At 63.9% G+C, this 49,171-nt stretch carries 54 protein-coding genes, 1 tRNA gene and 1 pseudogene; 30 read left to right on the top strand and 26 right to left on the bottom strand.

Annotated features, from left to right (window positions below; translation table 11 throughout):
• Window positions 1–600 (top strand): ESX secretion-associated protein EspG (locus tag ACZI8Q_RS19805; protein WP_463375285.1); only part of this gene is annotated, 600 nt, incomplete at its 5' end.
• A gap of 42 nt (window positions 601–642) precedes the next feature.
• Here ACZI8Q_RS19805 and ACZI8Q_RS19800 read toward each other — a convergent pair.
• Together ACZI8Q_RS19800 and ACZI8Q_RS19795 are read right to left on the bottom strand one after the other, a co-directional pair.
• Window positions 643–1,470 carry a TatD family hydrolase gene (locus tag ACZI8Q_RS19800; protein WP_463375284.1) on the bottom strand — a complete coding sequence of 276 codons (828 nt, stop codon included), beginning with the start codon at window positions 1,468–1,470 and terminating at the stop codon, window positions 643–645.
• Window positions 1,467–2,117: a TetR/AcrR family transcriptional regulator gene (locus ACZI8Q_RS19795; RefSeq protein ID WP_463375283.1), complete on the bottom strand. Its 651-nt coding sequence runs from the start codon at window positions 2,115–2,117 to the stop codon at window positions 1,467–1,469. Before ACZI8Q_RS19795 ends, ACZI8Q_RS19800 begins: the two co-directional genes overlap by 4 nt.
• Window positions 2,118–2,206: 89 nt before the next feature.
• Between ACZI8Q_RS19795 and ACZI8Q_RS19790 the strand changes: the two genes are divergently transcribed.
• From ACZI8Q_RS19790 to ACZI8Q_RS19775, 4 genes are all read left to right on the top strand, one after another.
• Window positions 2,207–3,058 carry an SDR family oxidoreductase gene (locus ACZI8Q_RS19790; protein WP_463375282.1) on the top strand — a complete coding sequence of 284 codons (852 nt, stop codon included), beginning with the start codon at window positions 2,207–2,209 and terminating at the stop codon, window positions 3,056–3,058.
• Window positions 3,058–4,176 (top strand): MBL fold metallo-hydrolase, encoded by a 1,119-nt coding sequence (locus tag ACZI8Q_RS19785; protein WP_463375281.1) that lies wholly within the window; start codon window positions 3,058–3,060, stop codon window positions 4,174–4,176. Before ACZI8Q_RS19790 ends, ACZI8Q_RS19785 begins: the two co-directional genes overlap by 1 nt.
• A gap of 62 nt (window positions 4,177–4,238) precedes the next feature.
• Window positions 4,239–5,801, top strand: coding sequence for a methionine--tRNA ligase (gene metG / locus ACZI8Q_RS19780; protein WP_463375280.1), 1,563 nt, complete (start codon window positions 4,239–4,241; stop codon window positions 5,799–5,801).
• A 77-nt stretch (window positions 5,802–5,878) separates the two neighbouring features.
• Window positions 5,879–7,114, top strand: coding sequence for a DUF2786 domain-containing protein (locus ACZI8Q_RS19775; protein WP_463375279.1), 1,236 nt, complete (start codon window positions 5,879–5,881; stop codon window positions 7,112–7,114).
• Window positions 7,115–7,129: 15 nt separating this feature from the next.
• Here ACZI8Q_RS19775 and rsmI read toward each other — a convergent pair whose 3' ends face one another.
• Window positions 7,130–7,960, bottom strand: a complete 831-nt coding sequence (rsmI, locus tag ACZI8Q_RS19770) for a 16S rRNA (cytidine(1402)-2'-O)-methyltransferase (RefSeq protein WP_463375278.1) — start codon at window positions 7,958–7,960, stop codon at window positions 7,130–7,132.
• A 29-nt stretch (window positions 7,961–7,989) separates the two neighbouring features.
• On the opposite strand from rsmI, the gene ACZI8Q_RS19765 reads away from it, so the two are divergent.
• Window positions 7,990–9,546, top strand: coding sequence for a dolichyl-phosphate-mannose--protein mannosyltransferase (locus ACZI8Q_RS19765; protein WP_463375288.1), 1,557 nt, complete (start codon window positions 7,990–7,992; stop codon window positions 9,544–9,546).
• A 15-nt stretch (window positions 9,547–9,561) separates the two neighbouring features.
• On the opposite strand, the gene ACZI8Q_RS19760 is transcribed toward ACZI8Q_RS19765, so the two are convergent.
• The 4 genes from ACZI8Q_RS19760 to ACZI8Q_RS19745 form a co-directional block, all read right to left on the bottom strand.
• Window positions 9,562–10,689 carry an alpha/beta fold hydrolase gene (locus tag ACZI8Q_RS19760; RefSeq protein WP_463375277.1) on the bottom strand — a complete coding sequence of 376 codons (1,128 nt, stop codon included), beginning with the start codon at window positions 10,687–10,689 and terminating at the stop codon, window positions 9,562–9,564.
• Between the two features lie 35 nt (window positions 10,690–10,724).
• Window positions 10,725–12,401, bottom strand: a complete 1,677-nt coding sequence (locus tag ACZI8Q_RS19755) for a BCCT family transporter (RefSeq protein WP_463375276.1) — start codon at window positions 12,399–12,401, stop codon at window positions 10,725–10,727.
• Between the two features lie 96 nt (window positions 12,402–12,497).
• Complete coding sequence (locus ACZI8Q_RS19750) at window positions 12,498–12,929, bottom strand: DoxX family protein (RefSeq protein WP_463375275.1); 432 nt, start codon at window positions 12,927–12,929, stop codon at window positions 12,498–12,500.
• 42 nt (window positions 12,930–12,971) lie between these two features.
• Entirely contained in the window at window positions 12,972–13,334 is a 363-nt protein-coding gene (locus ACZI8Q_RS19745; protein ID WP_463375274.1) for a GntR family transcriptional regulator, read from the bottom strand.
• Window positions 13,335–13,402: 68 nt separating this feature from the next.
• On the opposite strand from ACZI8Q_RS19745, the gene arsC reads away from it, so the two are divergent.
• From arsC to ACZI8Q_RS19710, 7 genes and pseudogenes are all read left to right on the top strand, one after another.
• The gene (gene arsC / locus ACZI8Q_RS19740) at window positions 13,403–13,759 is read left to right on the top strand and encodes an arsenate reductase (glutaredoxin) (protein WP_463375273.1); all 357 of its coding nucleotides are present in this window, start codon (window positions 13,403–13,405) and stop codon (window positions 13,757–13,759) included.
• 126 nt (window positions 13,760–13,885) lie between these two features.
• Window positions 13,886–15,430 (top strand): type I restriction-modification system subunit M, encoded by a 1,545-nt coding sequence (locus ACZI8Q_RS19735; protein WP_463375272.1) that lies wholly within the window; start codon window positions 13,886–13,888, stop codon window positions 15,428–15,430.
• Window positions 15,427–16,587: a restriction endonuclease subunit S gene (locus ACZI8Q_RS19730; protein WP_463375271.1), complete on the top strand. Its 1,161-nt coding sequence runs from the start codon at window positions 15,427–15,429 to the stop codon at window positions 16,585–16,587. The genes ACZI8Q_RS19735 and ACZI8Q_RS19730 overlap by 4 nt, the downstream gene beginning before the upstream one ends.
• Window positions 16,588–16,610: 23 nt before the next feature.
• A pseudogene (locus ACZI8Q_RS19725) lies at window positions 16,611–16,814 on the top strand (winged helix-turn-helix domain-containing protein); the annotation flags it as partial.
• A gap of 307 nt (window positions 16,815–17,121) precedes the next feature.
• Window positions 17,122–17,511, top strand: coding sequence for a restriction endonuclease (locus ACZI8Q_RS19720; protein WP_463375270.1), 390 nt, complete (start codon window positions 17,122–17,124; stop codon window positions 17,509–17,511).
• 82 nt (window positions 17,512–17,593) lie between these two features.
• Window positions 17,594–18,100: a hypothetical protein gene (locus ACZI8Q_RS19715; RefSeq protein WP_463375269.1), complete on the top strand. Its 507-nt coding sequence runs from the start codon at window positions 17,594–17,596 to the stop codon at window positions 18,098–18,100.
• 54 nt (window positions 18,101–18,154) lie between these two features.
• Complete coding sequence (locus ACZI8Q_RS19710; RefSeq protein ID WP_463375268.1) at window positions 18,155–19,663, top strand: HNH endonuclease signature motif containing protein; 1,509 nt, start codon at window positions 18,155–18,157, stop codon at window positions 19,661–19,663.
• Between the two features lie 31 nt (window positions 19,664–19,694).
• Here the strand turns inward: ACZI8Q_RS19710 and ACZI8Q_RS19705 are convergent, their stop codons facing one another.
• The gene (locus ACZI8Q_RS19705; protein ID WP_463375267.1) at window positions 19,695–20,333 is read right to left on the bottom strand and encodes an Ltp family lipoprotein; all 639 of its coding nucleotides are present in this window, start codon (window positions 20,331–20,333) and stop codon (window positions 19,695–19,697) included.
• Between the two features lie 191 nt (window positions 20,334–20,524).
• Here ACZI8Q_RS19705 and ACZI8Q_RS19700 point away from each other — a divergent pair, with 191 nt between their 5' ends.
• Window positions 20,525–23,968: a DEAD/DEAH box helicase family protein gene (locus ACZI8Q_RS19700; RefSeq protein WP_463375266.1), complete on the top strand. Its 3,444-nt coding sequence runs from the start codon at window positions 20,525–20,527 to the stop codon at window positions 23,966–23,968.
• 7 nt (window positions 23,969–23,975) lie between these two features.
• Here the strand turns inward: ACZI8Q_RS19700 and arcA are convergent, their stop codons facing one another.
• A complete protein-coding gene (gene arcA, locus ACZI8Q_RS19695; protein WP_463375265.1) occupies window positions 23,976–25,187 on the bottom strand; it encodes an arginine deiminase in 1,212 nt (403 codons plus the stop codon).
• An 89-nt stretch (window positions 25,188–25,276) separates the two neighbouring features.
• Between arcA and soxR the strand changes: the two genes are divergently transcribed.
• Window positions 25,277–25,753, top strand: a complete 477-nt coding sequence (soxR, locus tag ACZI8Q_RS19690; protein WP_463375264.1) for a redox-sensitive transcriptional activator SoxR — start codon at window positions 25,277–25,279, stop codon at window positions 25,751–25,753.
• On the opposite strand, the gene ACZI8Q_RS19685 is transcribed toward soxR, so the two are convergent.
• The 3 genes from ACZI8Q_RS19685 to ACZI8Q_RS19675 all read right to left on the bottom strand — a co-directional run bounded on the left by ACZI8Q_RS19685 (window position 25,743) and on the right by ACZI8Q_RS19675 (window position 27,357).
• Window positions 25,743–26,234 carry a DUF2505 domain-containing protein gene (locus tag ACZI8Q_RS19685; protein ID WP_463375263.1) on the bottom strand — a complete coding sequence of 164 codons (492 nt, stop codon included), beginning with the start codon at window positions 26,232–26,234 and terminating at the stop codon, window positions 25,743–25,745. The two genes, soxR and ACZI8Q_RS19685, sit on opposite strands and share 11 nt — an antisense overlap.
• A gap of 25 nt (window positions 26,235–26,259) precedes the next feature.
• Entirely contained in the window at window positions 26,260–27,099 is an 840-nt protein-coding gene (locus ACZI8Q_RS19680) for an SDR family oxidoreductase (protein WP_463375287.1), read from the bottom strand.
• A 114-nt stretch (window positions 27,100–27,213) separates the two neighbouring features.
• Complete coding sequence (locus tag ACZI8Q_RS19675) at window positions 27,214–27,357, bottom strand: hypothetical protein (RefSeq protein WP_463375262.1); 144 nt, start codon at window positions 27,355–27,357, stop codon at window positions 27,214–27,216.
• An 18-nt stretch (window positions 27,358–27,375) separates the two neighbouring features.
• On the opposite strand from ACZI8Q_RS19675, the gene ACZI8Q_RS19670 reads away from it, so the two are divergent.
• Complete coding sequence (locus ACZI8Q_RS19670) at window positions 27,376–27,549, top strand: hypothetical protein (RefSeq protein WP_463375261.1); 174 nt, start codon at window positions 27,376–27,378, stop codon at window positions 27,547–27,549.
• Between the two features lie 426 nt (window positions 27,550–27,975).
• The gene (locus ACZI8Q_RS19665; protein ID WP_463375260.1) at window positions 27,976–28,392 is read left to right on the top strand and encodes a helix-turn-helix domain-containing protein; all 417 of its coding nucleotides are present in this window, start codon (window positions 27,976–27,978) and stop codon (window positions 28,390–28,392) included.
• A 17-nt stretch (window positions 28,393–28,409) separates the two neighbouring features.
• On the opposite strand, the gene ACZI8Q_RS19660 is transcribed toward ACZI8Q_RS19665, so the two are convergent.
• From ACZI8Q_RS19660 to ACZI8Q_RS19640, 5 genes are all read right to left on the bottom strand, one after another.
• Window positions 28,410–29,399, bottom strand: a complete 990-nt coding sequence (locus tag ACZI8Q_RS19660) for a hypothetical protein (protein ID WP_463375259.1) — start codon at window positions 29,397–29,399, stop codon at window positions 28,410–28,412.
• Window positions 29,396–29,896, bottom strand: coding sequence for an ImmA/IrrE family metallo-endopeptidase (locus tag ACZI8Q_RS19655; protein ID WP_463375258.1), 501 nt, complete (start codon window positions 29,894–29,896; stop codon window positions 29,396–29,398). Before ACZI8Q_RS19655 ends, ACZI8Q_RS19660 begins: the two co-directional genes overlap by 4 nt.
• Before the next feature lie 3 nt (window positions 29,897–29,899).
• Complete coding sequence (locus ACZI8Q_RS19650) at window positions 29,900–30,274, bottom strand: hypothetical protein (RefSeq protein WP_463375257.1); 375 nt, start codon at window positions 30,272–30,274, stop codon at window positions 29,900–29,902.
• Between the two features lie 2,267 nt (window positions 30,275–32,541).
• Window positions 32,542–33,855, bottom strand: coding sequence for a tyrosine-type recombinase/integrase (locus ACZI8Q_RS19645; RefSeq protein ID WP_463375256.1), 1,314 nt, complete (start codon window positions 33,853–33,855; stop codon window positions 32,542–32,544).
• Window positions 33,856–34,158 carry a hypothetical protein gene (locus tag ACZI8Q_RS19640; RefSeq protein WP_463375255.1) on the bottom strand — a complete coding sequence of 101 codons (303 nt, stop codon included), beginning with the start codon at window positions 34,156–34,158 and terminating at the stop codon, window positions 33,856–33,858.
• Window positions 34,159–34,836: 678 nt separating this feature from the next.
• On the opposite strand from ACZI8Q_RS19640, the gene ACZI8Q_RS19635 reads away from it, so the two are divergent.
• The 9 genes from ACZI8Q_RS19635 (at window position 34,837) to ACZI8Q_RS19595 (ending at window position 40,615) form a co-directional block, all read left to right on the top strand.
• Window positions 34,837–35,040, top strand: a complete 204-nt coding sequence (locus ACZI8Q_RS19635) for a helix-turn-helix transcriptional regulator (RefSeq protein ID WP_463375254.1) — start codon at window positions 34,837–34,839, stop codon at window positions 35,038–35,040.
• Between the two features lie 86 nt (window positions 35,041–35,126).
• Window positions 35,127–35,435: a hypothetical protein gene (locus ACZI8Q_RS19630; protein ID WP_463375253.1), complete on the top strand. Its 309-nt coding sequence runs from the start codon at window positions 35,127–35,129 to the stop codon at window positions 35,433–35,435.
• Window positions 35,435–36,310 (top strand): tyrosine-type recombinase/integrase, encoded by an 876-nt coding sequence (locus ACZI8Q_RS19625; protein ID WP_463375252.1) that lies wholly within the window; start codon window positions 35,435–35,437, stop codon window positions 36,308–36,310. The genes ACZI8Q_RS19630 and ACZI8Q_RS19625 overlap by 1 nt, the downstream gene beginning before the upstream one ends.
• Before the next feature lie 157 nt (window positions 36,311–36,467).
• The gene (locus ACZI8Q_RS19620) at window positions 36,468–37,814 is read left to right on the top strand and encodes an AAA family ATPase (protein ID WP_463375251.1); all 1,347 of its coding nucleotides are present in this window, start codon (window positions 36,468–36,470) and stop codon (window positions 37,812–37,814) included.
• A 378-nt stretch (window positions 37,815–38,192) separates the two neighbouring features.
• Window positions 38,193–38,591, top strand: a complete 399-nt coding sequence (locus ACZI8Q_RS19615) for a hypothetical protein (RefSeq protein WP_463375250.1) — start codon at window positions 38,193–38,195, stop codon at window positions 38,589–38,591.
• 1 nt (window position 38,592) lies between these two features.
• Window positions 38,593–39,549 carry a major capsid protein gene (locus ACZI8Q_RS19610; protein ID WP_463375249.1) on the top strand — a complete coding sequence of 319 codons (957 nt, stop codon included), beginning with the start codon at window positions 38,593–38,595 and terminating at the stop codon, window positions 39,547–39,549.
• 12 nt (window positions 39,550–39,561) lie between these two features.
• Window positions 39,562–39,894 (top strand): hypothetical protein, encoded by a 333-nt coding sequence (locus ACZI8Q_RS19605; RefSeq protein ID WP_463375248.1) that lies wholly within the window; start codon window positions 39,562–39,564, stop codon window positions 39,892–39,894.
• A 2-nt stretch (window positions 39,895–39,896) separates the two neighbouring features.
• Window positions 39,897–40,418: a hypothetical protein gene (locus ACZI8Q_RS19600; protein ID WP_463375247.1), complete on the top strand. Its 522-nt coding sequence runs from the start codon at window positions 39,897–39,899 to the stop codon at window positions 40,416–40,418.
• Window positions 40,418–40,615 (top strand): hypothetical protein, encoded by a 198-nt coding sequence (locus ACZI8Q_RS19595; protein WP_463375246.1) that lies wholly within the window; start codon window positions 40,418–40,420, stop codon window positions 40,613–40,615. The genes ACZI8Q_RS19600 and ACZI8Q_RS19595 overlap by 1 nt, the downstream gene beginning before the upstream one ends.
• A gap of 140 nt (window positions 40,616–40,755) precedes the next feature.
• Here ACZI8Q_RS19595 and ACZI8Q_RS19590 read toward each other — a convergent pair whose 3' ends face one another.
• From ACZI8Q_RS19590 to ACZI8Q_RS19560, 7 genes are all read right to left on the bottom strand, one after another.
• Complete coding sequence (locus tag ACZI8Q_RS19590; protein WP_463375245.1) at window positions 40,756–41,217, bottom strand: hypothetical protein; 462 nt, start codon at window positions 41,215–41,217, stop codon at window positions 40,756–40,758.
• Window positions 41,218–41,231: 14 nt separating this feature from the next.
• Window positions 41,232–41,399, bottom strand: coding sequence for a hypothetical protein (locus ACZI8Q_RS19585; RefSeq protein WP_463375244.1), 168 nt, complete (start codon window positions 41,397–41,399; stop codon window positions 41,232–41,234).
• A 335-nt stretch (window positions 41,400–41,734) separates the two neighbouring features.
• A tRNA-Ala gene (locus tag ACZI8Q_RS19580) sits at window positions 41,735–41,810 on the bottom strand.
• A gap of 99 nt (window positions 41,811–41,909) precedes the next feature.
• Window positions 41,910–42,707, bottom strand: coding sequence for a divisome protein SepX/GlpR (sepX, locus tag ACZI8Q_RS19575; RefSeq protein WP_463375243.1), 798 nt, complete (start codon window positions 42,705–42,707; stop codon window positions 41,910–41,912).
• A gap of 245 nt (window positions 42,708–42,952) precedes the next feature.
• The gene (locus tag ACZI8Q_RS19570) at window positions 42,953–43,588 is read right to left on the bottom strand and encodes a GNAT family N-acetyltransferase (protein WP_463375242.1); all 636 of its coding nucleotides are present in this window, start codon (window positions 43,586–43,588) and stop codon (window positions 42,953–42,955) included.
• Window positions 43,589–43,593: 5 nt separating this feature from the next.
• Window positions 43,594–44,853, bottom strand: coding sequence for a molybdotransferase-like divisome protein Glp (glp, locus tag ACZI8Q_RS19565; RefSeq protein WP_463375241.1), 1,260 nt, complete (start codon window positions 44,851–44,853; stop codon window positions 43,594–43,596).
• 21 nt (window positions 44,854–44,874) lie between these two features.
• Window positions 44,875–45,795, bottom strand: coding sequence for a UTP--glucose-1-phosphate uridylyltransferase (locus ACZI8Q_RS19560; protein WP_463375240.1), 921 nt, complete (start codon window positions 45,793–45,795; stop codon window positions 44,875–44,877).
• Window positions 45,796–45,853: 58 nt separating this feature from the next.
• On the opposite strand from ACZI8Q_RS19560, the gene ACZI8Q_RS19555 reads away from it, so the two are divergent.
• The 4 genes from ACZI8Q_RS19555 to mscL all read left to right on the top strand — a co-directional run bounded on the left by ACZI8Q_RS19555 (window position 45,854) and on the right by mscL (window position 48,211).
• Window positions 45,854–46,432, top strand: coding sequence for a 5-formyltetrahydrofolate cyclo-ligase (locus tag ACZI8Q_RS19555; protein WP_463375239.1), 579 nt, complete (start codon window positions 45,854–45,856; stop codon window positions 46,430–46,432).
• A 101-nt stretch (window positions 46,433–46,533) separates the two neighbouring features.
• Entirely contained in the window at window positions 46,534–46,878 is a 345-nt protein-coding gene (locus ACZI8Q_RS19550) for an FmdB family zinc ribbon protein (protein ID WP_463375238.1), read from the top strand.
• 89 nt (window positions 46,879–46,967) lie between these two features.
• Window positions 46,968–47,693 (top strand): SAF domain-containing protein, encoded by a 726-nt coding sequence (locus ACZI8Q_RS19545; protein WP_463375237.1) that lies wholly within the window; start codon window positions 46,968–46,970, stop codon window positions 47,691–47,693.
• Between the two features lie 89 nt (window positions 47,694–47,782).
• A complete protein-coding gene (gene mscL, locus ACZI8Q_RS19540; protein WP_463375236.1) occupies window positions 47,783–48,211 on the top strand; it encodes a large conductance mechanosensitive channel protein MscL in 429 nt (142 codons plus the stop codon).
• 73 nt (window positions 48,212–48,284) lie between these two features.
• Here the strand turns inward: mscL and ACZI8Q_RS19535 are convergent, their stop codons facing one another.
• On the bottom strand, window positions 48,285–48,977 hold the full coding sequence (locus tag ACZI8Q_RS19535) for an MspA family porin (protein ID WP_463375235.1): 693 nt from the start codon (window positions 48,975–48,977) through the stop codon (window positions 48,285–48,287).
• 69 nt (window positions 48,978–49,046) lie between these two features.
• Window positions 49,047–49,171: MspA family porin (locus ACZI8Q_RS19530; RefSeq protein ID WP_463375286.1), on the bottom strand; the 125-nt coding region annotated here is incomplete at its 5' end.

Below are 49,171 nucleotides of genomic sequence, written 5' to 3'. Positions count from 1 at the left end.
ACCATGCTCAACCCCGAGGCACGGGTGTATGCGTGCGGGTTCACCGGACCCGGCGAAGCCGAAAAAGTACGGGCGTATGTTGCCGTGCGCGGCCCGCACGCCGTCCTGATGCGGCAAGACCCCGGCCCGGATCACGGATGCGGCGGCGCCGTGCATCTTTCACGCCTACCGCACGGGCGTTGCGGCGACGCCATCGCCCATGCGCTGCCGGACGTCGACCCGGGACGACGCGCACGCATCGACGTCGACCGACGCGACCTCGAAAACGAACCGGGTGGCGAGTTCGACACTCCCACATCGTGGTTGCGTGAACCCAGCCGTCAGGCCACACCGAAACAGGAACTCGAACAACTACTGGACTGCCCTCGTGTCGGGGTCGGGCGCGTCGAAGTGTATTCCGGGGCGACGATCGGTGCACGCGACACCGGCCACGTGCGCGAGGTGCGGTGGGTCGACGTCGCAGACGACGGCCGCTACCTCGTTGCCTCGAGCCCGCGCACCGTCTCGGTCATCCCGGGCCGCGACGATGCCCTGTCGACCCTGGTCCAGAAACTGGTCGCTGCCGCCACCGAGGAAAGCCGCAGCGAACTGACCGCCTGATCCCCTGCGAGTGGTTGACGAGTCTCTACCCTCGTCAACCACTCACAGGCCGTAGGCCTTGGTGGCGTTCTCTGTGGAGGCTTTCGCAAGCTCGTCGGGATCTTCGCCGCGTAGTTCGGCGAACGCGCGCACTGTGTACGGCAGGCAATACGACTCGTTGGGCGCCCCCCGGAACGGGTGCGGAGTCAGGAACGGGGCATCGGTCTCGAACAGAATCTGCTCCTGCGGTACGAGCAACGCAGCTTCCTGAAGAGCTTTCGCATTCTTGAAGCTGACCGTGCCGGAAAAACTCAGCAGGTAACCCGCGTCGACGCAGGCTCGGGCCATGGCCGCATCCGACGAGAAGCAGTGAAAGATCACCGTTTCCGGTGCACCTTCCTCCCCGAGGACTCGGAGCAGATCAGCATCGGCCTCGCGGTTGTGGATCATCAGAGGCTTCGCCAGCCGCTTCGCCAGATCGATGTGCCAGCGAAAACCCTCGACCTGTTCGTCCAAACTTGCACATCCGTCGAGCTTTCCCGGCCAGTAGAGATCGAGCCCCGTCTCCCCTACCGCTACGACGCGCGGGTCGGCGGCGAGTTTCTCGATCTCGGCACGGGTGGAACCGTCGAGAACATTGGCCCGCGTCGGATGAATGGCTACGGCGGCGTACACACGGTCGTCCCAGTATGCGGCATCGACAGCGAACGTGGCGGCCGCGAGGTCGTCGGCGACGGTGACGACGCGCCCCACTCCGACGGCCGCCGCGCGATCCACAACGGCCCGCACACCCGCCGCGTCCTTTGCACCACACGCGTCCAGGTGGGTGTGTGCATCGACCAGAGGCGACAAGGGTGACGGAGCTTCGGGCGCGGGGCGGTCTTTGCTCATGGCGCCATTATGGCGATACGTTCGAGTCGATCTCGGGCCGCCTCGAACAAGGCCACACAGACTGCCGTCAGTTCGCTCGGATTCTGCTGTCGACCGCCGAGCAACCAATCGACGAGCAGGTGATTGACGGCGCCGGCCAGGGCCACACCCATCGATCCCGCGAAGGGGCTATTCCCGGCCGTCAGATTCTGGAAACCAACCGTTGCCACAAGTTCCGCGAAGTCACTGAGCACACCGTGACGGTGCTTCTCGAGTTCCGGTGACACCCCCACCACCTCGATCATGACGATCTGGGCGCGTTCGGGGTCTGCGGTGAAATGGTCCACGAACGCGGACACCCCCAGCGATACCATCGCGTCGGGTTCGGGCGCGGCCTTCAGCGCGGCGAGCGTCACGTCCTGCACCTCGTCGATGATTCCGCCGTATACCGCGATCAGGCAGGCGTGCCGATCCTTGAACGATTCGTAGAAGTACCGCTGCGTGAGGTCTGCTTCCTGGCAGATCTGCTTCACGGTCGTAGACGTGTACCCCTGGGTGCCGAACAGGTGAATGGCCGCGGCGGTCAGGGCACGGCGCCGGGCGGCCTTGCGCTCCTCGGGTTCGAGACCCGAATAGCGTCGTCCGCTACGGGCGATTGAAGGAGTCATTTCGTGGATTCTCGCAGTCGGATGTGAAATAGTGGACCATGCATCTGACACACCATCGTGTCACATTGAACTCGGGGAGAAGTAGCTAAGTGAACAACATTCAACTCAACGGCAAGGTCATCGCGGTCACCGGCGCTGCACAAGGCATCGGCCTGGAGATCGCGCGTCAACTTGCCGCAGCAGGCGCCACCGTAGCCATCGGCGACCTCGACGCTGCCGGTGCGCAGGCTGCCGCAACGAAGATCGGCGGAAGCAACGGCCGAGCGATCGGCCTCGATCTCGACGTCACCGACACCGAATCGTTCGCCGCATTCCTCGCCGGCGTCGAAGAGAAATTGGGCCCACTGGACGTCCTCGTCAACAACGCCGGGGTGATGTGGGTCGGCCCCTTCGACGAAGAACCCGAATCGGCCACCCGGCGCCAGCTCGAGGTCAACCTGCACGGGCCCATCCGCGGAATCAAGCTGGCCGCGCCCGCGATGCGCGCCCGCGGCCGCGGCCACATCGTCACCGTGGCCTCCGCAGCCTCCAAGCTCGCACCCCCCGGCGAATCGACCTACGCCGCGACGAAGCACGGTATCTTCGGCTACCTCACCGGCGTACGCGCCGAGCTCTTCAAGAGCGGTGTCGAACTCTCCGTCGTGATGCCCGGCGTCGTGGACACCGAACTCGCCGCGGGAACGACCTCGGGAGCGGCCAAGATGCTCAAGCCCGCGGACGTCGCCGCCGCGGTGGTCGATGTCATCGGCAAGCCCAAGTTCGAGGTTCCCGTACCCGCCTTCATCGGCCCCGCCGTCCGGTGGGTGAACCTCCTTCCCCAGCCCCTGCGCGACCTCGCGTTCCGCAAGATGGTCCCGAACCAGGTGACCTCCTCGGACCGGTCTGCCCGCGCAGCCTACGAAGCCCGCGTCGTCACCAACAAGAACGAAGGAAAGAAGTAATGACTACCTCGCCCGAGCTGGACGAAACGACGACCCCCGCCGGTCTGCGTCACATCCCCGAGTTCGACGGTGTCCACGACGTGTGGCCCCGCGGCGACCGTCTCGGCGCGGTCCGGGAAGGCGCTCGCAAGTACCGGGAGCGTTTCCTGAAGCAGGGGCAGGTCAAGGCGATCAAGAGCTTCGACATCGTGGCCGCCCCGTACCCCGCGCGGTTCGCCTTCCAGGGCTACAACCTGAGCATCAACCCGTTCATCACCATCATCAACCGCATGTTCGTGATCCAGTTCGAGGGATTCGACGGCAAGTTGAAGACGATGGTGTGGGAGCCGACTGTGCCCGCCGGATCTGCGGAGTCGCCGTTCTACCACAAGCTCGACGAGTTCTCGAAGAAGCTCAAGGTCGACAAGTACTTCGTCAAGTACTACAACGATCCGGACAACATCCTCCCCCGCCTGGGTCTGCGCAACGAGGACGTCGACTACATCAGCTTCGATCACCTGCACGTGCAGGACATGCGCATGGTGATGGGCAGCAAGGAGCCGATCGAGGGCGAGACCACGCCCCGCGAGCCCATGTTCCCCAACGCCAAGCTGTTGGTGCACCGCAAGGAGCTGGGCACCTTCGAGTCCATGCACCCGATGCAGTGGGCCTGGTACGTCGAGAACGGCATGGCCGGCGTCCCGGACGATCGTCTCGAGATCTTCGAAGGAGACGTGGAGTTGGGTGTGGGCGTGAGCCTGCTCTGGACGCCCGGTCACACCGACGGTAACCATTCCCTGTGCGTCAACACGCCGGACGGCGTGTGGATCTCCTCCGAGAACGGTATGGCTCCGGACAGCTGGCAGCCCGAACAGTCCAAGATCCCGGGCGTCAAGGCGCAGTCCTCGTTCTACAATCGTGAAGTCGCCCTCAACGGCAACACCCTCGAGGATTCCCTCGACCAGTACGACTCCATGGTGAAGGAAAAGACCATGGCGTCGCGTTCACCTCGGGATTCACGCTGGCTGCAGATCATTCCGTCCTCCGAGTGCGCGAGCTGGAAGCGTCAGTGGCCCGTCATCCCGACGTTCAGTCACGGTGGCCTCGATTACGGCACCATCACCATTCCTGAGCGCTGATCATCACACACCTGCTATCTGCGCGCCGCGAACCCGCGGCGCGCAGATAGAGTGGTCGCACCATGAATGCTGCTGACTCCACCGCCTCGAGGCCACCCTTCTACCTGACGACGGCCATCGCGTATCCCAACGGCGTCCCGCATATCGGTCACGCTTACGAGTACATCTCGTCCGACGCGTTGGCGCGGTTCAAAAGGCTGGACGGGTTCGACGTCTTCTTTCTCACCGGAACGGATGAGCACGGCCTCAAGATGCAGCAGACGGCTGCAAAGGAAGGTATCGGCGTCCGCGACCTGGCGACCCGGAACTCGGATGTATTCGAGGCGATGGACAAGAAGTTGAACATTTCGTTCGACCGATTCATCCGCACGACCGACGCCGACCACGAGGAAGCCAGCAAGGCGATCTGGCAGCAGATGGTCGACAACGGCGACATCTACCTCGACACCTACGCCGGCTGGTACTCGGTCCGCGACGAGGCCTTCTACACCGAGGCCGAGACCACGCTGCACGAAGACGGCTCGCGGCACTCCACCGAGACCGGCACCCCGGTCGAGTGGACCGAGGAGTCCACCTACTTCTTCAAGCTGTCCGAGTACCAGGACAAGCTGCTGAGCCTGTACGAGGACCAGCCGGACTTCATCGCACCCGCAACCCGGCGCAACGAGATCGTCAGTTTCGTCAAGGGCGGCCTCAAAGACCTGTCGATCTCTCGCACCACCTTCGACTGGGGCGTCGAAGTCCCGAACCACCCCGAACACGTGATGTACGTGTGGGTCGACGCTCTCACCAACTACCTCACCGGCGTCGGCTACCCGAACACCGATTCAGAGACATTCGGCAAGTTCTGGCCGGCGAATCTGCACATCATCGGCAAGGACATCACCCGGTTCCACACGGTGTTCTGGCCGGCGTTCCTGATGTCCGCGGGCATCGAACTGCCCAAGCGCGTGTTCGTCCACGGCTTCCTTTACAACAAGGGCGAAAAGATGTCGAAGTCGGTCGGCAACGTCGTCGACCCACTGACCATGGTGGAGCAGTACGGTCTCGACGCCGTGCGCTTCTTCCTCCTGCGCGAGATCTCCTACGGTCAGGACGGCAACTACAGCCACGACGCGATCGTCACCCGCATCAACGCCGATCTGGCCAACGAACTCGGCAACCTCGCTCAACGGTCACTGTCGATGGTGGCGAAGAACCTCGACGGCAAGGTTCCGAGCCCTGGGGAACTGACGGACGACGACCGTGAGCTACTCGGTCTCGCCGACGGGCTGCTCGAGCGTTGTCGCACGCAGTACGACGTTCAGGCACTGCATTTGGCGCTCGACGCAATCTGGTCGGTGCTCGGTGAGACCAACCGGTACTTCTCTGCGCAGCAGCCATGGGTTTTGCGCAAGACCGACCCGGAGCGCATGGCGACGGTTCTGTACGTAACCCTCGAAGTGGTTCGTATCGTGGGCATCCTGGTGCAGCCGGTGATGCCCGACTCGGCTGCCAAGATCCTCGATCTGCTCGGCCAGAATGCAGAGCAGCGGCAGTTCATCGATCTGAAGAACCGCATCGTGGCGGATACGCCACTGCCCGCACCCTCGGGGGTGTTCCCCCGGTACGTCGACGAGGAGTAACGCCCGGGGCGCCATCACGCCTCCGGTTCGAAAACTGTGCCGAAAATCTGTCGGACCCCTGGTGCACACTTGCCGTCATGACAGCGAATAGAACATACTTTCGAACGAATACCGGACGGCAGAGGGGTGCGGGTGTGTTCGACGACGAAGTGAGCGCCGCGGCGGTGGAGACCGTGAAGCGCATGTTGTCCGAGCTGGCAGACGCATACGAACGCGGTTGGCGGCCCGCAGACCTCGTCCATCTCGGTCGCCGTTCCAGGGAACCACACGAGGCGAGCCTGGCGGCGACTGCGATCCTCCACGATGCACGGAGCAACCAATCCTGGGATCGTGCGCCCGAATCGTGGCTTCAGGAATTACGGGCCATCGCCGAGCAGTACCCCGCCAGCGCAGTCGTCGCCGAGCGTGCGGGCGGATCGGCGGACGAGTTCCGTGCTCTGACCGCCGGTCTCCTGTTCTCCGATCCGTACCATTCCATGTACCAGATCACCGATCTCACCACGTCGTGGATCACGCTCGCGACGTGGTCGATGCTCGCTCCCCCGCCGTCCATGTGGTCCGGATCCCGTACGGAAGGCGCCTACACGGAGCCTTCATTGGACAGCAAGATCGGGAACAAGATCCGGGGACTGCTGGCGAAGGCCGAGGCCACCGAATTCGCGGAGGAAGCCGAGACGTTCACAGCGAAGGCGCAGGAGTTGATGACACGGTATGCCATCGACACCGCGTTGTTGTCGGCGCGAGGCGGACAGGAATCGGCGAATGCCTCCACCACCGTCCACAGCCGCCGCGTCCACCTCGAGAATCCCTACGTCAAGGAAAAGGTCCACCTCCTGACCGCGATCGGTGAGCCGAACCGGGTTCGCACCGTGTGGTTCGACAAGATCGCGATCGCCACCGTGGTCGGCACGCCGGTCGATCTGCAACAGGTCGATCTCCTGTTCACGTCGTTACTCGTGCAGGCCACACGCGCGATGCAGTTCGCCGACGCCGCCGGACGAACAGGCTCCCGCACCACGTCCTTCCGGAAGGGATTCCTGGCAGGATTCGCGGGCCGTATCGGGCAGCGACTCCGCGATGCGGACACCCGCGCCACTGTCGACGCCGCGGACGCAGAACAGATCGACGTGGACGATCTTCTGCCGATTCTCGCGACCAAGTCCGAGGCGGTGGACGCCGAGTTCGACCGATTGTTTCCGAGAACCAGGAAGGCCCGAGGGCGATCGGTCGACGCGGACGGCTGGCATGCGGGTCAAGCTGCTGCGGACAGTGCCACGCTCACGCCGAACGATCGCGCGACACTCGGGCGATGACACGGTCGGGATCGCTCAGCCGCGCCGCGCCGCCAACACCGCTTCGTACAGTTCTCGCTTCGATACACCGCTGTCGGCGACGAGGGCACATGCGTCTTTGAGCCGCCTGCCATCGGCGACCAGGCGTTCCACCTCGTCGACGAGATCTTCGGGATTCGACGCGGTAGGGGTTGCGCCCTCGAGAACCACGGTGATCTCGCCACGGACGCCGTCGGTCGCCCAGTCGGCCAGCTCGGCGAGCGTGCCGCGACGCACCTCCTCGTAGGTTTTGGTCAGTTCGCGGCACACTGCTGCTCTGCGCGCGCCACCGAGCACGGAGGCGGCATCGGCAAGGGTGTCGGCGAGTCGGTGCGGGGCCTCGAAGAACACGCACGCACGCTGTTCGGTGGCCAGTGTCTGCAACCACGTCTTCCGCTGACCTTGTTTGCGCGGTGGGAAGCCGTCGAAGCAGAAGCGCTCGACAGGAAGCCCCGACAACGCGAGCGCGGTGGTCACCGCGGACGGGCCGGGCAGGCAGGTGACAGGGAGTTCCGCGGCCACGCATGCCGAGACCAGTCGGTACCCTGGGTCACTGACGGACGGCATGCCCGCGTCCGTCACCAGCAACACGGTCTTTCCCGACTCGATGTCGCAGACGAGAGCAGGCAACCGGGATACCTCGACTTGGTCGTAGAAGCTGACGACGCGACCGCTGATGGTGACCTCGAGTGCGGATGCCAACGCCTTGGTGCGCCGGGTGTCCTCGGCAGCCACCACATCCGCGGTCCCGAGGGCAGAACGCAGCCGCGGCGAGGCGTCACCGACGTCCCCCATAGGCGTTGCAGCGAGCACCAAGCGACCAGTCATGTGCCACAGCCTACGATTGTCGGGTGAGCATGCTGACCGACGAGCGCCCTGTGCCCTCTTCACCCTCGTCTACGAAGGTCAGCCCGGCACCGCTGGTCCCGGCATCCGATTTCGGTCCGACCGACCGGTTGCGCGGCTGGGTGGTGACCCTGTTCCTCACCACGGTCGCTGCCGTCACCCGGTTCACGATGCTGGGCTACCCCACCGACGCGGGCACCCCGGTGTTCGACGAAAAGCATTATGCGCCACAGGGTTGGCAGGTTCTGACGGGCGGGGTCTGGCTTGCGGACAATCCGGGTTACGGCTTGGTGGTGCATCCACCGATCGGTAAGCAACTCATCGCCATCGGTGAAGCGATCTTCGGTTACAACGGCTGGGGTTGGCGCTTCGCCTCTGCTGTCGCCGGCACGATCATCGTGTTGCTGGTCATCCGCATCGTCCGGCGCCTCAGCCGCTCGACCCTCATCGGTGGGTTGGCGGGCATTCTGATCATCGCGGACGGAGTGACCTTCGTATCCTCCCGCCTCGGGATGCTCGACATCTTCCTGGCGTTGTTCGTCGTCGCGGCTTTCGGTTGCCTCGTCGTGGACCGCGATCAGGTCCGCGAACGGATGGCGCGTGTGCACGCCGAAGGCAGGATCCACGTCACCGAATGGGGGCCGCGCCTCGGTGTCCGATGGTGGCGCTTCGGCGGCGGAGTCCTGCTCGGGCTCGCCTGCGGCACCAAGTGGTCCGGCGTTTACTTCATCGCGTTTTTCGGCCTGCTGTGTGTCGCCTTCGATGTGTCGGCGAGGCGCGCGTACGGGGTGCGCAGGCCGTGGTTCGGCACCGCGGTACGAGACATCGGTCCGGCGCTGTACGCACTCGTCGTTGTTCCCCTGATCGTGTACTTGGGCTCCTATTGGGCCTGGTTTGCAAGCGAGACGGGCGTCGACCGGCACGCTGTGGGCGACGAGATCGGCACCGGCGGATTCTGGTCGTTCCTGCCGGACGCCTTGCGATCCCTTTGGTACTACAGCGGAAACGTCCTCGAGTTCCACTCGGGCTTGACCAACTCGGCCGGCAATCACCACCCGTGGGAGTCGAAGCCGTGGACGTGGCCGATGGGCCTACGACCGATGTTGTACTACTTCGCCGACGGCGAGAGCGTGTCCGGCTGTGGCGCGGAGTCCTGCGTCAAGGCGGTCATGCTCGTCGGCACACCGGCGATGTGGTGGCTCGCGGTGCCCGTTCTGGCGTGGGCGTTGTGGAGGACCCTGGTACGCCGCGACTGGCGATTTGCGGCCGTCCTGGTCGCGTACGGCGCCGCGTTCCTGCCGTGGTTCGTCACGCTCGACCGCCAGATGTACTTCTTCTACGCGGTGGCCCTGGCGCCGTTCTTCGTGATGGCAATCGCACTGACTCTCGGCAGCATCCTCGGAAGCGCGGATGCATCAGCCGAGCGCCGTGGGACCGGACTGTTGGTGGTGTGTTTGTACGTGGGTCTCGTGGTGGCCAACTTCGTGTGGCTCTGGCCGATCCTCACGGCCGTTCCGATCACTCCGGAGACCTGGCAGGACCAACTGTGGCTGCCGAGCTGGCGCTGACCGGCTACGACGCCCTCACGGTTCGAGTAGCCCGTCGATCCAGGTGTTCAGTGCGGTCGTGAACTCGGACGACAGTGGCAACGGGAGCACCGCGTCGAACTGGCTCGGCGGCACCGGCCCGAGTTCGCCGAGGCCGTGATTCGTCGTCGTCATGTGTACGAAATCGAGGTCGGTGTGCTCGAGCGCCTGCCGCAGGCCTTCGACCTGCTCGCAGCTGACGTTGAGGTCCTTGTCGGAGCAGCTGAGCAGGTTGTGACTCGATTCCGGTAGCTCGGCGGCGAGTTCACGCGGATCATATTTGTCGGCTTCGGCCAAGAAACGGGCGTTGATCGGTGAAAGTCCCAGCTCGACCAGCATCGGGTGCTGCTGTTCGGGAACGGTACCTGCGCTCCGCAGCGAGTCGATGCTCTGTTCGAGACTGACGCGAACACGTTCCGCTTCCGCCTGCTCCATCTGCCCCGACCCCACGGAACGATCGACGATCGCGTGGATCTGAGCCCGGAAGAGGTCGAGGTATCGCATCGGAAGTGGTTGCAGCAGCCCGAGTCCGCCCACTGCCTCCGGGTGCCGCTCGCGCAGAACGAGTGCGGTCAAAGCTCCCTCACTGTGGCCCACGATGGTGGTGTGCGCGCCGTCGGTTCCCGCCAGCGTCGTCAACTCGGCGAAGGCCGCACTCGCATCGTCGATCTGCCGTTCGAAGCCGTACTCGGCCTTCTCCTGCTCTGATTCCCCGGCCGTGCCGGTCTGTCCGGTCCCGTACTTGTCGAAACGCAAGGTGGCCACTCCGCGCGCCGCGAGTGCATCGGCAAGATGCGCGATGGTGGCCGCCCGGAATACACCGGCAGTCACTCCGTTGCGGTCGACGGGCCCACTTCCGGGCAACAGCAGGGCGGCTGCCTCCGGGCTCACGGACGGGTCCGCCGGACCCCGGTAGGTGCCGTAGTAGGTGTGCCCGCCGGACTCGAAGGTGATCTCCTTGTCGACCATCGCGGGCGCTGCGCTTATCCCAGGAATCGCTGGAACCGGCAGTGCCGGAACCGGCACCGGAGCTGCGGAGGCCCCAGCGGCACCAATGGTCGCACCAACAGCACCGACGAGGATGACTGACGACAGAACGGCGAGGACACGCTTCACAGTGGACATCGCCAGCCACCCTACGACGGATCGAACTCGTCTGGTTACTCGACGGCACTCTTCGACTTCTTGGGCGCCTTCGCACTCTTGCGTGTTTGCTCCTTACGCTCTTTCGCGGCCATTCGCCGCAATTCTCGTCGCATCGCTCGTGCGTCGAGGATGAGCGGGTCACGCGAGAGATCCTTGTAGAGCGACACGCACAAACCGATCATGACGATGACGAACGGTGCCGCCGCGATGATCGTCATGGTTTGCAGACCGTCGAGGGCGTTCTCACCACCGGTCCACAGGATCAGCGCCGCAACCCCACCGGTGAGCGAACCCCAGAAGACGACCACCCAGCGTTTCGGCTCGAATGTGCCCCGCTGAGACAGGGAACCCATCACCATCGATGCGGCGTCGGCGCCGGACACGAAGAAGATCGAGACCAGCACCATCACCAGAATCGTGGTGAAACCTGCGAGCGGGAGATTGTCGAGCATTCCGAACAGTTGCGCTTCCTCGCTGTCTCGTGATGCGAGGTCGATCCCTTCGCGCTGCTCATCGATGCCGGCGCCCCCGAAAATCGAGAACCAGACGAGGCTCACCGCACTCGGTACTGCAATGACGCCGATGATGAACTGACGAATGGTCCGGCCCCGACTGATGCGCGCGAGGAACATGCCGACGAAGGGGGTCCATGAGATCCACCATGCCCAGTAGAAGATCGTCCAGGACGACAGCCACGTGGTGGTCTCCGCGTCACCCGAAGCCCCGGCACGCGCGGACATCTGTGCGATGTCTGCGGCATAGGCGCCGATAGTTGTGGGCAGCAGGTTCAGGATCAGCACGGTCGGGCCGAGGACGAACACGAACAGTGCGAGGATGAGCGCCAGCACCATGTTGGTGTTCGACAGCCATTGAATGCCCTTGGCGACACCCGACACCGCGGAGGCGACGAACGCCAATGTGAGCAGTGCGACGATGGCCACCAGGAGGAGCGTGCTCATCTGGTCCATCCAGCCGACGACCTCCACGCCGGAACCGATCTGCAGGGCGCCCAGGCCGAGGGATGCAGCCGTACCGAACAGCGTCGCGAAGATGGCGAGGATGTCGATGAACTTGCCGATCGGCCCTTCGGCGCGGCGACCGAGAAGGGGTATGAAGGCCGAGCTGAACAGCTGCTTACGCCCCTTGCGGTAGGAGCCGTAGGCAATGGCCAGGCCCACCACCGCGTACATCGCCCACGGGTGCAAGCTCCAATGGAACATCGTGGTGGCCATCGCGGTTCCGATGCCGCCGTCCGTGTCCGGGGGCGGGGTGACGAAGTGCGCGAGCGGTTCGGCCACACCGAAGAACATGAGGCCGATGCCCATGCCTGCGCTGAACATCATCGCGATCCAGCTGACGGTGCGGAACTCGGGTTTCTCGCCGTCCTTGCCCAGCGGGATCGCACCGAACTTGCTGATCGCGAGCCAGATCGAGAACAACACGAAACCGGTGGCCGCCAGAATGAACAGCCAGCCCATGTTGGTGACCAAGCCGCTCAGGATGTCACCGGTGACCGAGTGAAGATTGTCGGGCGCCACCAGGCCCCAGACAACGATCGCCAGAACAGCCGCCGCAGCGACTGCGAAGACGACGTAGTCCGTACGTACCCCGACCTGCGCCGATTCGGTGTTCGAACCAGGCGCTCCGTCATCCGCTGTATCGCGGTCCGAAGTGTCAGTGTTCATCGCCATGATGTTTCACAGTCGTGGAGTTCCTTCGCAAATGCAAATGAACGCGCGCGTCGTCACCCAATCGCGATGCACTGATCACCGTCGATCGTCCGATTCTCATTCTGCGACCGCACCCCATCCAGAGCTCCTTCCGATCAATCCGTCGATGCCGAGTCGACCGGCCCCCGACACGGCCAACAACAACGCTCCGGCTCCGAGCCCCACCACGAGTTCGTAGCCGCCCTCGGCGACGAACACACCCTTGTCCACATGGACGATCAGAAATGCGCCCAGCATGACGAGGAACAGCAGGAAACCTGCGAGCGACGTGAGGAGACCTGCGATCAGCGCCACTCCCCCGCCGAGTTCGACGGTGGCTACGGCGATGGCCGTGATGTCCGGAAGCGGAACACCCATGTCACGGAACGAGGCCTGCGTCGCGTCCACGCCGTAGTCGAAGAACTTCTGCCACCCGTGGGCTACGAAAACGACGCCGATGCCCACCCTGGCGACGAGAATGCCGATATCGCGAAACAATGCGGATGCCATCGGTGTCCCTTCTGTGGAGGCGTGTTCGCCGGTTCGAGAGCCTCAGTCGGCACCCTCGAGCGCCGACCGGACGAATCCGAGTACAGCTTCGTCCGTCATCCCCAGGTTGCGCAGTTCTCGAACATATTGCGTGGCGGCGCGTTCCGCATGGGTTCGCGTGGGGTCGCCGCCGGCGGCGATGAAGGTGCCCTGCTTTCCACGAGTTTCGATGACGCCCTCGCGGCCTAGTTCTCGGTACGCCTTCGCCACGGTGTTGGGCGCCAGATTCAGCGTCGACGCCAAAGCGCGAACCGTCGGAATCTTCGTTCCCGCGATCAGTTCACCTGCACGAACCTGCTCCATGATCTGCAGTCGCACTTGATCGAACGGGGCCACCGTCGATTCCGGGTGGATGCTCAGGTGCACCGCACCCTCCCTTCTGTCGCACTGTTCGTGTCATACGCTAGGCGAAATGAGTGCGTTCGGCATGCACAATGACTGCTATGGCCAAGAATGCAACGATCTACCACAACCAGCGCTGCAACACCTCCCGCACCGTACTGAAGATGATCGAGGAGTCGGGTGTCGAGCCGACGGTGATCAAATATCTCGACACGCCGCCCTCACGTGACGGCCTACGCAAACTGCTCGACGATGCGGGGCTGAAGCCGAGTCAGGCGATCCGCAAGCGCGAGTCCGTATACAAAGAGCTGGGTCTCGCCGACGCCACAGAAGACGAACTCCTCGACGCGATGGTCGAGCACCCGATCCTCATCGAGCGCCCCATCGTAGTCACTGACAAGGGCACCGTCCTCGCGCGCCCCGCAGACAAGGTCGCCGAGATTCTGTAGCCGCACGGTGCGGGTGCGTGGGAAGCCACGGTCACCGGCTGTCGACGTGAACGCACCGCTGTCGGTGGGTGGGTATATACAGTTCTGTTGGTCTTCGTCGAGCAGAACAGGCAGGTAGCGGTACCCGTGATCACTGGTGACATCAAGAGCAAGGTCGACGCCGTCTGGGATGCATTCTGGACGGGTGGCATCTCGAATCCGCTCGAGGTGATGGAACAGATCACCTACCTGCTGTTCATCCGCCGCCTCGACGACGAGCAGACCCTCGCGCTGGAGAAAGCGAACCTGCTCGGCACGCCACTCGAGGGCAACCCGTTCCCCGAGGGCGACGACGAACAGGGCCGGCCCTACGACGACCTGCGGTGGTCGGTGTTCAAAGACCGGCACGCCGACGAGATGTTCGACATCGTCGGGCAGCGGGTGTTCCCGTTCATCAAGGAGATGCGCGGCGAAGACTCCACGTATGCGCACTTCATGAAGGATGCACGGCTCACGATCCCCAATGCGGGCATGTTGCAGCGGGTGGTGGATCGGCTGGACACGGTGCCGATGGGAAACCGCGACACCAAGGGCGACATCTACGAGTACCTGCTGGCGAAGATCGCATCTGCCGGGCAGAACGGCCAGTTCCGGACGCCACGGCACATCATCGAGTTGATGGTGTACATGACGGCCCCGAAGCCGGGCGACACGATCGTGGACCCGGCGTCCGGTACGTGCGGCTTCCTCGTGGGTGCGTCGGAGTACATGCGCAGCGTCCACGCGGATGCGATCAACTCCGGCAGGGGACGCACGCAGTATCACCACGAGATGTTCCACGGCTTCGACTTCGACAACACGATGCTGCGAATCGGGTCGATGAACATGCTGCTGCACGGCATCGAGCAACCCGACATCCGGTATCGCGACTCGCTGGCGGAGGCGAACACCGGTGATGCAGAGGCGTATTCGCTGATCCTCGCGAACCCGCCGTTCGCGGGCAGCCTCGACTACGAGAACACCGCGAAAGATCTGCAGCAGATCGCGAAGACGAAGAAGACGGAACTGCTGTTCCTGGCGCTGTTCCTGCGTCTGCTCAAGCCCGGTGGGCGGGCGGCGGTGATCGTGCCGGACGGGGTGCTGTTCGGATCATCGAAGGCGCACAAGGAATTGCGGCGGATTCTGGTGGAGGATCAGAAGCTCGACGCGGTGGTGAAGCTGCCGTCGGGGGTGTTCAAGCCGTATGCGGGGGTGTCGACGGCGATCCTGTTCTTCACCAAGACCAACTCCGGCGGCACCGACACCGTGTGGTTCTACGACGTGCAGGCCGACGGGTTCTCGTTGGACGACAAGCGCAACCCGCTGCTGGACGAGGGCAAACTCGGCGTGCTCGCGGAGGTGTCCGAGAACGAGCACGTGAAGAACAACCTGCCGGACGTGCTGCGGCGCTGGAGTCTCCGGGGTTCCGACGAGTTGGAGCGGGCGCGGACGGAGCAGAGCTTCTGCGTTCCGCGCGAGGACATTGCCGCGCAAGGGTACGACCTGTCACTCAACAGGTACAAGGAGATCGTGCACGAGGAGGTCGAGCACCGGAAGCCGGCCGAGATCCTCGACGAGCTGGACCTGATCGAGAAGGACATCGTCGACGGCATGGCGCAGCTGCGGGAGATGTTGGCCGGAGGTGCGGCGTGAGTGGGTGGCCGATGGTGGCGCTCGGTGAAGCCATGGTCAAACGTGCCGGTTCGGTAGACCCGTCGAAGTACCCGGACGAGGTTTTCGAGCTGTACAGCATCCCCGCATTCGATCGCGGTGAGCCCGAGGTGGTGGCTGGTTCCGAAATCGGATCGACCAAGCAAGTTGTAAGCCATGGTGACGTACTGCTTTCGCGCATCGTTCCGCACATTCGCAGGGCATGGGTCGTGGGCAGGTGCGCGGAGCACCGCATCATTGCTTCAGGCGAATGGATGGTGTTCAGGTCTGACGAGATCGACCCAGGCTGGCTACGCCATGTTCTCGTAGGAGACAGGTTCCATGCACAGCTGATGCAGACTGTTGCGGGAGTTGGTGGATCGTTGATGCGAGCGCGGCCATCCCATGTGTCCACCATCGAGATTCCACTCCCACCGATCGAGGAGCAGCAGCGGATTGCGGCGATCCTCGACCACGCCGACGCCCTCCGCGCCAAGCGCCGCGAAGCCCTCGCCCGCCTCGACGAGCTGACCCAGTCGATCTTCATCGACATGTTCGGTGCACGAGAGGCTTGTCAACTTGGCGAACTCCTCGACTTCGTCACGAGTGGGGGGCGAGGCTGGTCGAAGTATTACGCCGACGAGGGCGAGGTGTTCGTACGATCGCTTGACGTACGCATGAACCGTATCGAATCCGAAGACGCCGCCTACGTGAATGCGCCGGACAACGCCGAGGCTAGACGTACTCGGACGAGAGATGGTGACGTACTGCTCACCATCACGGGGTCACGCATCGGCAGGGCCGCTCCAGTGGGAGAGACGCTTGCGGGCGCGTACGTGAGTCAACACGTTGCGATTCTCCGGCCTCGCCCGACGGTGCTTGAGTCACAGTTCTTGTCTGCATTCCTGTGCCATCCGGAACTCGGTCAACGGCAAGTCTCGAAGGCTCAGTATGGACAAACCAAGCCTGGACTGAACTTCGAGCAGATACGCGCATTCCAGATTCCCAACGTCTCGCAGGCGCTTCAGAGGGCCTACGTGGATCGCGCGACCGCCCTGGACTCACTGAAATCGCGGCATAGGGCCGCCCTCGCCGAACTCGACGCCCTGTTCGCGTCCCTCCAGTCGCAGGCGTTTCGGGCGTTTCGGGGGGAGCTCTGACCGTTGCTGGTCCGGTGTCGGAGATGCCGGTGTGGTCGGGGTTTCTCACTCCGGTGCTCGAAGTGCTCGCGGGCGGTGGGGTGTGGGGGAAGCGGGACCTGCACGCGGCGGTGGAGGTTCATGTCGGGCTCACTGCCGAGCAGCGCGCGGAGGCCCTGCCATCGGGGCAGAGCCGCGCCGACAACCGGATCGGGTGGGCACTCAGCGGCCTGTACCGCGCGCAACTCGTCGACAAGCCCGCGCGGGCCGCCTTCACCATCACCGATGCGGGCCGCGCACTGCTCACCGCACACCCCGATGGGATCACCGACAAGGTCTTGAAAACCCTTCCGGCGTATCAGGATTATGTCCCCACAAAGCAGACGCACTCCGTCACGCCCGCTGCCGAGACGGATCCCGACTCTGTGGGCGACCCTGTTGAGCAGATCGAGGCCGGTGTCGCACGACTGCACGCCGAGGTCGCGGCAGACCTGCTCAAGCGGCTGCGGGAACAACACCCGGACTTCCTCGAACAGTCGGTGCTCGACGTACTCGTTGCGATGGGATACGGCGGCACCGAAGGCCGGGGCTGCCCGGATCGGCGGCTCGGGCGACGGCGGTGTCGATGGCGTCATCGACCAGGACCCGCTCGGACTCGAACGCATCTACGTGCAGGCCAAACGTTATGCCGCGGACAACACCGTTGGTCGCCCCGAGATTCAGGCGTTCGTCGGTGCCCTGCACGGCGTCGGTGCCGCCCGCGGTGTCTTCATCACCACCAGCGCATTCACCTCGGGTGCCCGCGAGTACGCGCAGAACATCGGCACCCGCATCATCCTCATCGACGGGCAGCGCCTCACAGAGTTGATGATCCGGTACGGCGTCGCAGTGCAGACTCGCCAGATCTTCACTGTCGTCGAGGTCGACGAGGACTACTTCGAATGAGCCGGCGAGCGGGGACTCCCGTCCAACTTCATCAGTGAGGTCCTCACTGTATATAGAGACACCCTCACTGAGGTGATGTCGATTGCCTACGCCTCGATTCCGAACGACTCCAGCGTCCTTCGTTGCCGTCCTCGACCGGTTCGGACTCCTGAACCCGGATACTCGGGACTGGCTCGACCGCATCGGCGGCGGCCCTCGCAGGCGCGAAGGCGATGCAGCCCTCGCGCTGATCCACCACCTCGGCTCGGTGACGGTCGGTGAACTGCGTCGCCAACTGGGTGTCGACACGACCGTGGCGCAGGTGGCCCTCGATTCTCTAGTGCGGGAGGGTGTGATTCGAGACGAGGGCGGAACATACCGGCTGGCCGTCACGCTCCCCGCGGAGCGTCCACGGACGGGGCACGAGGCCCGGATCGTCGAGACGCTGTCGTCGGGGAGCACGATGACAGCACGGGAACTCGCGGACGCCGCAGAAACCACGGTCAACACGATCCGACCGTTGCTGCGGTCGCTGGTGGCCGAGGGCACGGTCGAGGCCACCGCGCCGGTCACCAGCCGCAACCGGGCGTACCGCCTGAGCGCGCACTGAGTGAGATCAGTCGAACTCACAGTTCTTGTCGGAGGGCCCCGCTACGATTAGAACATGCTTTCGAACGCGGGGAATCGAGGGAACGACCGGGTGGAACACCACCTGGCCGCACTCGATGCCGCCGTCGAAGGCCTCCTCGCCGAGCCGCTGACGGGCCTGTCCGAGGCCGATGTCGTCGCAACGCTGCAACGAATGGAGGCTTCCCTGAGGAAGGCATCCGCCGTCGGGCACCGGCTCGTCGTCGAATCCGTCGAACGGTCCATCCCCGCAAACCTGGCCTGCCGCTCCATCAACGATTTCCTCGCCTCGACCCTTCGCATCTCGGGAGCCGACGCCGCGAAACGCGTGAAGGGTGCCACCAAGACAGGCACTTGGCACACCCTCAGCGGGGAGGCGATGGACGCTCCACTGCCTGCCACCGCGACGGCCGTCCGCGAAGGCACTATCGGGCCGGATCACGTCGCCGCGATCGCCAGAACCATGCGGAAACTCCCGAGTTGCACGTCCGCCGACGAAATCGACGTCGCAGAGCAGATCCTCGCCGACACCGCCCGGTCCACCACCCCTGAAGACGTAACCAAGGTCGGTATCCACCTGCTCGCACACCTCAATCCGGACGGCGACCTCCCCGACGAACGGGAACGCAAACGTCGCCGCGGACTGCGGATCGGGAAGCAAGGCACCGACCTCATGACCCCGATATCCGGACTGCTCGACCCGGAGGCACGAGCCCTGCTCGAACCGGTGCTCGCGAAACTCGCCCGCCCCGGCATGAACAATCCCGATGACCCCGAATCACCCGCTGGGGATGTCGATTCCCCGAATCTGGACTGCACTGCAATGGCGCAGGCAGCCGCCCGCGACACTCGCACAGCTGTGCAACGCAACCACGACGCACTGAAAGTGGCCCTGCAACAGTTACTCTCGTCAAATACACTGGGTAGCCACCGCGGCCTACCTGTGACCGCGATCATCACCATGTCATTGCACCAACTCGAAGCCGCAACCGGTGTGGCGACCACCGCGACCGGCGGCGTTGTCCCGATCCGGGACGCCCTGCGAATGGCTGAGTCGTCGCACCCTGTACTGGCACTCTTCGACCACAACGGGCGGCCCCTGAACCTCGGCCGCAGCCGCCGCCTCGCGTCCGCCGATCAGCGACTCGCGCTCATCGCCGCGTCCCGCGGATGCACGCGGCCCGGCTGCGACGCCCCGGCCACCCTCACCGCCGTTCATCACATCACCGAATGGAAGAACGGCGGCTGCACCGACATCACCAACGAGGACCTCGCCTGCGATCACTGCCACGCCCTCGTCCACGACGGCCCCGGCGGCTGGCAGACCCGAACGGCGGCAGCCGAATCCGCCCATCCCGGCCGCACCGAGTGGATTCCGCCCCCACACATCGACCCCGAGCGGCGCCCCCAGGTCAACCATCGCCACCACCTCGACCAACTCGTTTCAGGTGCACTCGACCACCACCGCTCCCGCCTGGACGCAGCACTGCGCCACCGGCAGAGGTACGCCGGCGGCGCAGCAGAATGCGATGACGAAGTCCCCTGACCGGCTAGTCGGCAGGGTGCTGGACGCGTGCTCAGTAGACCGCGTCGGCTCCGTACTGCGCCTGCGCGTTCGTGAAGCCCTCGTACACCAACTGCTCGATCAGCCCCGACTTGGAGAACGATGTCATCTCCAGATACTGCTGGGCACTCCGAGCGGCCTGCTCGTTCCAGTCCACCGTCAGGCTGTCCACCGCGGATGTCGCATCAGCAGTGGAAAATCCCTCGTACTCCAATTGGTCGATCAGCCCACTCCGGGAGAAGGCGGCCATGTCGATGTATTGCTGGGCAGAGCGGGTGGCGTTCCGCTGACCGGAGCTGACCTGCGGCTCGGCCGGCGCAGGTACGGGCACTGTGGTGGTCACCATAGGGAGGCTGGGCTCCGGCGCGGTGGACTGCGGAGGCACAGCGGGTGCAGCCGACGCGACGGGGGCGGTGACGCTCGGAACGGAGGTCCGGGTGCTGAGTTTCGGCGCAGCTGACGCGGTCGACATCGCCTCACTGCTGGGTGCCGCGGCATCGTGCTCGGTCAGCGGGTCCGACCTTCCGGCCGCACCGATCCCGATACCGATCAGCAGCGCCGCAACCACGGCGATCACCCACGGCCAGCGCTTCGGTCGAGTCGGGGCCGGTGCGGGTGCGCCGAACCCCGTGGCAGAAAAGTGCTCGCTCATGTCGTGCTCCTGTGAAGAAGGTGCGTCGTCACCGACGCGTCTCGCATCTGCGAGAGCCGCACAGCATGACAGGACCCACCGACAAGCAGCTGCCGTGTCGGCCCGTTCGACTACCGTCGGTCGGCTTCGCACCCGGCGAAGGCGGCATATGCCAAGATCAGGCGGAACAGACACGAGGAGGACCGCAGTCCATGGTGGGGAACTTCGAATTCTTGCAGGCCGAATGGCCGCATCTGCACGCCGAGGCACGCAAGGCCGAACGGGACGCCCTGTTCGACCCGCGCACCACCTGTTTCTACGCGCGCCGCACCGTCGAACACACCGTCAAGTGGATCTACCGCGCCCAGAACCTCCCCGAACCGTACAAGTCCGATCTCGCCGCCCGGCTGCACGACGGGAAGTTCGTCGCCGTCGTAGGCCACCAGCTGGTCACAAAAATGGATCTGATCCGCCGTCTCGGCAACGCCGCCGTCCACGAGGCACGGCCTGTGCCCAAGGACGCCGGACAGAAGTCGTTGGCCGAACTGTTCCACATCCTGTCTTGGATGGCCCGCACCTACGCGACACAGCAATCGAGCAAGCCATCGCCGCAGCAGCAGTTCGACCCGAACCGACTGCCCAAACCCGGCGGCGGCGCAGTGGTCGCGAAAACCGTCGCTCAACTCGGCAAGCTCGAAGCCGCGATGGCCGCCAAGGACGCGCAACTCGAGCAATCCGAAGCCGAAAAGCAGGACCTCATTGCGCAGGTCAAGGCCCGCGACGAGGCCGCGGAACTCGCCGAGCTGGAGAAGGCCAGCCGCGACCAACTCATCACCGAGCTCCGCGCCCAGATCGCGGCGGCGCAGCAGTCCGGTGCGGCGACACCCGATACCCACGACTACGACGAGGCGCAGACCCGCCGCGACCTCATCGACCTGCTGCTCCACGAAGCCGGGTGGCCGCTGGACCAGGAGCGCGACCGTGAATACCGGGTCACCGGAATGCCTGACGGCAGAGACGGATTCGCCGACTACGTGCTGTGGGGCGCAGACGGGTTGCCGCTCGCGGTGGTGGAGGCGAAGAAGACGACCGTTGACCCGATCGTCGGGCAGCAGCAGGCGAGACTGTACGCAGACAGTCTGGAGTCGATGACGGGTCGGCGCCCAGTTCTCTACTACACCAACGGATTCGAGCATCACTTCTGGGACGATCAGCGGTACCCGCCGCGGCAGGTGGCGGGTTTCCACACCCGCGACGAACTGGACCTGCTGATCGCCCGTCGCACGTCGCGCAGATCCCTCGCCGAGCTGCCCGTCCCGCAGAACATCGCGGGCCGTCCCTATCAGGAGAAGGCGATCCGCGCCGTCGCCGAACGCTTCGAGCACGAGAACCAGCGTGCCGCGCTGCTCGTCATGGCCACCGGCTCCGGCAAAACCCGCACCGTCGTCGCGCTCACCGACATGCTGATGCGCGCCAACTGGATCAAACGGGTGCTGTTCCTCGCCGACCGCAAGGCCCTCGTCAAGCAGGCCGTCGGCGCGTTCAAGACACACCTACCCGACTCGTCGCCGGTGAACCTGTTGACGGACAAGAACACCGAGGGACGAGTCTACGTCTGCACCTATCCGACGATGATGGGCCTGATCGACGACGTGGACGGCGGCACGAGACGCTTCGGCCCCGGGTACTTCGACCTCATCGTCATCGACGAGGCGCACCGGTCCGTGTACCAGAAGTACCGGCACATCTTCGGCTACTTCGACTCGCTGCTGCTCGGGCTCACCGCCACCCCGAAAGACGAGGTGGACTACAACACCTACCAGCTGTTCCACCTCGAAACCGGTGTCCCTACCGACAACTACTCGCTCGACCAGGCCATCGACGACGGCTACCTCGTCCCGCCGCGTGCGGTGACGGTGCCGCTCACTTTCCCGCTCCAGGGGATCCGGTACGCGGCCCTCAGCGACGACGAGAAGAAGCGATACGAGTCCATCGACTGGGGCGACGACGTCCCGGATGACGAGATCCCCGACCACGTGCAGGCCGAGGCCGTCAACAAGTGGCTGTTCAACATCGACACCGTCGACAAGGTGCTCGAAACCCTGATGACGCACGGGCACCGGGTGGCAGGCGGCGACCGACTCGGCAAGACCATCGTCTTCGCCAAGAACGAACGGCACGCGCAGTTCATCGCCGAACGCTTCGACGCCAACTATTCCGAGTTCAAGGGTTCCTTTGCACGCGTCATTACCCATTCGGTGAACTACGGCCAGGACCTCATCGACAAATTCTCACTGCCCGAACAAGAACCGCACATCGCGATCTCCGTCGACATGCTCGACACCGGCATCGACGTCCCCGAGGTGGTGAACCTCGTCTTCTTCAAGCCGGTGCGTTCGAAGTCCAAGTTCTGGCAGATGGTGGGGCGCGGGACACGATTGCGTCCCGACCTCTACGGTCCGGGGCAGGACAAGACCGACTTCTTCATCTTCGACGCCTGCGGCAACCTCGACTACTTCGACCAGCACCCGGACGCATCCGAGGGTGCGCTGGCACCGTCTTTGTCCGAACGGCTCTTCACAGCCCGGACCGAACTCGTCGCTGGACTCGACCGGACCGGTGGCGCCGAGCGCCTGCGCCACGCCACAGCGGATACGTTGCACGCGCATGTCGCCGGAATGCGACCGAACAACTTCATCGTCCGAACGCGCCTGCGCGCGGTGGAAAAGTACACCGACCGCAACGCTTGGGAGTCGGTGACCGAACAGAAAGCAGCGGAGATCCTCGAGAACCTCGCCGGCCTTCCGAGCACCGTCCGGGACACCGACGAAATGGCCAAGCGGTTCGACCTCGTCGTGCTGCGCAGCCAGCTTGCCGTGATCGTGGATATCGATGCCCTCCCTCGACACGAGAACACCATCCGCGACGTCGCCGATGGGCTACTCGACGAAGGACTTGCGATCCCCAAGGTGAAAGCCAAGGAGGAGCTGCTGCGGGAGGTCGCCGGCGACGAGTGGTGGCAGGACATCACCGTCGAGATGCTCGAACACGCGCGTCGCGAACTGCGTTCCATCGTCGGACTACTCGAAAAGAAGAGGCGTGCGATCGTGTACACCGACTTCACCGACACATGCGGTGAGATCGTCGAACGCACCATGCCTGAGATGCGGTCCGGAACCGACGTGGAACGTTTTACCGCGAAAGTCCGCGACTACCTGCGCCACCAGCCCGACAATCTGGCCTTGCAGAAACTGCGCTCGGGCAAGCCCATGACACCCGCCGACCTGGAGTCCCTCGAAGAACTGCTGACTCGCAGCGGAGTCGGCGAACCCGAGGACATGGACCGCGCCGCCGCGAGTTCCCACGGGCTCGGGCGCTTCATTCGGTCCCTCACCGGCCTCGATCGGCAGGCTGTACAGGACGCGTTCGCCGAGTTCCTCGGTGAACGCACCGCCACCGCCAGTCAGATCGACTTCATCAATCTCGTCATCGGGCATCTCACCCGACACGGTGAGATGGACCCGGCACTGCTGTTCGAGGCCCCGTTCACCGACACCGCGCCACAGGGCCCTACACAGCTGTTCGCACCCGATCAGACGAAACGGCTCTTCGGGGTCATCCGGTCGATCAGTGACTCCGCCGAGGCCACCGCATGACCCGCTGTTAGAGGCGATCGCGGGCCACCGGGCAGGACATACACCGGGGTCCGCCTCTGCCGGAGCCCAGTTCGGAGCCTGCGATCGGCAGCACCTCGATGCCGGATGCTTCGAGTCGGGCGTTCGTTTCGACGTTCCGCTCGTAGGCGACGACCACTCCAGGGGCGAGGGCGAGCGTGTTGTTGCCGTCGTCCCATTGCTCACGTTCGGCGGTCACGTTGTCGAGGCCCGTGTCGATCACGCGTAGCTTGCCGATGCCCATTGCGTCGGCCGCCGCCTCGAGGAACGGGTCCGCGCCACGAATGCTCACCTCCCTGTCTTCACGATGAATCGTGAACGCCGACAGGGTGTGCTGAACCGCCGGGTACATCACCACCGCGTCCACATCGACCATCGTGCACACGGTGTCGAGGTGCATCGACGCACGTTGCTGCGCAATGGGAACCACCAGCACGGTGTGCGCCAAATCGTCCTCGAACACGCTACGAGCCAACGCCTCCGCCCCGGCCGGGGTCGTACGTTCGCCTACTCCGACGGCAACGACGCCCGGCGCAAGCAGCACCACATCCCCGCCCTCGACGGGCGCCGTGTGCGATTCGTAAGCGCGGCGCGCGCCGAGAAACCTCGGATGATGGGCGTAGATGAGGTCCGTCAACGACGTCTCGCGGACCCGGGCCGGCAGCGCCAGCGACGTGATCGCCACCCGCGGCCCGATCCAGAACGAGGAATCTCTGGTGAACAACAGATTCGGCAGGGGGTCGATCACGAAGTCGCCGCCGTGATGCATTCGCCGCACGAGCGAGGACGAGCTCGCATCGACCGGCAGTTCGTCGAAAGTCATCCCGGCAGTGAGGAGGGTCGACAGTTCGGATGCCTGCACCCGACGTAGGTGATCGGAGAGTTCGTGAGCCAGAGTATGGCCCAGCTTCTGCGGGTTCACGGCCGCTCCGATGCCCTGCATCCGGGCCGCCCCACTGACGGTCAGGGCCTCCGTCAGAAGGTCGGACAGCAGCATGACGTCCACACCCCGGCTACGGAGCAGGTCGGCGAAGGCGTCGTGTTCCTCTTGTGCACGATCCACCCACGGAAGTCCGTCGAACAACAGTTGGTCGTTGTTGCGCGGCGTGAGTCGCTTCAGTTCGTCTCCGGGCCGGTGCAGGAGCACTGCGCGCAGGGTGCCGACTTCCGAATTCGCGCCCAAGACTGCCTTCGCGTTCATGATTCGACGGTAGTTCGCCGAAGCCCGCCAGGACGACGAATCGACTCGACCTCGAGTATGGTTCGGGTACCCGAAGTGAGGTTGCCGCGATGGAAATGCCCGAATGGTCCGCAAAGGAACTGACGCCCGGTCAACTGTCCGAACGCAGCGGCGTCGCAGTGTCGGCACTTCACTTCTACGAGCGTGAGGGCCTCATCAGGAGCCGTAGAACGAGCGGAAACCAGCGCAGATACCAACGGGACACCTTGCGCCGCGTGGCGTTCGTCAGAATCTCTCAGCGTGTCGGAATCCCTCTCGCCCAGATCAGGGAGGCGCTCGCCACCCTCCCCGAGGAACGCACGCCGACCCGTAAGGACTGGGCTCGGTTGTCAGCGCAGTGGCATTCCGAACTCGACCACCGAATCGAACAGCTGGTGCGCCTGCGCGACAACCTGACGGGATGCATCGGCTGCGGATGCTTGTCCCTGAGCAGCTGCAAAATCGTGAACAGCCACGACAAACTGGGCGCGGCCGGACCAGGTGCTCGCAACCTCGACGTCGACCTACAGGATGAGCCTATCGGGTGAGCCAGTCGTGAATCTCGCCGCCGTCACGTCCGATCAACTGCATCACCATTTGTTTGGCGAGCGACTCGATCTGACCACCTACCAGCGGAATCTTCACCTTCACCAACCCATCGACGTCGATCACACATCCCGAGTCGGTCCTGCGGAGCACGAACTTTCCTTCGATCTTTGCCGGGAGTGCGGTGGTACTACCGCCGAAGTGCCCCTGCGCACGTGAGTCGACGAGTGGGCCCCACGAGTCCGTCCGTTCGATCTTCATCGGTCCGCGAATTACGGCACGGACCACCGCCGGGAACTTCTCGGGATCGGTCGTTTCGACGACTTTCACCGACAGCGCACCATGGCCTGGCGATTCGATGGTCATTTCGGCGCTGTCGCTCTCGCGCAACCGATACTGCCAATAGGCCTCGTCCGTGAGTGCCGCATGAACGGCCTCGACGTCGTGCTCCAACTCGATGGTGGTTGCGAAACTCTTGGGCATTGGTGCGACGCTACAGGAGGCCGAATCAGAGGAACTTACTGAACTGATCGTTCGCCTTCTGCATGACGAATTCGTACGGCGGCGAGAACTTACGCGCCCACCAATAGCCGAACCGAATGTCGTTCGATGTGTACACGAGAAAGCGGTTCTTCTCGATGCCCGCCAGAATGCAGTCGGCGACCTTCCGAGGAGAAACTGCCCGCTTCTCGAATCGATGGACGAACTTGTTCACCCGCGGGTCTTCACGGTCGATTCCTGCGATCTCCACGGTGCCCACGAGAGGGGTCTTGACCGCGCCTGGCACAACGAGGCTGACTCCGATGCCGTGCCGCTTCAGGTCGAACCTCAGCACCTCGGACACACCTCGGAGACCGAACTTGCTCGCACTGTATGCCCCATGCCAGGGAAGGGCGAGCAGTCCCGCCGCCGACGACACATTCACGAGGTGCCCACCTCTGCCGGCACGCACCATCGGTGGCACGAAGTTCTCGATGACGTGAATCGGGCCCATGAGATTGACGTCGACCATCGACTTCCAATGGCGATGCTCGAGGTTTTCGACGGTGCCCCACGCGGAGATCCCCGCCACGTTCATCACGACGTCCATGCTCCCGAATTGCTCGTGAACGTCGTTCGCGAACCGGGTGACGGCGTCGAAGTCCGACACGTCGAACGCCCGAGAGAAACTGACGGTGCCGCCTCGAGCGCTCACCTGCTCGACCGTCTGCGCAAGCCCGACCTCGTTCACATCGGTCAGGAACAGCTGGGCACCTGCGTCCGCCGCACCGAGAGCGGTCGCGTGGCCGATCCCACTACCGGCACCTGTGATCAGGCACTTCTTACCGTCCAACGTCTTGATCGCCATCGTCTCCGACTCCCCGTCCGCCTCGGTCACCGTGCGCACGAGAGTCTACGCACGCGGCAACCCGACGGGTGGGAACGACAAGTCCCCGGGACCCGTTCGGAGATCGGTCCCCGGTCAGAGCCGATGCGACATCTCGTCCTGGTAGCCCTTGATCGAGTCTTCGATCGTTGCCACGGTGCTCGTGTCACCGTGTTTCTTCGCGTAGTCGGCACGGTCGCGCAGGGTGCGAATGGCCTTGCGCAACTCGGCGTCACTCATCCTGTGTTCCATATCACAATGATGGCCGAGAACGATCCGGAGGGCCAGCGCCGACCGGTACGCAATCCGGGCGAGATTCACCCTGACGCCCCAGTGCTGCGCGCTCGATCGGCAACCACCGGAATCCCCATCCGAACCGACCGAAACAGCACCCACTCCGTCCGCCATCGCACCGCCGCCGGCTACCCGTGAGTAGAATCGACAGGGACGAGGGTCACGTCGAGCGACTTTCGGTAAGTTGCGCCACCTCGCAGACACGACCGGCCTGAACAGGACAAATGTCCAAAACTTCGGATTTCCGCTTGTGAATCACGCCTGGAAGCAATCAATCAGCAAACTTCATTGTGATGTCGGATACATCCAACCCGGAGATATGACGAAGATCTCTCGACGGCCACCGAATCGGCCCCGAACGTCCAGTTGCCGCGTTGCAGACCAACCATTCGACGGAGCCGGACGTGACACCCCGACCCCGGTTCGTGACGCCCGCCGAACCGACAGCAAGATCGACCGAGATCCGGCATCCCACATGAATCACGAGTTATCCACCGGTTATTCAGATGGTAGTCTGCTCGGGCTCCCCTGACGGCGCTCATTGAGAGGACAATGGCAGCTCACATGGCAGATTTTGCTGAGCGGTTGAACACGCTCTTCGACACGGTTCATCCTCCAGGACGCAAGCCGCACACCAACGCCGAAGTTGCATCGGCATTGATCAGTGACGGCCACCAGATCTCGAAGCCGTACATTTCGCAACTGCGCTCCGGCCAGCGAACGAATCCTTCCGACGAAACCGTCGCAGCGTTCGCACGCTTCTTCAAGGTCAAGCCGGAGTACTTCTTCAACGACATCTACGCAGCCAAGATCGACCACGATCTCGAGTTGCTGTCCCAGCTTCAGGGGTACGGACTCCGCAAGCTCTCGAGCCGCGCGTTCGATCTGTCGGAGGAATCCCAGGTTCTCCTCACCACGATGGCGGAGAAGCTCAGGTCGAGCGAGGGCCTACCCGAGGTTCCTCCGGACGCATCCCGATAACACCTCGTTGGCCCCTGTCACCCGACCGGGACAGCGATCTCGTGGGCGCCGCGGTCGAACTCGCGTGCGACCGCGAGAACCCAACGACGAGGTGACATCCCGTCGGGTGGCGCTATCCACCGCGTATCGATCACCTCACTGTTCACGGGATCGCGCACCCAACCGGCCACGATCCGCGCGTGCTCGCCCACATCCTTCGGCGGGCCGTCCTTCGTCTCGAACATACCGGCACCCGACTGGATGTACATGGCGTCCATGATCTGGGCGATCGAATCGGAAGCGCGCAACACACTCGACCGTGCATTGCCGACACTCTCGACGACCTCGGGGAATCGTTCGACGAGGGTGCGATGGATACCTCGGGTGTACCGGATGACCCGTCGCGCGCGAACCCATCTCTCTGCGAGCAACCACACTGCACCGGTCGAAACGAACAGCGCTGCTGTGGCATATACCCCTGCCGCCTGGATTCGCTGCTCCGCCGCTCCCGACAACTCGCCGAAGAATGCGACGGCCACAGCCACAAACAAGATCGAGGTTCCGACGACGATCAGCGCAATGCTACGTCCGAGAGGAGTCCAGGCGATGTGCTTCACGCCGGTGAAGATCGTCAGGGCAAGTGCGACAGCCATACTGAAGAGCACCGTCGCCAGTAGATCCAGCCACGCCGCGACGCCGAGTACGAATGCAGCACCCAGCACGGCCACGCCGATATGCCGCATCCACCGGCGTGGCACGACGGACCATACCGAGATCGCGCCCATTGCACTTCCTGCTGCGAAGACGAGCCACGCCAAAAGGGTGATCATTCGCGGCAGGCCGTTTCCCGGTGACAGTTCGTCGACCATCGCCCATACATCCGGGATCACGATCGTAGAGGCCACTGCCGCGCCCACGACAGCGATGACCATCGCAGTGCGCAGAGCTGTCGGTTGGCGCGCGAGCACACGTCCGATGCGCGCACCTGCCGCGATCCAGACGACCAACGCCACAATCCAGTAGATCATCCGATCGCCTCGTCATAGCGGAGCACCGAAACGGGTTCTCCGCGGCTCCTCATGGTCTGCAATCGCAGAAGGATCATCGACGCGAACGTTTCGGCTTCCCATTCCGCGATCTCGTCGGATGTCGACTCGTCGTTCTTGCGTAACGACCGTTGACTGAGCATGTAGGCAATCAGGTCGTCACTCACTTCCAATGTCGCGGAGGCAGCCTCGGCGCCCTCATGTCTGAACACGATGTGTCCGAGTTCGTGCGCCAAGGTGCGATCACTGTCGGGCAGGTCCGGCGCGAGCACGATGACGTCTCGATCCTCGTACGCCCGGCGCTGTCCGCACACCCCGGTCGCCAAGGCGGTGTTGCGGTCGAGTTCGATGGGTCGCTGACGGTGCCGAGCAACGGACTGCACGATGTCCACCAAATCAACGGCTTCCGCCTCGACCGCTGCATTCAGAACCGCATCCACTGCGGACGCTACGCGACGATGAGATCTCCGGGAAGGCATCACTCACGCACCTCCACTGTTCGGGGTCGGGGCCAAGAATTCTGCACGCGCCGCCATGACACGCGCCTGCTGTGCCCTGGCTCCTCGGAAGCTCACAACGCCGGCGCCCCCCGCACACACGAACAGCACGCCGATGCCACCGACCGTCGCCGCAATGGGCAGCGCTTCTGAATAGGCAGTGGGCATCGCTGTCGGGTCACCTGACCCCGGATCACCGGTGCCCTCGAGTGCCGGGACGTTCGGTGGTGCAACGTCCACTGGTACCCGTTCCAGGTCCGGCGGTGTCGGAGCATCGACAATCGACTCGGGGTCTGTGACGCCCGGTTCTTGCGGAGCGCTGGGAGGTGCCAAGGCGGGCGCGGATCGCTCATCGGTCATCGGCGTTTCGTTCTGCGCACCCGGACTCGGACTCGGATCATCGATACCGGGTGACAACGGCGTGCCAGGCAGCGACGGGTTCGGCGGCGAAGGAGTGTCTGGGGATTCGGGGAGCTGAGGCGTCGGCGATGATTCGTTCGACCCGCTGGGAAGCTCCAACAAACCCAACAAGCCAAGCAAGCCCAACAGACCGGCACCAGCCAGCGAACCAGAACCTGACGACCCCGAAGACCCCGACGACGAACCCGACGACCCGGAACCCGACGACGAACCCGAAGACCCCGACGACGAACCCGACGACCCAGACGACGAACCCGAAGACCCCGAAGACCCCGACGACGAACCCGACGACCCCGACGACCCGGAACCCGACGACGAACCCGAAGACCCCGACGACGAACCGGACGGTTGTGCGCTGGCCACCGCCGGTTGCAGGCTGAGTGACGTGGAGGTGATTCCTGCACAGAAAAGGACAGCGAGACCGCCGGCCGCGAATCTGCGGGTGGCCCGACGAGTTGTCATTCCGTTCCCCTCTCGAAGTGCCGACGCTCGAAATCGCGACTCGTGAATTCCCTGGCTGTCGAAGCCCCGTGCTCTCGAATTCCCTGGTGCCTCATGGCCGATCCGTGCAATGGTAACGATTCCGCATCAGGGAGGAACTGGTGGTGCCGGAGTCGGGGGGTCCGGCACCACCAGCGAGACCCGGGCCAGGTGGGCCCGGGGGTCCTGAGCAATCGGTGCATCGAAGAGCGGGTGGGCATCACCAGATAGTGACGCGCCGTTGCTGAAATAGACAACTCGGCAACAGGTGCCGACTCACAAGCTGTCTGTCAGCAACATGGTTACAGCGATGATGGCAATTACGGCCACAGGCGCGAAAGCGCTTGACATTCGGTCGATCAATTGCATTCTCACTGCCCCGCTCATCGGTATCCGTTGCGAACATCTGCCATGTAACACCATCCAGTTACCTAACAGCAAATTGAACGCGCAACATTGTTGTGATTGCCGCCCGAGAGTCGCGACAATGCAGTTCACGAAGTGAAGGATCGCGGCGACGCAGTGGTCCGCCATGCGCCACCAAACCGATTGCACCCGCGGAGCGGCCGGGAATCGATCTCGAGCAGATGGGAGACGGAGCCCGCACCACTACGTGCCCGTGGTTCGACACTTGTCCCGGATTCCGGCTTGCCAACACACCGGGAGGAATCGCACTCATCGACAGTGCAAGTTGATGTAATGCGCGGAAGACTCCTCGAACGAGGACCGCGCTGATGTGAAGAAATGGTGGAGCTGAGGGGAATCGAACCCCTGACCTCTTCGATGCGAACGTCAACCGCCCCGATTCGGTGACCACCAGCGACCCCGGTTTAGGGTATCTGACCATTGCATATACGTTCCCGTTCGATCACGTCCGAAACCGCCTTCGAACACTCATCTTGTCCAGAACTTGTCCACCCACACTCTTCGACGCTCAACCAGCAGCCCACGACCCGGTCACATTGAGTCTGGCTCAAGTTGAGGTCATGAACACCGCAACTGGGCCGATGAACAACACAGTGAGGCGACCAAGGTGCCCGGAGTTCGACTCCGACCGTTGCCCGAGAACAATGCAGCCACTGCACACCCAGAGCTGATGTAAGCCAGACTTAGGGCAGGGAGACACAGAGTCCATGCGCCGCGAAAGTGCGGACCTTCTGACCTACTGTCGATCAGATCGAGGGCAGGCGAAGGTACTCGCTGAGCGAGTACCGTCCGCGCGCGCTGTGAACTTGAGTCAGGCTCAATGTCACCGGGTCGAGGCCATCTGCCAGATGGACACCCGTCAGCCCGCAGACCCCGACCAGCGTTCTCAACATCCGCTGGGCGGATGCCGGCCTCTCAGCTGAACCCGCAAGGCTCCCCACCAATCGGGGACCGTTGCCACGGTTCGCACCCCGCGACGGGGTACGCAAAAGTGCCTACCCTCCCGTCGCACCCGACGCACCGTGCGTCGCCCCGAGGAGACCTCCGCCTGACGGACAACAGATGGGGTGAGTCTGACTCAGGGCATCAGATGGGGTACGCCAACGTACCCCGGAAGGTGCTGAGCGCCCTCGTTGCACTCCGAAGGTGCCGAAGGTGCCACTTCTCGTGCACGGGCACCTTCGGCACCTTCGGGATGATTCCGAATCAACCCACACGTCCGAAGGTGTCACGAAGGTGTCGAAGGTGTCACTCTCCGTGCACGGCGATACCTTCGACACCTTCGTGACACCTTCGCTGAGTCAGGGACGCACGGTGTGACCGTCGCGGAGTGCTGCCTCACGCAGTTTCTCCGCCGATGTGGTCAACCGGTACCGCGTCGTGGACAGCGCCGATTCGAGCGGTTGCGTCGCAGCTGCGTCGCGGTGACGCACCACCAACGCATCGAGTTGCGCCACCGACGCGTCGATGGATTGCAGGACCGACGAGAGGTCCTCACCGAGACTGATCGTGTGCGGTGACGCCGCACGGTTGAGCCGGTCTGCCACGTCGTCCAGATCGGACGGGAACAGTGACGCGTAGATGTTGAGAGTCATCGCAGCGTTCTTGTGACCGAGCATCGCCTGCACCGCCTTGACCGTCGCGCCCTCCGAGATGGCCAGTGACGCGGCCGTGTTGCGCAGCTTGCGCAGCGTCACCCGGGGGAAATGCTCGTCAGCCGCGATCACAGCAGACAGGGCCTTGTCGAAGACCCGCTTACGGAAGTTCGAGACCCGCAGCACACCACCTGACGAATCGGTGAACACCACCGAATCAGGGCCCTTGCCGAGGATCAGGCGTTCGATATCGGGTGCGAGGAACTCCGGGAAGGGCACAGAGCGGCGCGTGTGCGTCTTCGTAGTGGACCACACGAGCTGCCCTTTGACCTCGGTGACACCCTCGATGACCTCGAATCGGCGCGCCGGCATGTTGAAGCACTGGACCTTCAGTGCGGCGAGCTCGTTCCACCGCAACCCGGTGTAGGACAGGAACAGGACCACGATTCCGTAACCGGTCGCGCGGGCTTCGACAGCCTTCGCGAGCTGGGCAACACGTTCGTGCGATAGGCACATCAGGTGTTTGTGCTCCCGTTTCGGGAGTTTGACCCCGGTGCACGGATTGGTTGCGATCCGCCGATCTTCCACCGCCGTGGCCATGACCTGACGGAGCGTGCTGTACGCGTTCTCGATGGACTCGACACCGAGGCCGGCCTGCACCATTTCCGCGATCCAGGAGCGGACGTGCCCGACACGGACCGAGCCGACTTCCTTCGAACCCCAGCGTTCGTCGACGCGCTTCCAGCTGGTCTCCGTGTTCGCGATCGTCGACGCCTTCAGATGCGCGCGCGCCGCCTGCCACTGCAAACCCACCTCACGAACCGTCACCCTGCCCGCAGTGGGAGCCACGTACTCGCCGCGCTGTTTCGCCGCTTCCATCGACGTCCGCCACGCTTCCGCCTCACGCTGCGTCTCGAACCCACGCTTACGCGTCGTCCGATTCAACTCCGAGAGATACCGCACCTCCCAACGCTTCCCACGAGGGGCGCTCTTCGCCGGGTACGAACGTACGACCGACATTCAGTCACCCCGCGTTGCGTCTGGCTCCGAACCGGCTTCCCGCTCGTGGTGCATCGCGCTGAGAATGCGGTTGTGGGGATTGGTCACAGTGTCATCGGGAAGCCTCTCGTGCTTCTCCACGATGATGTTCTTTCGCTTCGCGGCCGCGATCCAACGAGACGCCTTCTGCTTCGGGATGTCGTAGTCGTTGACGAGCACGCCTACTGGCTTCTGGCCGGTCGCCATACAGAAGGCGTAGATGCGAGCAACACCTTCGAGCGTCTCCTCGGTGGGACCATTCTTTGCGAAATCAGCTGGTGGCAAGTCGATTCCAGACTCCCACGGTCGTCCGAATTCAGGGTGCTGTGGCAACCTTCCAACCTGGTGGAATGCGGTCGCGGCTACCAACGCGACGTACTTACCCACCGCAATCCGTTGCAAATGCTCGGTTGCGACTGCTGGCCCATCAGGGGCCGGCTCGACCGTCAACTTCGTGCAGACCACACGTCCGTCCCTGACGTCCAGTGTCATTTCCACGACGTACGGAAGCGGGTCCGGGTCATCGACTGTTGGCGTAATAACGGCCTCGACTGGAACCGGGGCAACAATCCGCCCATCGTATAGCGACCAGCCACCGCGCACCTGGCTTGTGATCTGAACGTTTGGCATTGGGGAAGTGTGGCACAAGGCGGGCGCGCGCCCGCTCCCCTGTAGTCCTCCGACATGCACCCTTGCGCTCCCATCCGTATCGTGTATCTTCCTAATGGACCTTATATTAAAGAGTCCATTAGGAAGTCAATCGAGACGAGGAGCAGATATGGAAGACCGATGGCTTACGCGAACGCAGGTGGCAGACAGGTGGTGTCTGCCGAGGAAGACCCTGGATAACTGGGCAAGCCAGGGCATCGGCCCCAGGTACGCCTTGATTGGGCGGTCTGCGCGGTACCGGCTGAGTGACTGCATCGCGTGGGAGAACGCGCAGTTCAAGGGTGGTGCCGCCTCGTGAGCGCCACCGAACGCGGGTCGATGGCGACTCGGCAAGAGGTGGCCGACTATCTCGGTGTGACCTCGGCGTATCTGGCGAATCTGCGATACCGGAAGGAAGGGCCTCCACTGCTGCAACTGGGACCCCGGACCGTTCGCTACCGCTGGGAGGACGTGCACGCCTGGGAGGAGTCGAGGCGGATCACGGCGGAGACCGCCTGATGGACCCGAGCAAAGGAAATGCCCTCAGCGGCGGGAGCAACCGCGCTGAGGGCCAGGAATCCAATCTACCAATGAACAGGAGTTCCGTGTCTACCGTACCTATCGCCACCGACGGCGACCAGTCCGCACCGACCCCGACGGCCGATGTTGCGCCGTTCGGAGTGGAGACAGTGCAGCTGAGCTGCGACATCACCCGTTGCGACCGTGTTGCGCGGTTCACGGCCACCGTGCACAACGGACGTGACCACAGCATGGGTTCGCTGATTCTGTGCGCTCGCTGCGTGCGCTTCTACCTGACGACTCCGCTGCCGACGCACTGCCTCGACTGCGGGCAGCGCTTCCACGGCCGCGACGATCTGGTTCGTAATCTCGTGCCGTTGGGTGGTGAGTGCTGATGGCCGGCCTTGGACGACCGGGACCGGCACCGAACAACACCCCGGTGAAGTGGCGAAAGTACCTCGACCTGTTCGCCGACGAGATGAAAGCGGCCCGATTCAGTGCAGGCACGCTACGGGTGAGACTGAATCACCTGCGGCAGCTCGCCACCGAGAACAAGGGATCCGATCCGCTCACGGTCACCCGCGACGACCTCATTGCGTACACGGGTCGGCATACCGAGTGGAAGCCCAACACGGCCCGCAGTGTGCGGGGGACGTTCCGGGAGTTCTTCCGGTTGCTCGAGGAAGAAGGGTATCGGGACGACAACCCCGCGCTGACATTGCCCGTCGTGCGGGTGCCACGTTCTCGGCCGCGTCCGTGCCCGGATGACGTGGTGATGGCCGCGTACATGGGTGCAACGGAACCGACAACGCGGTTGGCGATTCAGCTTGCCGTCGAGACCGGACTACGCAGGGGCGAGATCGCAGCACTGCGGACCGATCAGGTCGAACAAGTGCACGGCGGTTTCGCGCTGCGAGTGCGGGGCAAGGGCGGACACGAACGGATCATTCCGATCACCGACGAGTTGGCTCACACGCTGCGCAGTATCCGGACACGGCATGTGTTCCCCGCTCCGGCGAAAGGGCAGGCGATCACTGCCGATCACATGGGGCAACTCATCACCCGTGCCCTGCCCGGGAGCTGGACAACGCACACACTCCGGCACAGGTTCGCCACCCGCGCTTACCAGGCGTCGGGGGACCTGCGTGCAGTCCAGGAGCTGATGGGCCACTCGTCGCCCGCCACGACCGCGATCTACACGCAGGTAGCCGACGAGTCGATTCGCTCGGCCGCGAGCGCTGCCCGGATCGACTTCGGAGGCACCCAATGAGCCTGACGGAGTTCGCGCTGGCAGTGACCCTCTTCACCGAGAACGTGGTCATCCTCGCGGCGGGCGTCGCGAAATACACCGACCACTGACTACCGCAAGGGGCACGGGAGAGTACGAAACCTCCTGTGCCCCTTGCGGTCTATGAAAGGCAACACGAATGGCAGCTACGAAGAAGAAGCCCGATCACGAATGTGACAATGGGTGGCTCGAGGACAACGAGGAGGGCCTCGCAGTCCCGTGCCCGATCTGCAAACCAGCGGACGGGAGCTACTACCGCGTCGCCAAAGATGCCGGCAGTGTCGAGCCTGCCCGTCCTGCGCGGGAGCTCGTTCCGCTGTTCGCCAGCAACGTGAAAGTGCGGCGGGTGCGTTGGCTGATGGACTCCTGGATCGTCCTCGGAGGGCTCAATCTGCTTGCTGGCAGGGAAGGGCTCGGCAAGTCGACACTCGCCGTGGACATCGCCGCGAAGGTCACGCGCGGAAAGCAGGCGGGCGAGCTGTACGGGACACCTCGGAACGTCATCTACCTATGCACGGAGGACGACCCTGGCTACACGGTCGTACCGCGACTGAAAGCGGCGGGAGCGAAGCTCGAGCGGGTCATCTTTCCGCAGATCCACACCGAGCATTCGACGGAGGGCAACGTCGTGCTTCCGCTCGACCTCGAGGAGCTCGAGCGTGTCATCGAGGAGCACGACGTTGCCCTTGTCGTTCTCGATGCCGCCACCTCGGTGATGGCAGCCCAGCTCGACGGGCACGACGACCGCAAGGTTCGCCAGTTCCTCGAGCCGCTCGCACAGTCAGCGGCAAAGCTGGAGTACTCCGCACTCGCGGTCTGCCACTTCGGCAAGCGCGACGGGGCCGACACGGGAAAGCTCGTCCTCGGGTCCATCGCATGGTCTCAGGTCGCACGGTCCGTTCTGGCGGTAGCACAGGACCCCGACAGCGAAGACCTGGTGATCACCAACACCAAGAGCAACCTTTCCGCTAACACCAAATCGATGTCCGCTCGTCTCGTGTCCGCAGAGGTAGCCACCGACGACGGACCGACCAGCGTCGGACGCATCGAATGGACCGGTAACACCGACCGCGACGCCCGACAACTCCTCGGTGCCGACCCGGACAACCCCGACGAGCCGGGAGGTAACCCGGCGCGCGCCTTCATCCTCAACTACCTGCATCGAGACGACGTCGGGGGAGAGGCTGCGGCGGGCGACATCCTCAAGGCCGGCCGCGCCGCAGGCTTCAACGACAACGAACTGAAGAACGCTCGTGTTCGGTCGAGGAAACCTCGGATCAAGTCCCGGAAGGCGAGCATGGGCGGCAGCTGGGTATGGGCCATCGACACCGAAGGTGTCACCGAAGGTGTCGAAGGTATCCCGTGCACGAGAAGTGACACCTTCGACACCTTCGTGACACCTTCGGAGCCCACCGAGCACGGTTCGGACGCCCGCGTGTTGCCGTTCCCCGAGTCGCACAGCACCGAGTCGGAGGCGCAGCAGTGACCGGCAGGCGTAGGCGTGGCCTACCGCTCGACGTGACCGCGTTCGCCAACTCGTACTGCTGCCCGGACTGCCAGTCGCGCGGGCAAGTTCTGAACCCGTCGCCCGGTGTGTACGGACTTCGGGTCATCCATCAGCCGCACTGTCCGCAAACTGTCAGCAAGGGGAAGGTGTCATGAGATACGACCGCACCGGCGAACCGATCGACACCGACGAGACACAGACGGGCGAGCTACCCTCGTGCCGCTGCACTCGAGGGTGGCTACCGGGCGACGGAGAGCACCCGTTGCCGTGCCCGCACTGCAAGCCGCACCTGACGAGGACCACTGACCTCGACGGGATGGAGCGGTGGATTGCGCGCCGACCGAACGCAGGTAAGCGATGACACCGCCGAACGCTGTTCAGTGCCTCGGTGCCGCCGTTCTGCTGCAGGGACCGGCACTTCTCGCCGCGCAGTACGCGTGCGAGGTTGCGCAACGAGGCCGACTACGCCACGGCCACGCACCGATCAGCGTTCTGGACGATCTCTCACGTGCCCTGAGCGCAGCGCGGGCCGCTACCAGCCAGGCGGACGACCGAGCACGCCTCGCCGCCGCAGAGTCGGAGCCGGAACTCGTTCACCCGATCACAGTCGTAGAGGCTGCGGAAATCCTCGGCCTCTCACAGCGGCAGACACGCCGCCTCGCACCGTCACTGGACGGGCGGCGCAGCGGCGGCAGGTGGCAGCTGGACCGGGCGACAGTCACGCAGTACGCCAACTCCCAGCAAGAAAGGCAGTGAAGTGGCTATTACTCTCGTCGAGGCAGCGAAGCTCTCGCAGAACCAACTTACGCGCGGCGTCATCGAAACGTTCGTGCAGGAATCGTCGATCCTGGACCGGATTCCGTTCCTGCCGATCGAAGGCAACGCCTACGCGTACAACGCCGAATCCACCCTTCCCGGTGTGGAATTCCGTGCCGTGAACGGCAAGTACACCGAATCGACCGGCACCGTGGTCCAGGAGACCGAGACCCTGTCGATCCTCGGCGGCGACGCCGACGTAGACCGGTTCATCGCCAAGACGCGCAGCAGCGTCAACGATCAGCGCGCTGTGCAGACCGCGATGAAGGTCAAGGCCGCGTCGTACAAGTTCCAGGACACCTTCTTCAACGGCGACGTCGAGGTCGACACCAAGGCATTCGACGGACTCAAGAAGCGCCTCATCGGAGGCCAGGTCCTCGACGCAGGTACGAACGGTGCACCGATCCTCGGTGCCGACGGCGCTGCGACGTACGACTTCTTCGACACGCTCGACGCCCTGCTCTCCCAGGTTCCCGGCATCGACGGCACGAACGGTGCGATCTACGCCAACGCGAATGTGTGCGCGAAGCTGCGGTCCGCTGGTCGTCGTATCGGTGGCACCGAGACCGTCCGTGAGGACATGACCGGTAAGCGGGTGCTGCAGTACAACGGCATTGCCGTGCTCGACGCTGGAGCGGACGCGGCCGGTAACCCGATCCTGCCGCAGACCGAGACGCTGGGAACCTCGAGTCTGACGTCCTCGATCTACGCGGTGAAGTTCGGCCAAGACGAGGGCGACAAGGCCGTGACCGGTCTGACCAACGGCGGCGTCGAGGTGTACGACCTCGGCGAGCTCCAGGAGAAGCCGGCCTACCGGACCCGCATCGAGTTCTACACCGGCTTGGCCACCTTCGGTGGACGTGCAGCAGCTCGCCTGCGCGGCGTCCTCAACGCATAGGGAGACAAGACCATGAACCGACAGAACGTCGAGGACTACCTGTCCTCCCTCACCGAGGCAGAGCTGACGCAGCTGCTGACCGACGCCCGAACGACCGGCACCGAGCCGGACAAGACCGAACCCGACGCCACGACCCCGAGAGACCGCCTCTCGGCGGGCTACGCCCAGGCATCGCCCGACCAGCGCAGACGGGACAACGTTGCTGCCACGTACAACCCGGCACGTGATCAGCACTTCGACCACATCGCCGCAACGGAAGGCACGTCCTCGACCACGAGGATGTCTCTTGGATACCACCTCGGAGCCAAAGACGCTGCGTCGCAGCAGGAGAAGGGAAACCACTGATCATGGCTGCCAAGAACACGCTGACCGACGACCAGCTCGCCGCACAGGTAGCGAAGAACTACGCCGACGCAGCACGCGCCAATGAGGAACTCGAACGCCGACGAGCCGCCGACCAGGACCGACTTCTCGAGGCGCAGCGCGAGCATGACCTCCTCGTCATCAGCAAGGTCAAGGAGCACGACGGCAAGCTCGAACAGCGCCAGAAGGCCGCGGAGGAGGCAACGCGTGAGGCCATCCGAGCCGCCGACATTCAGGCCGCTTTCGAGCACTTCGCCGACTACCGTGCTGCCCGTTCCTGCCGGTACACCCTGCGTAACGATGCCGAGAACGCCGAGATGCGTCAGAACACCGGCACACCCATTCCGCCGGCCACCGACCGAATGCTCTCCGGTGGATTCGGATTCTTCGATCTGGTCAACTCCGGTCTGAACGGAGCCGCCGCCTCCCGAGTCGAGGACATGCTCCGCAACATCGTCGGTAGCGAACGCCCCACCACGATCGAGGACCTCGAGGAGCGGTCCTGATGGCTGTCGACGCATTCGACCCAGGCCCGAACGGGGACTACCCGTACATGCCACGCAAGGCCGACGGAACACCCGATATGGAAACGGGGGTCAAGTACCAACGCACCCCGGACGGGCGGCTCGTGAAGATCGATCTGAACCAGAGCATCGGAAACGGTCTCCGGATCAGCGACATACCGCCGAAACAGCCCGAATAGCACCTGATTTCCCCATGAACCCGGGGGATGAGTGAGACGAGTTCCATCGCGCTCGAATCCTCAGCCCCTGATGAGAAAGACCCCCGACGAGTGACGAGGCGTCGGGGGTCTTTCGCTGTTCTGTGGTCCGTGAGATGTGATCATTCCCTGCTGCGAACCAGGTGACCGTAACCATTCCTGTCGAGGCTGCGCATCAGGCAGGCGGACGGCTCGTTCGAGGCGAGCCACGTCGAGATTGCACGCTCTTGCTCGGCTCTCGACCCCTGCTCAACCTTCAGTCTCACGGTCAGAGAGCGGGTGAAGTGAGGGGCCGGCCATTCGGCACCGGGCCGGAGGATGGTCGAATCGTCGACGAAACGCTCCGCATACGACATCAGATCACCCTCCGCGTTGGCCTGGTCGAAGTCCTCGACGTCGTAGACCTGGCTCATCAGCAGATCCTGCCTTTGTGCGAACTGCGCTGACTTCAGCTCCGCGAGTCCTACTGCGGAGTATCTGCCCTGCACAAACTCGGAAATCTCGCTGCGGTGCACAGCCTCCTGTACGTCCAGTTCGCGCTCCTGGGCCTCGATCAGCTCGTGGCGGCTCTGGGTGTAGGTCATCGATAGTCCGTTCGTCAGTCGGTGGGTGGAGTGAGGCCGGCCTTCTCATATGCCTCGATCTCGACTCTGGGAACAGGAATCGGCCGGCCGATGAGCTTCTCGGTGTCGCGGCGAATCCTCGTCCGCTCCTCCGCAGGCACGTCCACGCGGCGAAGGTACAGAGGTTCGTTCAGTGCTCCCATGGATCGAGGATATCCCGGGGAGTGCGGTCACCGCACACCCTTCCCGAGGTCATTCTTTCCTGGTCAAGGCCGAATCTTGAACCCGCCGCACCAAACAGAGCCCTCCCCCGCGGCAGAGGAGACGGTCTCGTTCGAAGGGGTCCCCCCACCCCGCGATTTCTGGGGTCACACACGCTGAATCGGTCGGTTCCGGTGGCCGGCTACCTGATCGTGGACGCCATCGGTTTAGACGAGGAGCAGGTTTCGGTCTTGTCCATTCCTTGTCCACCGACGAGCCGGAACGCAGCGAGGGCACCTTCTCCGAGTGGAAAAAGTGCCCTCTACCTGGTCTAACGTGGTGGAGCTGAGGGGAATCGAACCCCTGACCTCTTCGATGCGAACGAAGCGCGCTACCAACTGCGCCACAGCCCCTGATGCCGCCCCGTAAGGCTGCTCGGCAACCTTAGCAGGCAACGAATGACGCGGTGAATTCGCCCCGCCGTTCACGACCTGTAGAAAATGAGCAGGGTGCTACTCGCCGGCCGCGCGACGGATGTCGGCCCGAGCGTAGACAGGTTCACGCTCGAAATGTCCGAGCTGATCGAATTCAGGATCCTCGTCATCGATTTCGAGCACAACGGAACCGGGCCGCCGCAACCTCGACGGGACCAGTCGTAGTTCGTCGTCGCTGCGCGATTCGACACCGAGCCGAGATCTGGTCAAGCGAGCGGTACGACGGCGGCGAATCTCCTGCTCGATCTGAACCTGACGGCGAAGATATGCCAGATACCCGACGGTGCCGACAACTGCCGCCGCGAAAACCCACCACATCAGTGGTGTCAAGATCAGTGACAGTGCGCCGGACATGAGCGCCACGAACACGAGCGCCAGCAACGCGCGCTGACGGAATCCGTAACGCGCTTCCCGAGCCAGCGCATCCGCTTCCGGATCGAACCCGCCGCGACCACGGCGTGACGAAACGTACTCGCTGACGGGTGCGCGCTCGACCCGGTGCGGGTCTCGGTCCGCGTACGGGTCTCGGTCAGAGTACGGGTCTTGGTCGGCGTCGAGGTCATGGTCCGCACGAGTGTCCACCTGGTCCTCCGAGGGGTATCCGTCGTGGTCCGGTTCCGGTTGCCAGTTCGGATCAGTGCGGTGCCCCGCTGCGGGTCCTCGCTGGACGGGACGTTCGTCTCCGCGGTGCAGCACACGTGTAGCAAGCGCTGCATCAGTGGTCTGCCGAATCCGGGGGCGGTTGTTGACGAGCATCGGAACCAAGACGAACAGCCACACGACGACAAGGCCGATCCAGAGAAATGAATTCGGCATCCTGCAGCCCCTCCTCCCAATCGTCTGCCAGCACTTACACCGCCGTTGACCTGTTCAGGTTAGCGGCTCCCCTGTACGCATCTTTGCAGACGCGCCGACCCCACCATACCCAACTGTCACATCTGTAACTGAAAAAGCGGCGTTGGATACGGTCGCGAGCCGCCACGGAACGGAGATCACCCGGACCGTATCTCGCACTGGACTAGCGTTCAGTTAATTTTCGGTAGCTGAAGTGTAGCCGCGGTTCAGGCCCAGTGCGCCCTGCCGGTGCGAATCAGCGTGTCCGAGACCGTCCCAGGCACGTCCTCGATCGTCATTCCGACCAGATTGTGGTCCCGCCACTGTCCGTGGACATCCAGGTACCGCTTCAACAGGCCCTCGTCCCGAAACCCCACATTGCGCAGAACTGCCCGACTGGCTTCGTTCTCCGGGCGCACGGTCGCTTCCACCCGGTGCAATCCGACCGGGCCGAAAGCGTGATCCAAACCCAAGGCCAGCGCCGCCGTCGCCACGCCCTGCCCATTGACGTCGCTTGCCACCCAGTAGCCGATCCACGCCGATCGCAACGCACCACGCACGATGTTGCCCAGCGTGATCTGGCCGCAGTACCGGCCGTCGAGGTCGATGACCATCGGCAGCATGCGCCCTTTGCGAGCCTCCGCACGGAGACTGCCGCATACACCGGGCCAGTTGGTGACATGATGCCGCGCATCCCACGACGACTCCCCTGTCGGCTCCCACGGCTCGAGATGCTGACGATCGCGGATTCGCAACCGGCTCCATGCCGATGCGTCACGCAGACGAATCGGACGAACGGTCACCACTCCCCCGGCAACCCGGAGCGGTCCGAGGTGTGCCGGCCAGCCTGGATGTGAGGACACGCGGTCTACCCGCGCTGAGCGAGGAACGCGACATCTACTTCGTCGCCCGTGCGAATGTCGATCACCTCCGGGTCGATGAGCACGAGGCAATTCGCCTCGGCGAGCGTGGCAAGGAGATGGGACGACGAACCCGGGGCGCCACCGAGCGCCTGAACAAGGTACTCGCCGGTGGCCTCGTCACGCATCAACTGGCCACGCAGAAAGCCCTTGCGGTTCTCGATCGAGGTGATCGGTGCAACGGTGCGCGCCCGCACCACCCGACGCATTGGCTGCCTGCGGCCCAACGCAATTCGGATGAGTGGCCGCACGATTACCTCGAATACCACGAGTGCACTCACCGGATTGGACGGCAGGAGAAACGTAGGCACTTCGTCACGACCGAGCTGACCGAAACCCTGCACCGATCCGGGATGCATGGCGACTCGGCCGACCTCGACGTCGCCGAGTTCGGCGAGAGCGTCACGCACTTCTTCGGACGCTTCGCCACCGACGGCGCCGGCGATCACCACGATCTCCGACCGAATCAACTGCCCTTCCACCACTTCCCGCAGTCGGCGACTGTCCGTGGCAGCGATCCCCACCCGGTTCACGTCGGCACCGGCATCGCGAGCCGCAGCGGCAAGAGCATACGAATTCACGTCGTAAACCTGCCCGGGCCCCGGGGTGCGGGCGATATCCACCAATTCACCGCCGACGGAGATCACCGACAGGCGCGGCCTCGGATGAACGAGAACTTTGTCGCGCCCGACTGCGGCGAGGAGACCGACCTGGGCGGCTCCGATGATCGTGCCCGCACGAACTGCGACATCTCCGGGCTGCACGTCGTCGCCGGTTCGCCGCACGTAATCACCGGACCGCACGGACTCGAGAATCTTGACGCGCACCCGACCCGAATCGGTCCGATCGAGCGGCAGGACTGCGTCCGCGAGCGTGGGCAGGGGTGCGCCGGTGTCGACGCGGACCGCCTGTCGAGGCTGCAACCGGATCGGTTGCCGCGAACCTGCACTCACCTCACCCACGACGGGCAGACTCAATTCGACTGGCGCACCGTCGTCGTCACGGACGTCGGTTCCGGCGGCCCGGACGTCGACACTTCGCACGGCGTATCCGTCGATGGCGGCCTGGTCGAAACCCGGCAATGGACGTTCCGTGACGACTTCTTCTGCGCACAGCAGGCCTTGAGCTTCGGAGATCGCGACGCGGACCGGCCGCGGTGCCACCGCCGCCGCAGTCACGATGGTCTGTTGCTCCTCGACCGACCGCATGTAGTTCTGTCCTCCCGAAGTTTAGGAACCCGCCCGTTTCAATCGGTCGGTCAACCAGTCGCGCAGCGACGGGCCGTACTCGTCGCTGTTCAATGCAAAGTCAACCGCAGCGCGGAGGTAGCCGCCGGGATTTCCGAGGTCGTGTCGTGTGCCGCGGTGAACCACCACGTGAACGGGGTGCCCTTCCGCGATGAGAAGGGCAATGGCGTCGGTGACCTGCAACTCGCCGCCGGCGCCCGGTTCGATCCGTCGCAGGGCATCGAAGATGGCGCGATCGAGGAGATAGCGACCCGCCGCCGCGAAGGTCGACGGCGCATCCTCGACCGCGGGCTTCTCGACCATCCCGGTGACCTTGAGTACGTCGGGATTGATGGCGTCGGGCACCGTCTCGACCTCGAAGACGCCGTACGCGCTGACCTGTTCCTTGGGCACGTCGATGGCGCACAGAACGGTGCCGCCGCGCTTCGCGCGCACGCGGGCCATGGTTTCGAGAACCCCGCGCGGCTCCACGAGATCGTCGGGAAGCAGAACTGCGATGGCGGTTTCGTCGTCGTCGAGCACCGATTCGGCGCAACCGATCGCGTGACCCAACCCGAGAGGTTCTTCCTGGACAACTGATTCGACACGCAGAAGCCCGGGCGCCTTGCGCACCTTCTCGAGGAGATGATGCTTGCCGCTGGCCTCGAGTTTGCTTTCGAGTACGAGATCCTCGACGAAGTGGGCGACCACGCCGTCCTTGCCCGGCGACGTCACGATGACGAGGCGACTGGCACCGGAATCGGCTGCCTCACCCGCCACCAGTTCGATCCCTGGAGTGTCCACCACCGGAAGAAGCTCCTTGGGGACGGTCTTGGTCGCAGGGAGAAACCGCGTGCCCAATCCCGCTGCGGGCACGATAGCCGTGCGAAAGGCCTTGTCGATGTCCTGAGGGGCTTCTGTCATTCCCACACCATAACGGTGTAACCTACCGAGGAGTCACTTAGACCTTAAGGTTGCCTGCATGGGCGCATACACGAAAGACGAGTGGCGCAGCCGGGTACTGACCGCCCGTCGGGCGGCGAGTTCGGAACTCCGGGCAGCCGAAGACCGCGCGCTCGAGCACCATGTGAGGTCGATCGTCCGACCAGGCACGACCGTATGCGCCTACGTCCCCACCAGACTCGAACCGGGTTCCAGCGACTTACTGGACGCGGTTCGCGAGGTCGCCGGAAGAGTTCTGCTCCCCGTGACCGGCGAGGAAGGCCCCTTGAAGTGGGCCGAATTCACCGGTCACGAGTATCTGATGCCGGCAGCCCACGGGCTGAGCGAACCTGCCGGGCCCGTGTTCGACGCGGGTGAAGTCCGGGCAGCCGACACGATATTCGTCCCCGCTCTCGCTGTGGACGGCAGCGGAGTTCGCCTCGGCCGCGGTGCCGGGTACTACGACCGAAGCCTGGTCCTGGCCCGGCCCGACACTCGGCTGATCACCATCGTTCGAGATTCGGAGTTGGTGGACGAACTGCCCGAGGATTCACACGATGTCCGAATGGGATGGGCGATCACACCCGGCACCGGCCTCCGGCGACTGCCTGGGGAATAAAGGATCGATTGGCGCCGTTGGCACTGTCGACGGTAGAGTGCCAAGACCTGAGGTGTGATGTTCAGGCCTCAGGGTGATTTACACAGTGCGGAGGAACCCGAGTGCCCACCTATTCGTATGCATGCACGGAATGCGACAACCGCTTCGATATCGTCCAGTCCTTCAGTGACGATTCCCTGACGGTCTGCCCCGCGTGCTCGGGCAAGCTCCGCAAGCTGTTCAACTCCGTCGGCATCGTCTTCAAGGGCAGCGGTTTCTACCGCACCGACAGCCGGAGTGGATCGAACACCGCAAGCGAATCGGCGAAGTCCGATTCGACCCCGGCCAAGTCGGAGTCTTCGTCATCTGGTTCCACGACTACCGGTGCATCCGGGGGCTCTTCTTCCACGTCGGCCGGCAGTTCCACGTCGGCCAGTGCCACGTCAGCGAAGGCCGCCGCCAGCTGACGCTCCCCGCCTGTCCACAGGCGGAAGGTTCATCCACAGGCCACCGTTCTCGAGGCGGTGGCACACTCGCGCCCCCTTAACCTTTCGGCATGCCCCCTGTGCTGCCGAAACGGCCTGCCTTACCGCAGCGGCCGACTTCACCAGGTTCCACCGACTCGCTCGAGCCCTCTCTGATCGATCGACTCTCCGAACTACGGCGTCCGGAATGGCTTCGTGCGGTACTCGCACGCCGTATTGCAGCAGCCGTGCTGGCGTCGGCTGCCGTCGTCCTCGCGCTTCGAGGAGATCCCGGCTCCGCTCAGGTTGCCGTGGTGGTCGCCGCACGCGACTTGCAACCGGGGGTGGTACTCACCGAGCAGGACCTGGAGATCGCCGAACGCGACGCCGATTCGATCCCGGAGGGAACGCAGCCCGGCATGATTTCGGTGGTCGGCCGCACACTCGCAGGGCCGGCTCGCGCCGGAGAGCCGCTCACCGACGTCCGCGTCCTCGGACCGAGACTTGCCGACGCCGCCACCGGGATTCAGGACGCCAGAATCGTCCCCTTGCGGCTCGCAGACCCTGGCGTGGCCGGCCTCCTCAGGGAGGGTGATCTCGTCGACGTCCTCACGGTTGCGCCTGAGACATCATCCAACGGGGACGAGAATCCCGGCGCGGCAATCATTGCGGCCGGAGCGATTGTGGTGCTCGTCACAAGCCCAGAAAATGACCACAACCAGGCAGAACGCGTTGTCATGATCGCTCTCCCCAAAGCAGAGGCCACCCGAGTCGCGGCAGCATCGCTCACCGATGCCATCACAGTTACATTTCAGTAATCTAAACTCTTCAGCTAGCCTGTTCTACATTTCTTTCACAGCCAGCCGGTGCTGGACGACCTTGCTGATCACCAGAGGAGATGAACGACATGCTCAAGGGTTTCAAGGACTTCCTGCTTCGAGGCAACGTCCTCGACCTCGCTGTTGCCGTTGTGGTGGGCGCTGCTTTCACCGCCATCGTCACGGCGTTCACCACCTACGTGATCAACCCACTGATCGCCGTCCTCGGCGGCGGAGACGAGATCGGACTCGGTTTTCAGCTCGGCAACGAGGGCGACGAATCTACATTCGTCAACCTGGGTGCGGTGATCACCGCGAGCATCAATTTCGTCATCATCGCGGCTGTCGTGTACTTCATTCTGATCGTGCCGGCCAATGCGGCGAAGAAGCGGTTCGCCACCGAGCCCGACGACAAGGAAGCCAGCGAAACGGACCTGCTCATCCAGATCAGAGACATCCTCGAATTGTCGACCGGTCGCTCCGACACGGGAGCGCACGCCAAGACGACACTCGAATAGACCGGCCGATTCGACACAATCGGGGCCCACACAGCATCTGCTGTGCGGGCCCCGATCGCATGAGCACCGAAAGTCAGCCGATGCTGAAGGGCTGACCCCACAGAGTGACCGTGCTGTCGACCCGATCGGTCGACACGGCCACCTTCACGTAGGAGCGGGCCTGAGCGTAGCCGGCGCACCCGGACACGGCGAAGGTCTCGTCCGAGTAGGTGATGCCACCGTTGTTGCCCTCGAACTTGAACTTGCTGGTGGTCGACGAATGACCGTGATCATCAGTGTTGGTTATCGCAAGGATGGGAACCGCCTTGGCCTCGCCTGGACCGATGCTCACGCCACCACCGAGCTCACCCGAAGGATCGGCAGTGATCGTTGTTTCACCGGCATCGTCGGTCGAGGACGACAGGAGCGCCCCACCATCGGCACCAGCGTCGGCGCCGAAGTTGAACTGGCACGCCACGATGTAGCCCGCGTCGATCGATCCACCTTCGGCCGTACCGCCCTCGAGCGTCACCTCGACGTTGCCCGACACCCACACGTTGCGGTGCAACGGCGTCGAACCCATCGACGGACTGATGTTCGCCGTGTTGCCCGTCTGCGTCACCGTCACCACCGTGCCGTCGATCAAAGTCTGCGACACCTCACCATCTTTCAACGGCACGAAAGTATCCGCACTGGCCGCACCAGCGGAAAGAAAGCCGAACGCGATGGTCGAAGCAGCCACCACACCGGCAGCCTTGGCGCCGTAGCGCACAGTCTTGCTATTCATTGTCTTCCATTCGGGAGTCTCGAATTCGCGTCAGCGAAACGTTTGAAAAATATTGCTACGCAGCGACACTCAGCCGATGCTGAACGGCTGTCCGTAGAGGGTGGTCTTCACGTAGTGATTACCCGGAACCACGACCACCGAGTAGGCGCGAGCCTGCGCGTATCCGCCGCACCCCTGAACCTCGATCTCCCTGT

The organism is Rhodococcus quanlei (assembly GCF_055231015.1).
Note: the sequence above shows the minus strand (reverse complement) of the source record. Positions and strands in the feature narration are given on the sequence as shown.

Excerpts from the sequence above, each read along its gene's own strand:
- ACZI8Q_RS19800 (WP_463375284.1), bottom strand. The coding sequence starts at position 1,470 with ATGAGCAAAGACCGCCCCGCGCCCGAAGCTCCGTCACCCTTGTCGCCT.
- ACZI8Q_RS19795 (WP_463375283.1), bottom strand. The coding sequence starts at position 2,117 with ATGACTCCTTCAATCGCCCGTAGCGGACGACGCTATTCGGGTCTCGAA.
- ACZI8Q_RS19785 (WP_463375281.1), top strand. The coding sequence starts at position 3,058 with ATGACTACCTCGCCCGAGCTGGACGAAACGACGACCCCCGCCGGTCTG.
- metG (WP_463375280.1), top strand. The coding sequence starts at position 4,239 with ATGAATGCTGCTGACTCCACCGCCTCGAGGCCACCCTTCTACCTGACG.
- ACZI8Q_RS19775 (WP_463375279.1), top strand. The coding sequence starts at position 5,879 with ATGACAGCGAATAGAACATACTTTCGAACGAATACCGGACGGCAGAGG.
- rsmI (WP_463375278.1), bottom strand. The coding sequence starts at position 7,960 with ATGACTGGTCGCTTGGTGCTCGCTGCAACGCCTATGGGGGACGTCGGT.
- ACZI8Q_RS19765 (WP_463375288.1), top strand. The coding sequence starts at position 7,990 with ATGCTGACCGACGAGCGCCCTGTGCCCTCTTCACCCTCGTCTACGAAG.
- ACZI8Q_RS19760 (WP_463375277.1), bottom strand. The coding sequence starts at position 10,689 with ATGTCCACTGTGAAGCGTGTCCTCGCCGTTCTGTCGTCAGTCATCCTC.
- ACZI8Q_RS19755 (WP_463375276.1), bottom strand. The coding sequence starts at position 12,401 with ATGGCGATGAACACTGACACTTCGGACCGCGATACAGCGGATGACGGA.
- ACZI8Q_RS19750 (WP_463375275.1), bottom strand. The coding sequence starts at position 12,929 with ATGGCATCCGCATTGTTTCGCGATATCGGCATTCTCGTCGCCAGGGTG.
- arsC (WP_463375273.1), top strand. The coding sequence starts at position 13,403 with ATGACTGCTATGGCCAAGAATGCAACGATCTACCACAACCAGCGCTGC.
- ACZI8Q_RS19710 (WP_463375268.1), top strand. The coding sequence starts at position 18,155 with ATGCTTTCGAACGCGGGGAATCGAGGGAACGACCGGGTGGAACACCAC.
- ACZI8Q_RS19705 (WP_463375267.1), bottom strand. The coding sequence starts at position 20,333 with ATGAGCGAGCACTTTTCTGCCACGGGGTTCGGCGCACCCGCACCGGCC.
- ACZI8Q_RS19700 (WP_463375266.1), top strand. The coding sequence starts at position 20,525 with ATGGTGGGGAACTTCGAATTCTTGCAGGCCGAATGGCCGCATCTGCAC.
- arcA (WP_463375265.1), bottom strand. The coding sequence starts at position 25,187 with ATGAACGCGAAGGCAGTCTTGGGCGCGAATTCGGAAGTCGGCACCCTG.
- soxR (WP_463375264.1), top strand. The coding sequence starts at position 25,277 with ATGGAAATGCCCGAATGGTCCGCAAAGGAACTGACGCCCGGTCAACTG.
- ACZI8Q_RS19685 (WP_463375263.1), bottom strand. The coding sequence starts at position 26,234 with ATGCCCAAGAGTTTCGCAACCACCATCGAGTTGGAGCACGACGTCGAG.
- ACZI8Q_RS19680 (WP_463375287.1), bottom strand. The coding sequence starts at position 27,099 with ATGGCGATCAAGACGTTGGACGGTAAGAAGTGCCTGATCACAGGTGCC.
- ACZI8Q_RS19675 (WP_463375262.1), bottom strand. The coding sequence starts at position 27,357 with ATGAGTGACGCCGAGTTGCGCAAGGCCATTCGCACCCTGCGCGACCGT.
- ACZI8Q_RS19670 (WP_463375261.1), top strand. The coding sequence starts at position 27,376 with ATGATGGCCGAGAACGATCCGGAGGGCCAGCGCCGACCGGTACGCAAT.
- ACZI8Q_RS19665 (WP_463375260.1), top strand. The coding sequence starts at position 27,976 with ATGGCAGATTTTGCTGAGCGGTTGAACACGCTCTTCGACACGGTTCAT.
- ACZI8Q_RS19660 (WP_463375259.1), bottom strand. The coding sequence starts at position 29,399 with ATGATCTACTGGATTGTGGCGTTGGTCGTCTGGATCGCGGCAGGTGCG.
- ACZI8Q_RS19655 (WP_463375258.1), bottom strand. The coding sequence starts at position 29,896 with ATGCCTTCCCGGAGATCTCATCGTCGCGTAGCGTCCGCAGTGGATGCG.
- ACZI8Q_RS19650 (WP_463375257.1), bottom strand. The coding sequence starts at position 30,274 with ATGACCGATGAGCGATCCGCGCCCGCCTTGGCACCTCCCAGCGCTCCG.
- ACZI8Q_RS19645 (WP_463375256.1), bottom strand. The coding sequence starts at position 33,855 with ATGTCGGTCGTACGTTCGTACCCGGCGAAGAGCGCCCCTCGTGGGAAG.
- ACZI8Q_RS19625 (WP_463375252.1), top strand. The coding sequence starts at position 35,435 with ATGGCCGGCCTTGGACGACCGGGACCGGCACCGAACAACACCCCGGTG.
- ACZI8Q_RS19620 (WP_463375251.1), top strand. The coding sequence starts at position 36,468 with ATGGCAGCTACGAAGAAGAAGCCCGATCACGAATGTGACAATGGGTGG.
- ACZI8Q_RS19615 (WP_463375250.1), top strand. The coding sequence starts at position 38,193 with ATGACACCGCCGAACGCTGTTCAGTGCCTCGGTGCCGCCGTTCTGCTG.
- ACZI8Q_RS19605 (WP_463375248.1), top strand. The coding sequence starts at position 39,562 with ATGAACCGACAGAACGTCGAGGACTACCTGTCCTCCCTCACCGAGGCA.
- ACZI8Q_RS19600 (WP_463375247.1), top strand. The coding sequence starts at position 39,897 with ATGGCTGCCAAGAACACGCTGACCGACGACCAGCTCGCCGCACAGGTA.
- ACZI8Q_RS19595 (WP_463375246.1), top strand. The coding sequence starts at position 40,418 with ATGGCTGTCGACGCATTCGACCCAGGCCCGAACGGGGACTACCCGTAC.
- ACZI8Q_RS19590 (WP_463375245.1), bottom strand. The coding sequence starts at position 41,217 with ATGACCTACACCCAGAGCCGCCACGAGCTGATCGAGGCCCAGGAGCGC.
- ACZI8Q_RS19585 (WP_463375244.1), bottom strand. The coding sequence starts at position 41,399 with ATGGGAGCACTGAACGAACCTCTGTACCTTCGCCGCGTGGACGTGCCT.
- sepX (WP_463375243.1), bottom strand. The coding sequence starts at position 42,707 with ATGCCGAATTCATTTCTCTGGATCGGCCTTGTCGTCGTGTGGCTGTTC.
- glp (WP_463375241.1), bottom strand. The coding sequence starts at position 44,853 with ATGCGGTCGGTCGAGGAGCAACAGACCATCGTGACTGCGGCGGCGGTG.
- ACZI8Q_RS19560 (WP_463375240.1), bottom strand. The coding sequence starts at position 45,795 with ATGACAGAAGCCCCTCAGGACATCGACAAGGCCTTTCGCACGGCTATC.
- ACZI8Q_RS19555 (WP_463375239.1), top strand. The coding sequence starts at position 45,854 with ATGGGCGCATACACGAAAGACGAGTGGCGCAGCCGGGTACTGACCGCC.
- ACZI8Q_RS19545 (WP_463375237.1), top strand. The coding sequence starts at position 46,968 with ATGCCCCCTGTGCTGCCGAAACGGCCTGCCTTACCGCAGCGGCCGACT.
- mscL (WP_463375236.1), top strand. The coding sequence starts at position 47,783 with ATGCTCAAGGGTTTCAAGGACTTCCTGCTTCGAGGCAACGTCCTCGAC.
- ACZI8Q_RS19535 (WP_463375235.1), bottom strand. The coding sequence starts at position 48,977 with ATGAATAGCAAGACTGTGCGCTACGGCGCCAAGGCTGCCGGTGTGGTG.